We start from the raw sequence: 57,671 nt of genomic DNA, 5'->3' as shown, positions 1-57,671 counted from the left end.
TGCATCAGTTAAACGCTTACTAGTTACAAAAACCGCCGTTAAAACAGAGACAACAGTATCGCCAGCGCCGGTCACATCAAATACTTCTTTTGCTGCAGTCGCTAAAGAGAAAGCCGGCTGCCCTTCTTCAAATAGCACCAACCCATCCTCACCACGAGTAACCAATAAAGCTTTCCAACCATATTTCAGCCTTAAAGCTTCACCACGCTCTAATACCTCATCATTTGATTCACATGCTCCAACAATGATTTCAAACTCTAATAAGTTAGGTTTTACTAAGGTTGCACCTTGGTAAATTGAAAAATCTTTGCCTTTAGGGTCAACAAAAGAAGGAACACTCGCTTGATTAGCGATACGAATAAGCTCTGGTACACCCGCTAATGTGCCTTTAGCATAATCAGAAAAAATAACCGCATCTTTATTTAATATTTGCTCTTTTACTACACTAGCTAAAGCTTGCTGCAACTCTTCAGCAGCAAAGCTTTCTTCAAAGTCCATACGAATTAATTGTTGATGACGACTCATTAGACGCAGTTTAGTAATAGTGGGAGCACTTGCAGTACGGACGAAATGGCAATTCACTCCCGCATTATTTAAACAAGCCTCCAATGCATCTGCATTTTCATCATCTCCGACGATACCAATTAGGGTTACTGCCATACCTAATTGAGCAAGGCCTAGCGCAACATTAGCAGCGCCTCCTGGCCTATCTTCATTTTGAGATACCTTAACAACCTGAACAGGTGCCTCAGGTGAAATTCGAGAAGTGCCACCATGCCAGTATCTATCTAGCATGACATCACCAACAACTAGAATATGTTTATCTTGAAAATTTAAATATGAAGAATCCATGGCGTAATAATAATCGATTTTTTGGGACGCCCATCTTATCATATGAAACACCCAAGTTGGATATCGTCACAAAGATAAGGTTTTATTCCACAATGACAGTCACAATTCCAGAATGTAAGCGAGATTTCCTTACACCTTGTCACTCATATTTATATGAAAATCTACTTACGAAGTGGTCACTAAAAGGCATCAATAAAGCCAACGGCATGAGTGCAGAGTGCCTCGATCAAAACTGGCAATTAAAACCGATGGGGCGTGTTCGACTGCTTAGTCAATGCAGACAACTCTACACATTCTCACACGCCTATTTAGAAACAAAAGACCCTGAGTGGCTTACTCTTATTAAGCCTTTATATAAGTTTATCGTTAACAACTATTTATTTAATGAAAATGGTATTGAACGCTGGCGCTTTTCTCTAAACGACAAGCTTAGCCCTCTTGATAATACAAGCGATGCCTACGCATTAGCCTTTGTATTACTTTCTTTTAGTTTTTATTTTAATGCGACAAAAGATAAAACAGCGTTAGAACTCATGAAGAAAACTGACGACTTTCTCGTTCAACATATGAGTGCAGAGAGTGGTGGTTTTTATGAGAGCTACCCTATTGATAAAACACAACAGAGACGTCAAAACCCTCATATGCATTTATTAGAGGGTTATATTGCTGCGTTTAATGCAACACAAGAAGCTTGCTATAGAACACAAATTATCTCTCTGTTAGAGTTGGCTGAAGCGCATTTCTATGATGAAAAAAGCAGAAGTTTGCTAGAATTTTTTGAGCTAGATTGGCAAGCAGACAAAAACGATGGACAAATTACTGAACCTGGCCATCATTTTGAGTGGGTTTGGTTATTACATCAAGCCTATAAGATACACCCTAAAAAATCTTATCTCACCATGGCAACCAATCTATGGGAGAAAGCCTGTCAATATGGCTTTGATCCTAAAGGTGGCATTTATAATCAAATAGATGCAAAAACAGGTAAACCACTAGACACATCAAAACGCATTTGGCCTATCACTGAGTTTTTAAAAGCGGCCTGCGTGCAAGTTGAGTCAAATCAAGATCAAGCACAAACAATTCATACTGGGCTGAACTTTACCTTCAACCATTATCTAAAAGTGGACGGTCGTTGGAATGAATACCTAGATGGTGAAAATAATCCAATAGACGCTAATTTATCAGGAACAACCAGTTATCACATTTTTCTAGGGCTTACCGAAGTGATAAACTGGATGCAAAGAAACCCATAAAGGGAATAGGATAAAGAATATGTATATAGTAACAGGCGGCGCCGGTTTTATCGGCAGCAACATTATTAAAGCCCTAAATGATCGCGGTATTAGCGATATTTTATTGGTAGATGACCTTACAGACGGCAAAAAATGTATTAACTTAGCAGATCTAAATATTGCTGATTACATGGATATGTATGACTTCTTAGATGCCTTAAAAAACAAAACGCTATCTATAAAAGTCGATGCTATTTTCCATGAAGGTGCTTGCTCTGCAACAACAGAGTGGAATGGCAAATACGTCATGGATGTTAACTATCAATATTCAAAAGCAGTTCTTGATTACTGCCTTGAGCATAAAGTCCCATTCTCTTACGCCTCTTCTGCATCAGTTTATGGCGCAGGTCCTATTTTCAAAGAAGAAAGAAGCCATGAAAAACCATTAAATATGTATGCTTTTTCTAAGTTTCAGTTCGATCAATATATACGCAATATTCTACCTAATGCAGAATCTCAAATTGTAGGCTTTAGATACTTTAATGTTTACGGCCCAAGAGAACAGCACAAAGGTAGTATGGCAAGTGTTGCATTCCACTTACGTAATCAAGTGCTTGCAGGTGAAAATCCGAAACTTTTTGGTGCTTACGATGGTTATGAAGCTGGCGGACAAAGCCGTGATTTCATCTATGTTGAAGACTTGGTAAAAACGAAACTATGGTTCCTAGATAACCCTCAAGCTTCAGGTGTTTACAACTTAGGTACTGGCCAAGCAGAACCTTTTAAAACCATAGCGACAGCTGTAATTTCTCACTATGAAAAAGGTGAAATTGAGTATATAGATTTCCCAGATCACCTAAAAGGTGCTTATCAAAGCTTCACTCAAGCAGATATTAGCAAACTAAGAGAAGCGGGTTATCAAGGTGATTTTAGGGATCTGGCAACAGGTGTAAAAGATTATATGACATGGCTAGATGCTAATGGCTAAATTTTTAATAGTCGGCCCTTCGTGGGTCGGCGATATGGTTATGGCGAATAGTCTTTTTTGCCAAATCAGACAAAACCATCCTGATGCAATTATAGATGTAATAGGTCCAGCTTGGTCTGCCCCCATCTTGGCACGTATGCCAGATGTAAGAAACGCTATCACTTTACCCACTAGCCATGGTGAATGGGGAATTAGTACACGAAAAAAACTAGGGCACTCTTTACGTAGTGAAAAGTACGATCAAGCCATCGTTCTTCCTAGATCTTGGAAATCTGCTTTAGTTCCTTTTTTTGCTAACATTCCAAAACGAGTTGGCTTTCATGGAGAGCAAAGATACTTCCTTCTAAATGAAAGAAGAAAGCTTGATAAAGCTAGCTTAGACCAAACAGTAAAACGCTTTACTTCTCTTGGGCTGGAAAAAACTGAAGCCTACCCCCCTACCCCTAAAAACATGCCCAACCCAAAGCTTGAAGTTGACGAGAAAAACCAAGAAAAGCTATTTCAAGATCTTAAGTTGCATCCTAATAGACCTGCTATCTGCCTTATGGCTGGCGCAGAGTTTGGCCCGTCAAAGCAATGGCCTATTCCCCATTTTAATGAAACTGCAAAGCACTTTATAAAAGAGGGCTATCAAATTTGGGTTCTTGGTGGACCTAAGGATAAGCAAGATGGCAATGAAATTATTGATGGATTAGGCGAATATGCTTTCAACTTGTGCGGTGAGACTAAGCTTGTTGATGCAATAGACCTATTAGCCAAAGCTGAGTTTGCAATCAGTAACGATTCCGGTTTAATGCATGTAGCCGCTGCCGTTGGCACTTATGTCCATGGTATTTATGGTTCTACCAGCGAACTTTATACACCACCACTCACAGATAAAAAGACCATTCATAACCTGAATTTAGACTGCTCACCTTGCTTTAAGCGCCAATGCCCTTTAGGGCATACAGATTGCCAAAATAACTTAAAGCCAAAGCAAGTTATATCTAATATTAATTTATAAAAATACCTAGTAATCGGAGAAATCGATGGATCAGAACAAAAGGTTTGAAGGTATAAATATTATTTACCATACCATCAAACACGCAGGCGGAATGGAACGTTATGTACTAGACCTGATTAATGGTTTTTCTGCAAAAGGAATGAAGGTTAGAGTTATTACTCGAAAGCTAGATAATTCTTTAGTTTTTAATAGAAATGTTGAAGTCATTCAAATTAAAGATCTATCTCCTATATCAAAACTTAATAAGCTTTTATTTGACTATAGATCAACGAATAAAACTATAACGTCTTGGCCAACCATAAGCTGCACAAGAACACCAACTACAGTAGATATTGCAATAGTCGGCGGCACACACATAGGTCATAATTTAGCAATCAAAAAAAACAAATTAAGCATTTTTGATAAACTAACAAACAAGCGAGAGCAAACCTTTTTTGAGAATGCTAAAGTTATTGTCGCTCATTCCAAACTTGTTGGACAAGAAGTCAGCAATCATTACGACATTAATGACAATAAACTAAAAGTTATTTATCCACCTATTGATTTTGAAAACTTCTCATTAGAAGCTAAAAATCAAAGAGAAAGAATAAGAAAGGAATTAGGCGTCAATGAGAAACAAGTTTTACTTGTTTTTCCTTCCAACAATCATCATAGAAAAGGTTTAGACATTATACTTGAAGCATTGAATCAGTCTGACCCCAGATTTATTTTAGCGATAGCAAGTAAAAAGCCAGTTGACCACCCTAAAGTTATAAACCTAGGCTTTAGAAAAGATATGGACTCGCTGTATGCTGCCAGCGATGCAGCTATTTTAGCGTCTTTATACGAGCCCTTTGGTTTAGTAGGCCCAGAATCAATTTTATGCGGAACACCTGTTATTCTTTCTGATGCAGTTGGTGCAACTGAAGTCATTGAATCAAATGCATGTTTAAAGTTTAAACTAAATGCATTAAGTTTGGCTGAGACATTGGATAGGTTTCTAACCCTGCATGATAATAAAGAAATCATATTAAACGACCCAAGTAAGCTTATGCCAAAAGTTAAAAATGTTAGCAAACATTGCGATGACTTAATTGAAGTTATAAACAAATAGTTCAATTATTAAAAGAGTATTCAAGCTAAAACCTAGTTTCTAGTTTGAATACTTATCTAAACCATCGTCACACCTTACTAAATTTTTTGTGATTGTCTCAGTTAATAACAAATCGTTTTTAGCTAGGCTTGCTCGTTCATTTTCTTGATGATGAAGGTGATACCCAACAGCAGCAAATTTTAAATATTTTCTGTTTAAGTTGGCGTTTAACATTCTAATTACAAGTTCGCTATCTTCTCGCCCCCACCCCTCAAAGCCCTCATTAAAGCCATTCACCTTAAATAAGTCAGACTTCCAGGCAGCAAAATTACAGGTCCTTGTAGATTTATCTGAGTTCCATGTACGTGTAAAAAGTTTAGATAAAAATGTACTTTCGATAGTGTTTTTTCTATTTTTTACGCCGTTAGAAAATAGATTTGGTAGCTTAAAATTTTTAAACTGTTCAACCGTATTAGCTTTAGTTAAGCTAACCCTCCCACCTTGCACAAAGTAGCCTTCTTGTGCAGCAGCTATATGGTTTCTAATGAAATTTGGATGCAATACAATATCACCATCTATCATGACGATATAATCTGAACTAGACTTGAAAATTGCTTTATTTCTGCTTTTAGCGGCTCTAAAACCTTTATCTTCTTGCCAACTATGCAAAAGTTTAGTTGGATAATTTCGGGAAAATTCAGCAACTAATTTTTTAGTATCATCACGAGAACCATCATCAGCGACAATAACTTCATCAGGCATAGCTGTTTGGCTTTTTACACTAGTTAAAACTAGCTCGAGTGCTTCTTTCCAATTATAAGTCGTAATTATTAAAGTAACTTTCATTTATCCTTCTTAGAGTTTTCTCTCAACCAAAGATCTATATATTTAACAAAAGTTGAATGCATGCCTAACCAAGCAAGAATGAACCCATGTCTTCCATCTAAAAAGCCTAACTTTATAAAATACATACGAATAAAACACCCCCAAGCATGAACTAAGGCAGTCGTTAAACCAGACTTCTTTCTCCCTTCTCGCTGATCAGACCAAGCTTTGATATAACCCGTGGTTTTAGCTATATAGTGATGAAGATTATCATAAGTATCATGAAGCAGCTTTCCTTTTGAAATCTTAGCTATACGAACACCAGCATCCATAACTACCTTTTCGTGTACCAACGCATCATTATAACCAGCAACATTTCTTGGATAAAAACGCACAATCCAATCAGGACTCCATCCTGAAAACCGAATATATTTACCAAAAGCTTTGCTATATCGGTTTATTTGGTAGCATATATTTTGATCGCGGTTACTAGCTGCCTGCAAAAGAGATAATTTTAGTTCTTCTGTTACTATCTCATCCGCATCAAGCACTAATACCCAATCAGTACTTAGATAAGACTGTGCAACTTGTCTTTGCTTTCCAAATCCTTCCCAATCCAGTTTTTCATAAATTTTATCCGTATAAACTTTCGCTATATTTAAGGTATGATCTGTGCTGCCAGAATCTAAGATCACAATTTGATCAACCCAGCCACTTATTGACTCTAATGATGCTTTTAAGTGCTTTTCTTCATTTTTGACTATCATCATGACGCCAATCGTGAACTTACCTTCAGACATATCTTTACTTACCACTTAGTTTGTTAACCTAATAATTGTCCAGACAATTTGAAATATTTTTCAGCTACTAGCAAGGCAATAACTTTCTCTCTTTCATCATCTAGAAACTGACTTACGAATTCATTCGCATTTTTAATAATTTCCAAAGCAGCCTCTGGATTAGCTTCATAAAACATAATCTTTTCAGCTAGATCACTAAAGTCATCATTTAATTCAACATAATGAAAACCAGCCTGGAGGCGCCCTTCCATAAACCAAGTTTCATACCGAGGTTTTGGCATAAAACAAAGAGAGTTTGACGACATCACCCACTTTAGGTTAGTAGCAACATCATAACCTTCAACACTGATAATGTATTTATAACTAAGTTGCTCCTCAACTGACATAAAACCTTTATACGCAGGAACATCTAAGCGTTTACTATCACAATGACCAACATCTATGTATGGATGCTCAGCGAACTCTCGAACTAAAAGCTCCCTTTGTTCTTGGTAAATATACCCGCGCCAAACAGCCATACTCTTTTTATTAGAAAATAAAACCTTATCGTTCAAAAACTGATAATGTCTTATCGCATTAAGTTTAAGAAGAATAGAGTTTTGATTAATATCGGATATAGGGCGACTTTTTAAAAAGCTAGGAAATTCTGGGACATGAATAATATCACCAAACAAATAATCAAATTTAAAACTTTTTGAAAAATAGCGAACTACTTTTTTAGTGTCTGCATAGTATGCGAAACTCTTAGTTTTTTTAAATTTTGCTATTTGAATAGCATTATCTGACATTGAACATTTATCTTGATCTTTGCAATAATAATTAACTCGTTCGAGTATATAATTATCTTTTCTAAAGCTTGAAAAACTGGATGAATTAAACTTTTTTACAGGTAAATTTACTTTTACTGTTTCACTTAAATAATAATAAACTTTTTTAACTCTCTGCTTAAAGTAAGCATAATCTTTCATAAGCGTTCTTATTCCTAGCTATCCACTCCAAACAAGTCTCGAGTATAAACTTTGCTATCAACATCAGAGATATCATCTGTTACACGGTTTGCCACAATCACATCACTAAGCTCCTTAAATGCATTCAAGTCACTTATAACCTTAGAATTAAAAAATCTGTCTTCATTAAGAGCTGGCTCATAAATAACTACCTCAATACCCTTCGCTTTAATTCGCTTCATAACACCTTGAATCGCTGATGCCCTAAAGTTATCCGAGTCAACCTTCATCACAAGTCGATAAATACCAACAACTTTAGGTTGACGTTTTAAAATAGCATCGGCAACAAAATCTTTTCTTGTGCTGTTGGCATCTACAATCGCACTTATAATATTATTAGGTACTTGCTTGTAGTTCGCAAGTAGCTGCTTCGTATCTTTCGGCAAACAATATCCACCATAACCAAAAGATGGATTATTATAATGTGTGCCAATCCTTGGATCTAAACCTACACCATCAATAATTTGTTTTGAGTCCAAGTCATGTGTTTCAGCATAACTATCAAGTTCATTAAAAAAAGCAACTCGCATAGCAAGATACGTATTGGCAAATAATTTGATCGCTTCAGCTTCGGTTGAGTCCGTAGTTAATATATCGATATTTTCTTTAACTGCACCTTTAGCTAAAAGACTTGCAAATACTTGCGCCCTACCTGACTTTTCCCCAACAATAATACGAGAAGGATAAAGGTTATCATGCAGTGCCTTACCTTCCCTTAAAAACTCCGGTGAGAAGATAATATTATTTGTTTTAAATTTTTCCTTCATTGAAGCTGTAAAGCCAACTGGTACGGTAGATTTAATCACCATACAAGTATCAGGATTAATGGTAAGAACATCTTGGATCACAGACTCAACGTGAGTGGTATTAAAAAAATTAGTCTCAGGGTCATAGTCTGTCGGGGTTGCAATAATAACGAAGTCAGCCTCTTCATATGCTAACTCTTTATCAAGTGTTGCTTTAAAATTAAGTTGCTCTTCCTGTAAAAATCGCTCTATATCCTGATCAGAGATAGGCGATAACTTGTTATTTAGCATCTCAACTTTTGCAGGAATAATATCTAACGCTACCACTTCATTATGCTGGGCAAGTAAAAGTGCGTTTGAAATACCAACATACCCTGTGCCCGCTACCGCTATTTTCATTTAACTTTCCTTCACGTACTTAAATGCACTGCATCTAAGAGCTAAAATTATTTATTAATAAACAAATTATAAGCATTCTAAGCGCTTCATTCTATCTAATTCTCAACCTCCTGAGCCTTTGATCTAAATAAATAAAAATAAACATACTTGCAAAAAAACACGAGCCAAATTGTTAACTTAGGAGTAGTCTTTAATTAAGTCTAACAGGAGATCCTATATGAAATTTGAACTTGTTGATCGTCAAGGCTACATTCCAGATTTAAACTACGGAGACCAAGGAAGAGAGTTGTCTTGCTTTGTTCCAACTGACTACAAATGGGAGCAAGTATCGTTTGATAATGGAGAGGGAGAAGTCTGCATTGAAGGCCATACCTGGCATTTCTTCTTTACTCAAGAAGGTATTGGTATTCAGTTAGTAGACGGCATAGTCACCGCCAAAGAAGCTGACTTATTCCTACATTTGGTAAAAGAGCATATTTTTGGAGAAAAAACTCAAGAAGTGCAAATATTTATTGCTGGCGTTACACCCAAATAGATACAGAGACAAAAGCACCTAGGGAATTATTAGGTGCTTTCCTATTCTTTTTTCCTGTCCAACTAATCCTGTTGTTCAGCCATTAATCTCAACATTCTCTTTGACCATTGGCTCCATGATCCAATAAATACGCGTTTATTATCACCACTAGCGGACAAATTAGCCAATACATTATGACAAGCAGTCACTCCAGAGCCACAGTAATGTACAATTTCCAAATCCGTCTCAATTTGCTTAAAATCTTGAGCCAAAGATTCAGATGATAAAAAAGTGCCTTGGCTATCTAAATTAGTCGGAAAAGGACGATTTAAAGCTCCAGGAATATGGCCAGCCAAAGGATCCATTGTTTCATTTTGACCTTCAAATCTATCACTTGCTCTAGCATCAAGCAGCTGGAAACTTTCTGTTTCCATATTTTCCAACACATCTTCTTCACTCACAGCCCAAGGGAAAGATATATTCAACGACTGATCAGTGATTCTTAGAGTAGGCGCCACAGTTTCTAACTCACCTTCTATAGCCAACCAAGCATTAATACCGCCATCAAGAACTCTCACATCTATATTGTTTTGAGCTAACATCCACCAAGCTCTAGCAGCAATAGCACCTGACATATCATCATAAACAACAACTTTAGAGTTAAGCTTAATTCCCTTTTTCTGAAGATAAAGACTAAAATCATCTGGTGCTGGCAAAGGGTGTCTGCCACTAAACTCATTCTCAGGAGAGGCTAAATCATGATGAAGGTCTACAAATAGCGCACCTGGAATATGCCCTTTATTGTACTCAAGCAGGCCTTTATCTAAATCTGTTAAATAGAACCTTGAGTCCAAAATAATCAAATCTGGATTAGCTAATTCACTTTTTAACGCTTGTGCTGATATCAATGTTCGCATCTTACTTCCTCAACTGCAGCATCATTCAATAATTAATTTAGTAGTTCATCTAAGCCTGAAATTTCAACAAAAATACTATCTAGATGGCATTCCATCGCTTCATGATTTAATCCGACATTATTAGCAACATCGTATGGAAAACTCGCCATTATGGTATCAAAATCACTACTCTTCAATTTTTCTCGCGCTAGATACTGAGCCAGATTTAATAAAGAAGCCAAAGCATTGTCCTTAGCTAAAAGCAAAGGCTTTTGATAAGCAAAAATAGCATCTCCTAAAATATGAGGGAAACGCCATTTTTCTATCAAATTAGAAGCCAAATTCCCACTTGAGAAACCCAACACTTCAAGCTCTGCTTCATATCCACCCATTCCAGCGTCTTGCTTATCTTTAATTACAATTGACTGAGAGGGAACACCCATCACTATCAATAAGCTACCAATCGTTGATAACAAACCTGCCGTAAAAGCAGCATCTGGGTCTGACTCATCAGCAAGGATAGCCAACTCTTTAGCGATACCAGCAATATAAATCGACTCTTGCCAAAACTTCTTCATATCCATCCCAACAACATGATGAACACTTGAAGTTAAGCCAGATGCAACAACAATATTTTTCAGTTTAGCCATACCTAACATAACAACAGCTTCATCAATGGATGAAATCTTTCGACTCAAACCAAAATGCGCTGAGTTAACAATTTTTAATACCTTTAGAGAGATAACCTGATCTTTTGCAACATCTGCCGCTACTGAATTTAAATCAATATCAGGGTCATTTAACTGCATAATCAAGGTGCGCACTACTTCAGGCACCATAGGTAACTGTTCTATTTGATCAAACAACTCTGAAATTTGCATAACATACCCTATTTTCATCCATAAACTTGCTATATTTTATGCCTTGCTGAATAAGTTTGTAAGCCTATAGTTGCTATTACTTATTTGCTAAAATAGCCCTTACTTCATAATCACTAAGCCTAGAAAATGATACGTATAGACCAGCTACTTACGCAAAAAAACCTTTGTAAATCCCGCGCTCAAGCACAAACCTACATTTCTGAGAATAAAGTTACCATTTTCATCAAGGGCCAGTGGCAAAAAGTACAAAAACCAAGTCTTAAAGTAGAACAAGATATCGAGATAAAGCTATTACTTGATGATACAGATAAATATGTATCGCGAGGCGCACTCAAATTAGCTGGGGCACTTGAATACACAAAACTCAATATTAGTGGTTTTACCGTTTTGGATGTTGGTCAATCAACAGGTGGCTTTAGTGATTGCGCTATCCAAGAGGGAGCCAAAAAAGTAGTAGGTATAGAAGTAGGTCATGATCAACTGGATCAAAACTTAAGACAAAACCCTAATATAATTTGTCTTGAGGGGATTAACGCACGTAATCTAAGCAAACAAGATATCGGTGATCACTTCCCACCTGAAGGTTTTGACCTAATCGTAATGGATGTGTCATTTATATCTCAAACAAAAATCCTACCAAACTTCCCACACCTACTAAAACCTAATGGACACCTTATCACCTTAGTCAAACCTCAATTTGAAGTGGGTAAACAAGCAATCGGAAAAGGAGGCATAGTTAAAGATAAGACAGCTGTCGCTCAGCTAGAAACTGAAATGACAAAACTCATTGAGAACTTAGGGTTTAATGTTCATTGCTATATTAAAAGCCAAATCAAAGGCGGTGATGGTAATCAGGAGTATCTCATTTGGGCAAACTTAAGTACCAATACAGAGAAAGCTCATTAAGTCCTTTTTTAGTTCGTTTTGACTTCTAGCTCAGCGATATAGCGCCTTGCTAGTGTGAAAGCAATACAGCCAAAAATAATAGAACCAAGCGCCTGACCAATAAAAATGCCTTTTGCATCAAAGAACCAGCCAAAAAACACGATCAAAGGCCAAGTACCCAAGGTAGCCCTACCAAAGTTTAACCAAGCAGATGTCTTAGGACTTCCTAAATTATTAAAAGTCGCGATACCAATAAAAAGTAAACTCTGAAAAAAGAAACTATAAGAAATATATGTCGCGAAGAATGAAATTAAAGCGGCAGTCTCTTTGCCAGCACTAAATACATCAATGAGCCAAAATTGTAACTCGTACAAACTTAGACAAAGCAATACGCAGTAGCTCAAACTATAAATAACAGCACTTGTCAGAGTTTGCTGCATTCGTAAAAAGTTGCCCGCTCCATAGTTCTGTCCCAATATCGGACCTACCGCACCAGATAAGGCAAAAAGACCACCAAAAACAACAGGTATTACACGCCCAATAATGGAGTAAGCCGCAACAGCATCATCGCCAAAGGTAGCCATGTGCTCAGTAACTATGGCATTCGCAAGTGGCGACGACATATTGGTTAACATAGCGGGAAAAGCGATAAACGAAATTTGTTTAAAATCTTGGGCAAAATACAGCCAATCAAAGCGTGATAAAATTTGATGTACGTTTACCAAGCCGTAATACGCAATTGCCAGCATAGAGCAGCGAGCAATTAGGGATGCTATTGCAGCACCATCTAGCCCTAATCCTAGCCCAAAAATTAGCAATGGATCTAGTACAGCATTAACTAAACCGCTAATTAAAGTAGCGTACATAGCGCGCTTGGCATCGCCCAGAGCACGCATTATACCAGAGCCAATCATGCCCACCATAATAGCTGGCATACCTAAAATAGAGATCTGTAAATAACTCGTCGCTAAATCCAGAGTAATTCCATTCGCCCCTAAGAAATAGAGTAAATGTGGGATTCTCGGCATTAAAAAATAAATAATAAGAAATGAAAACAAAACACCAAACACAAGGACATTAGTCGCTCGTCGTTTTGCTTGCTCTCTATCCCCCTGTCCTACAGCCTTAGATACTAAAGCTGTAGCAGATATAGACACGGCTATGCTCAAGGAGATAGTAAAAAACATGATGGAACTTGCAAAACCAACAGCCGCAACGACTTCTTTTTGGTCAAGCATGGAGAGAAATAAAATATCAATCAAATCAACCATAAACATGGACATAAGTCCAAAAGCACCGGTTGCTGACATAACAACAACATGACGCAAGGTTGATCCAGAAGTAAAGGTTGCCTTTAACGGCATTCAACATGCTCCATCGAATTGATACATTTGAAAGTGAAGGTTTTAGAAATAAGTATTCGAGATTAAGTTAGATTAATCTCGTCAAAACACGATAAAAGGCACTACCAAAATGATAGTGCCTCTCTGAAACAAGATTTTCTCATGAAATGGCATCAAGAAGAAGCCAAGGGAAAAATTTAAGTGTCGAATTAATGAACTGAGCCTTTTGCTTTAACAAAGACAACCTTCTCAACATCTGAAAAGCGTTGGGCAAAATGCACTGTCATGCCGCTTTTTATTGAATCAGGCAACTCATCAAAATCGCGTCTATTTGGCTCAGGCAAAATAACCTCAAAGATCTTACTGCGTTTCGCTGCAATAATCTTTTCTTTAACGCCACCTATAGCAAGCACCTGCCCAGTTAAGGTTAGCTCCCCTGTCATAGCCAGACCTTTTTTTATTGGCTCATTTCTCGCTAAAGACATAAGCGCAGTAGCCATAGTCACACCAGCACTTGGCCCATCTTTGGGAGTCGCACCTTCTGGGACATGAAGATGTATCGTACTTTTATCAAAGTAATCTGGTTGCAAATTAAAGGTTTTAGAATGTGAAGCGACATAAGAGTGCGCAATTTCAGCAGACTCCTTCATAACATCCCCAAGTTTACCCGTTAATTTCAAGCCACGGCTCAACTCATGCACTCGATTTGCTTCAACAGGTAAGGTTGCACCTCCCATAGAAGTCCAAGCTAGGCCAGTTACAACACCAACCCCTCTAATTGAAGAGTCAGCTTTAAAATAAGGAGCACCTAACAAAGCCTCAATATCTTTAATACCGACATTAATACTTTCAGCGCTTTCAGTCATCAATTGCACAACACATTTTCGTAGTACTTTCTGCAATAATTTATCTAAACCACGCACTCCAGCTTCACGGGCATAATTCTCAATGAGATGCTTCAACGCTGCGTCAGTAATGTTTAATTGCTTTTTAAGTAGCTTATTTTTTTTCAGTAACTTGGGCCATAAATGCTGCTTAGCAATTGCTAACTTCTCTTCAGCGATATAGCCAGATAGACGAATCACATCCATACGGTCTAACAGTGCACTAGGAATCGTATCTAGTTGGTTAGCAGTACAAACAAATAATGCCTTAGATAAATCTATTCTCATATCTAAGTAATGATCGAGGAATTCAGCGTTCTGCTCAGGATCTAATGCCTCTAATAAAGCAGAAGCAGGATCGCCTTGATGAGAGGCCCCTATCTTATCTATTTCATCTAGCATGATGACAGGATTTTCAACCTTCACATCTTTTAAAGCTTGTACGAATTTACCGGGTAAAGCACCAATATAGGTACGTCTATGCCCCTTAATTTCTGCTTCATCTCGCATACCACCCAAGCTAAAACGGTAAAATTCACGATCTAAAGATGCTGCAATAGATTTGCCAATTGATGTTTTACCAACACCTGGAGGTCCAACTAAAAGCATGATAGATCCTCCCATCTCACCACGATGCGCACCCAAAGCAAGAAACTCAATAATACGATCTTTCACATCATCCAAACTAGTATGGTGATCTTCTAACACTTGGCGCGCCTTGATTATGTCCATATTATCCTGTGAGCAAACGCCCCAAGGTAAGGCTGTAGCCCATTCAAGATAGTTGCGAGTCACACCATACTCAGGCGAACCAGACTCAAGAATACCCAACTTCTCTAGCTCTTCATCTATTTTTTCTTGCTGTTTTTCCGTTAGTTGCTTGCCTTCAAGCCGTTGTCTAAATTTATCAATATCTGAGGTTTTATCGTCTTTTGATAAGCCAAGTTCTTTTTGAATAACCTTAAGCTGCTCCTTTAAAAAGAACTCTCTTTGATGAGTGCTAATTTTATCATTCACCTCAGCACTGATTTCATTTTGCAAACGGGCTATTTCTAACTCTCGTTTTAGCAATAAAAGAGATAAGTGCATGCGTTTATGAACAGGTCTTGTTTCTAATACATGATACAGTTCATCCGCCTCTGCTGATGTAATCGAAGCGGCAAAGTCAGCTAACAAGCCTGGTTGATTAAATGAAAAGCGCGCTAAATACTGCCTTAAATCTTCACTGAATAAAGGATTAACACGTATTAGCTCCTTAATAGAATCCAAAATAGAGATGGAATACGCTTTAGATTCATCATCATTTACTTTTGTGTCCGTTAAGTACTTAACACGCGCGCGATATGGCGCTTCTTCATCTAGCCATTCAACCACTTCAAAACGCTTTAAGCCTTGAGCCAAGAAAGTCATCTTGCCTGATTCTGGTGTTGCTTTGTGTACCTTCACCACACAACCAATTTGCTTAAACTCATTTACAGAAGGCGCACCATCTGTCGCACTTTCGCTGAAAAGCAAACCAACACTTGATTGTGAGTCCAAAGAGATTCTTTCGAGAGTTTCTTCCCAAGGGTCAAGGTCTACTGCGACAGGCTGTACTTGAGCGGGAAAGAAAGGCCTACTCGATAGAGGTAAAATATAAATAACATCAGGCAGAACGTCTTCGGGCAAAGCTAAAGCTTTTGGATCACTTAGGACAACGTCATCCCCTTCTAGCTCATCAATCACAACATCTTGTTTCGTTAATGTGTCTGTATCATCTGAAAAATTGTCTTCGTTGCTCATTCTCTTCTCAATTTGTCTATTATTGAGATGCTACAGGTAAGCTGCCTGAATACACCATCAAGCAGATGAAGTTCTAAACCTACCTATTTTTCTCATTCTGTTTATGTTCGATAGTTCTTTATGTAATGTCGAATCATATAAATACAAGCAAGAATGAAGAATCAAGCCGCATAACTGATATCAAAACAAATTGAATAAAGCAGATTTAAGCCTCTCCAATTGGCCTAGATCTATCTATTAGGTCAGGATTAATTCATAATCCAGCCCCAGAGTAGACACAGTTTTATCAAAGCCTAAACAAGCTTAAACACTTAATTTTGAGTCTAAAAAGAATAAGGACCCAGTTATGACAACTAATAACATTCTCGAGACTTACTCAGACATTCATCTTATTGACCACCCATTTGTTCAACATAAACTCACCAGTTTAAGAGATGTAAATACAGGTACACGTGAATTCAGAATGCTAGTGGAAGAGCTAGGTACTCTAATTGGTTATGAAGCAACAAGAGACCTTGAGACAGAAGAGGTTGAAGTAGAAACACCACTTGAAAAAGCCATGAGCCCAGTACTAAAAGGTAAAAAGCTTTGTATAGTTACTATTATGCGTGCAGGTAACGGTTTAGCAGAAGGCGTTTTAAAACTTTCGCCCTCTGCACGTGTTGGTCATATTGGTATGTATCGTGACCCTGAGACTAAGCACCCTGTTGATTACTACTTAAAAATGCCTCATTCCTTAGATCAAAGAACCATAATAGTGGTCGACCCAATGCTGGCAACAGGTAATTCAGCCGCTGCTGCTATTCAAAAAATGAAAGACTTAGGCGCTAAAAACATTCGTTTTATTTGCTTGTTTGCAGCCCCTGAAGGCATCAAAGCATTTAAAGAAGAGCACCCTGACGTGCCTATGTATATTGGTGTTATTGATCGCTGTCTGGATGAGAATGCTTACATTCGCCCAGGAGTAGGTGATGCTGGCGACCGTATCTACGGCACTCGTTAATAGCTTTTACTTAGCTAAAGAAAGAAACAAACTAAAAAAGCCGCTAAAAAAACGATGTTTTAGCGGCTTTTTAGTGTCTTAAGACCTAACTGTTAAAGCTAGCCTTTCAAACCTACATATAAACCTGCTGTTGCCATAATTGACCCAGCAGTACGATTAACAAGCTTTAAAGATTTAGGAGAATTTAAATGCTTTCTTGCCTGTGCTGCCATTAGCGCAATTAATGTAAGACCTAACATCAAAGCAACAAAAGTCAGTAAACTCGCAATGACAATGTCTTGTGTACCTAACTGAGTTACATCCATAAAGGTCGGTAAAAATGCAATATAAAATAAAATCACTTTAGGGTTAGAGGCAGAAATCATAAAGCCCTGAATAAATGATGACAACTTATCCTGCTGCTTAACCTTTAAGTCTGGATTAGATAATTCTTGCGCTAGCGCAGGAACAGAAGTCCACATTTTCCAACCTAAATATACGAGATAGGCACCACCCAAGACCCTAATAATTAAAAACACCTCTTCCCAAGCATACGCGAGGCTTGCTAAACCAAAACATGCCATTACCAAATAACAAATATCACTGATAACCATGCCTACACTTAGCCAAGTACATGACCTAGCACCTTGCGTCATACTCTTTGCCAATATGGCAAAAATACCAGGTCCGGGTGTGATGCCAAAAATAAATATCGCAATGAAAAATGTGATACCACTTTCAAGTGTCATAATTTTCTACCTTTAAAGTCCGCTGATTCTTAGTCAGAAATACCGCAACTACTTAAGATCATGTTGGTGACAAATTCTTTTGCCTGCTCATAATCATCTTCTTCTAATTCTGTCTTATTCAGCACAATTTTAATTTGCGCATCAAAATCAGCGTAGGTCTGAGTTAAAGCCCATAAACTAATAAACAAATGCTCAGCAGAAATCGATTTCATTTTACCTTGATCAATCCAAGCCTGAATCGTTTGTTTCTCTCTAGCTAATTCACTGACAAAATGCTCATTTAGATACTCTAAAACGAATGGTTCTTCTCCAATTAAAGCCATCGCAAAGACTTTCGAAGCATTAGTATTAATTCGAGACTGATCAATTTTTTCGCTTATATAACGTGTTAAACAGGCTTTTGGCCCATCTTCTAATACAAAGCAACTAACAGACTCTAACCAAAGTTGAAGTATGTTACCCAGCACAGCCTCTAACAAATCCTTTTTAGAGCGATAATAATAGTGAATATTCGCCTTAGGTAACCCTGCTTCATTCGCTATCATCTGAGTTGTTGTTTTAGCCAGACCTTGACGAGCAAAAACCCTCTCTGCAGTTGATAAAATTAACGCTTGGTTTTGAGCTCGTATATGAGCTTTTAGCTGATCTTTTGCACGTTTTTCTTCCACAGGGAGTTGTCCTCAGTCAGATATTACAGGCAATCATTTAAATGAGTCTAATTAAAGCAAGTTTTACAATAACACGTTTTATTAGGAGCAAGAATACACAAGCAAAAGATAGACTTAGAAAGATATAGCATGGTTCAGTCTCAACCATTTTACAGGCATAAAAAAAGGGGAAGCTTGGCTGCTCCCCCTTTTACCCCTACAACAAAATCAAGCAATAACTATAGGCATTCGTTATTGAATATTTTGTTGCACCACGTTGGCTCTTATAGTTTTACACGGCTTAATCACAGCATAAAATATTCTGTTCGGTCACTCAAATTCGACCCAGTCTCAGACGCTTCTAAAACTGCTAAAATTCTTTAATCATTACTTAGTTTCAAAAAACAAAACTTAGAAACGTTTTTTTCAATTTTGGGATTATATGCTTAAGATTTACACAGATCAAGAAAAATGAACCACATGGTCAAGTTTTATTTTCCATATTATGAAATAGGACTGGATAAAAAAAGGAAGCTTGACCCTTAAAGAATTACTCTATGATCACGCAATTACGGCCTTTTTTCTTAGCTTTGTATAAAAGCTGATCCGCATGTTTAATCACATCTTGTGCATGCCGCTCAGAATTTGATAAAGCTGCGCCTATACTTATAGTGACAGACACACCTTTATAGACATCTTTTTTACTATCATAGATATCGACCATTTGTGAGGCGATAGACTCTCTTACCCCTTCTAATGCAGATAATATGTCCTCTTTCTTTTTATGGGCAAAAACGATAGCAAATTCTTCTCCACCGTATCTAAAGGCTTTACCTCCAGACGTGACTTTATCCATATTATTCGCCACACTTTTTAACACGAGATCCCCCATGTCATGACCATAGGTATCATTAAACTTCTTAAAGTGATCAACATCTAACATAGCGATAACATAGTGTTTTGATAAACCTAATAATTTTTCATTCAATGCTCTTCGACCAGGTAACTGAGTTAACTCGTCAACATAAGCCATTTTGTGGCTATCAATTAATAAATAAATACACCAGATAACAAATACCCCCGTATGCATTAGGGCTGCTTGCTTACTATTAAGTGATAAAAAATGCATCAAAGCGATAAGGAGTAAGGACACTAAAATAGCGCCACTGAAGGTATCTGATTTAAGCCACCATTTACTTGCTAAAAAAGCCAGACTAATCACAAAAGTCAAAGTAAAAAAGGCTAATGCAAAACTAAAACTTTCTATATTAATTAGGTAGAGCGAGATTCCAGGGATTTTTATCCATGCTTCTGCCAATGCCATACACCACAATAGTTGCATAGCAACAAAGATAATGCGGTTTACAGCAAAACGGTTAAAAAAACCTCTCTCTTGTAATTGGCTAACAAGAGCTAAATTTAAACTCGTCAAGAGGAGATAGACTGATACATTATTTTTATTGCCTAAATTATCAATAGGCAATAGAGGCAACATAAGGATCAAGCACACTATAAGGACTAAACCCTTATTAAAATGCCATGCCAGTAATATAACAAGACTAGAAAAAATATAAGGAAGCCATTCCAACAAGGCTAACCAAACCGCGGGGATCTTATCCACATAAACGCTCAGGTACAAACTCAATAGAGCAATCACTGAAGGGATAAATAGACTTGTAAATCGTGATGTCATAGATACTCTTATAACCTACTTTTACCCTTTAAAGGCTAAAACAAGTTTCGAACGTCAAGCTTAAAATAAATTGAATTTAACCACACCCACTCTTGATAAGCACTCTAGAGACCCCCATTGTGCGATTAAAATCGGTTAAAAATTGTGAAGCTTAGGTTTTATCTTCATGCTTTGAAGCAAATTTCCAGAAAATTACAATAAATAAAGCATTACATAAGGATGCTTTGAAGCTTTTTTATATTGATTAAGAAACCTACGGATAAGCCCCCTACCTTAGCGGGTGAATAGCAGACTCTAGATGTATAGCGAAGGGCGCTACTTAAAAGCGACGCTAATGATAAGATCTTCAACTTAAAGGTAGGACTTTTATACCACGTATTTCGGGCCCTAGAAGAACACCTATACGGCATTTCAGCACTCATCCACTACATTCCCCTACTCAAAAGGGGTCTAAATTACGTCAAATTGACACCTTGCTTGATACATTTTTATCGCAAACCTGACAAGAACAAACTAAGAAAAAGAAACTTAACCGCAGGCACCTAATGTGGACTTTTTAATCTTGGCACCAACAAGGTCTATAAAATGTCATGAATTTTGGCGATAATATGTACTCAGGTTCAGCATGATTGATCTTTCGATCAATATATTTGTTTACTCTTGCTCAAAATAGGTTTGTTATCTTTATGGACAGAAAAATTCTTTGGCTAATTTCTATTGCTGTCGTACTAGTTCTTTGGTTCAAGTTGGGCGATAAGCCCGCCCCTGACGAACAAGAAGTCACTCAGTCCCAAGAGGCTGAACCATTACTTGAGAACCAACTTGTGATTAACAAGGCAACACCTTTTCAGCCGATGCCTGTGAAACCTGATTTTGCAAAGATTCAAGATATTAAACAAAGAAAAGAAACCTTCTTTCAATTTTTAGTGCCCTTTGCCGCAGAAAAGAATGCTTTATTGATTCGAGATAGAAATGAATTAACACGCATCATTCACAATGCGGAACCACCAACACGAGAAGAAAAAAGATGGCTTGCGGCACTAAGAAAAATATTCAAACTAAAAAAAGTCGGTGTTTATACGCCAGAAAACCTAGCTGAGTTATATCCTCACCTAGATATCATTCCTGAATCCCTTGTTTTAGCTCAAGCGGCAAATGAGTCCGCTTGGGGGACTTCACGTTTCGCACTAAAAGGTAATAATTATTTTGGGCAATGGTGCTTTAAAATAGGCTGTGGCTTAGTACCAGAATCTCGTGATGAAGATGCAGACCATGAAGTACAAAAATTTAAAAGCGCTAGAGAGTCTGTTTATGCTTATATCGATAATTTAAACTCAAATGCAGCTTATAGATCGCTAAGAAAAGAGCGCGCAAAACTCAGAGAAGAAAACAAAAACATTACTGGAGTAGATCTGGTATCAGGCTTGCTATCTTATTCACAACGAGGCCAAGCTTATGTTGAAGAAATAAAATCTCTTATTAGCTATAACAAGCTAGCACGCTTTGATCAGGAAATTGAAAAGGTAAGCACAGCCAAATAACCTAAAAACATAACAGACAAAAAGACAAATACAGGTGAATTATAAACCATTAAATTCATTAACTTATTTTTGAATTCAAGGTGGCTAAGCATTATCGGCTTTATTACAATGACACCACTTTAATTCATATTTGAATCGAGGAAATTGAATTGGCACGTTTACCTGTTATTGTTGGATTTGGCGGAATTAACCCGGCTGGTCGCACATCTTCACACCAAGCATACCGCCGTATTGTTTTTGACTTATTACCTAAATCAATCCAGCAAGAGGTATTATTAGATCTAGCTACGCTTACTAATACCGCTCATTTCCATCATGGTCATTGGTATAAAGGTGATGTTCAAACGAATACGCCTGAAGAACTATTAGATATCATCAGTGATGAGGTTTTAACAAAAACCTTAATAAGAAGAATTCATCCTTCTCTATTTGATGTCGACAAAGTCAATATTCATAAAAGCACTTCTTTATTACCTAACACAGAAGGTGAAAGCATTAGCTTCACTATTAAAACTCGCTCTATTCCTGATGACCTTCCTTCACAATGGCAGGTTAAAGCACTGTCAGATAATCTTAGTGAAGTCGTTATAAATGGTAATTTGGAAGCCTTTGTTAAGGACAGCAAATCATTAAGTGTCAAAGCAGCAGGTCAGTTGCCAACAGGCTTTGACCCAGCCAAGCTATATCAATCTCGCAACCATCCACGTGGCTTGCAAATGACGGTTTACGGCGCTTCAGATGCCTTGTCTAGTAGCGGTATTCCATGGCAAACAATTAGAGATACTGTTGCGCCTGACCAGGTCGCTGTTTATGCAGCTAACTCTATTGGTCAAATGGATGATTTAGGTTTTGGTGGTATGCTGAAATCTGCTCTTATAGGTAAGCGCACTACCTCTAAGCATTTACCATTAGGTTATGCTCAAATGCCTGCAGATTTCGTTAACGCTTATGTATTAGGCAGTGTGGGTTCAATAGGAACCTCTATTGGTGCCTGTGCTACTTATTTTTTCAACTTAGAAAAAGCGGTTGAAGGTATCAAGTCAGGTAAAACACGCGTTGCTATTGTCGGTGGCAGTGACGCACCTATCACGCCAGAAGTAATTGAAGGCTTTAGGACTATGGGAGCATTAGCTGAAGACAGTGCTCTCCTAGCGCTTGATGCAATCAAAGATCAGAAAGAACCTGATCATACTCGCAGCTGTCGTCCTTTTGGTAATAATGTTGGCTTCACTATCGGTGAATCTAGCCAGTGGACACTTCTAATGGATGATGCCCTAGCAATAGAGCTTGGAGCACAAATATTTGGTTCAGTGCCAGCCGTTTACGCTTATGCAGATGGCCATAAGAAGTCCATTTCAGCACCAGGTATTGGTAACTATCTGACCATGGGCAAAGCCATGGCGTATTTACAAAAAATCATTGGCGAAGATGGTTTGAAAAACCATACTTTCATTCAAGCTCATGGTACAAGTACACCTCAAAACAGAATCACCGAATCCCATGTCTTAAGCCAAGTAGCAACAAGCTTTAATGCAGAGAATATACCAGTAACGGCAATGAAAGCTTTTATTGGCCATTCTCAAGGGACAGCAGGTGGTGACCAACTTCACTTATCATTAGGTGTTTGGGAACATGGTATTTTACCAGGCTTCACAACCACTCAAAGTATCGCAGATGATGTTTATACTGATGGGCTGAAGTTCCAGCTTAAACATGAAGTTTATGGCAAAGACCACTTCCAAGGTGCATTATTAAACTCAAAAGGCTTTGGTGGTAATAATGGCACTGCCGTACTTCTATCACCGAAGAAAACCATGGAAATGCTTGAGAAACGCTATGACAAGGCAAGCTTAGAAAGTTATCAATCAAAGCTTGTTAAAACTAAAGAAGCGGCTCAAGACTATCATCAAGCAGCTATCCACGGAGAAAGCCAACCCATTTATCATTTTGGTAAGGATGTGCTTTCTGGATATGATCTCGAAATGAGCGCTGACGCAATTAAGATGCCGGGGTATCTTAACCCTGTTGACTTAGATGTCGATAATGAATTTTCAGATCTGGTTTAGCTCCTAGCTAAATTTTTAAACCTAAAAAAACCAGCTAAAAGCTGGTTTTTTTAGGTTTGTCCTCAGGATCAACCTTTAAAAATTGACCGAGATGAACGCGAAAAGGGAAGAATAATAGCATTCAGCAAAGTAGCAACAGCACTAAAAGCTAGAGTATAAATTTGTACATCTAATGATAAATCAAACAATAAATGAGTAATTACAACATTAGGTAATACGCAAAAAAGCCATAATGAAATAGCAACAGCTCCCATCTCCCAACGAGAGCTTGAACGTAACCTACTGATTAACCAAGCATAAAAATAAACAAATGACACAACACAAGCTAAAGCAGTTAATGCTAAGCTAATATCAGGTTGAATCGAAATAAGTGGAGTTGGTGCAGCAGTTAACCAGAAAAAACCAAATGCCATCTGGGTTAATATACTAATAAATATCATTTTATGATTTATTTTATACACCTTTAACGCCCCGTTATTCGTTCTTAATGGTTCAGTTTCAGTCTGCCAGAACTAATTCATTTGATAAAGATCTTTCACTAAGTTCCTTAAACTTGCTCGCCAAGGTCGCTGCTTTACCCCAAAATGGTTAAAAATTTTACGACAAGAAAGAGATTGTTTTCTTAATAGCGTTAAATCTGTGACTTCAGCTTCACTAGAATTCGTTGATTGTAAGCTTGCTTGAAATTGAATATTAAATTGAGATGCATTAGTTAATACAGCTTCCCCAAAACCAAACCAGCTAATGTCTTCAGCACAAGAGTAGTGGTAAACGCCTGAGTTTTTAGCCCCAAAATGCCTTTGCTTAATCAAAGAGAATGCAACCCTCACTAAATCTGAGATAGGAGTTGGATTACCAAGCAAATCATCCTCAAGTAAGACAGGTTCGCCAAGTTTTAATTTAGCTAATGTACTGGCAACAAAATCTTGCTGTTTACAACCAAACAGCCAACCACTCCTAAGCACAATATTATTACTATCACTTAAAACCAGTTGTTCAATTTCAGCAAGCTGCTGTCCTTTAGTAGATTTCGCGTCGGGTTCCTCATTCTCGTCATACGCTGTCCCCTTATCGCCAGAAAAGACTTCAACACTACTTAGCATAAACATGCTAACGTCAGCATCTTGCAGCATATGGTTACAGGCTTTTATTTGAGCGAAGTCGTCTGTATTTGCACCTATACTTAACGCATCAAGTACAACATCATACTTATTAAAGCTATCAACTGAGAATTGAGTCTGATAGAAGCTTTCTTGAGTTAAAGAAGTCAAAGAAAACTCAGCAAGTTCTTCGGAAAAGCTTATAAGCTCTTCACCAATATTAGTATCGCTACCTAGCAATAAGATCTTAATTGGGGCATTGATGTCTTTTTCGTTAGGCAAGTCTACTTTCCTCTAATTCCAGTTTTTAAACAATTTCATAATATTAACAGATGTATAATCTGCTATCTCACTCACTTCTTGTTCTCTCAGTTCAGCAATAACATGAGCAACTTTAGTAATATTGACAGGTTCATTTCGCAAGCCTTGCAAACCAGACAGTGGCATATCCGGAGAGTCAGTTTCTAAAACAAAGTGCTGATCCGATAGACCTTTTAACATACGTCTAGTTTTCTGAGCTCTTGGGTAAGTTACACTACCACCAATACCTAATAACAAACCTTGCTCTATAAAACGTTTCGCTTGCACTTCACTGCCAGTAAAAGCATGAAGAATGCCACCAACTAATGAGTACTTTTTCAATATAAGTAATAATTCGTCATAGCTTTTTCTCGCATGAAGAATCACAGGCAAATGTAAGTTTTGCGCGATGTCTAACTGCCTAAGTAAAAAGCGCTTTTGGATCTCATGATTGACACTTCCAGGCCAATAATCAAGTCCTATCTCACCAATCGCAATGGCACCATTTTCAGCGGCAAACGCTTCTAAAAAATCTAAGTTTGCAAACTTTTCCTGAGCCAAAAAATAAGGGTGAATACCATATGCAGCTCGGATAGAAGAACGAGCAGTTTTTAACTCACAGACTCTCTGCCAACTTTGGTAACTTATTGATGGCACAACAAAGGCTTGTACATTTTCGGCATAAGCTCGCGCAATGACAAGATCAAGGTCTGGCTCAAAATCAATAAAGTCTAAATGGCAATGGCTATCAATAAACATCAATCTAGACTAACTCAAGCAGGTGACGACCACTAGACCATTTAGCGCGATTAATAACGAAAAAAGCCGCTAAAGCGGCTTTTTTCGTTAATCATTGAACTGATTAAGCATAAAACGTCATTAACGAGTCGGTCCAGCAGCAAGAATGCTGTCAGAAACACCTTCAAACTTAGTAAAGTTATCAACAAACTGGCCAATCAAATCTTGTGCTTGTGCGTCATAGGCTGCTTTATCTTCCCAAGTGTTTCTTGGGTTTAATAATACAGAGTCAACGCCTTCAACCTGCTTAGGGACAGCAAGATTAAGCTTATCTAGTTGCTCTAATTCAGCATTTTCTAGAGCGCCAGTTTGAATCGCAGAGATAACAGCACGTGTCGTTGGAATGCTAAAACGCTTACCACCTTTACCATGAGCACCACCGGTCCAACCTGTATTTACTAGGTAAACTTTACTGCCGAACTCTTCAATGCGCTTAATTAATAGCTCAGCATATACGTGAGCAGCACGAGGGAAGAAAGGTGCACCAAAACAAGTAGAGAAAGTCGATTTAATGCCGCTACCTGCACCCATTTCTGTTGAACCAACCAAAGCTGTATAACCGCTAAGGAAATGATATGCCGCAGCTTCTTTTGTCAAAACAGATACTGGAGGTAATACACCTGTCAAATCACATGTTAAAAAGATAATCGCATTTGGCTCACCGGCACGGTTACCAGCAGCACGTTTTTCAATATGTTCACGAGGGTATCCAGCACGGCTATTTTGGGTAAGAGAAGTATCAGCGTAATCTGCCACACGAGACTCTTTATCTAATACGACATTCTCTACTATGGTGCCAAATTTAATTGCTTTCCAAATAAGAGGTTCATTTTTCTCAGAAAGGTCAATACATTTTGCGTAGCAACCGCCTTCAATATTGAAAACAGTATCTTTACCCCAACCATGCTCATCATCACCTATCAAAAAGCGCTCAGGATCAGCTGATAACGTTGTTTTACCTGTGCCAGATAAACCAAAGAATAGAGTAACATCGTCATCAGCACCTACGTTAGCAGCACAATGCATAGGTAATACATCTTTTGCTGGTAACAAATAGTTTTGCACAGAGAACATCGCTTTTTTCATTTCACCGGCATAACGCATACCAGCTATCAAAACTTTTTTTGCTGCAAAGTTCAGAATAACGCAACCATCAGAGTTAGTACCATCACGCTCAGGCTCACATACAAAGCCTGGTGCATTAATAATTTGCCATTCACCTTTAGACGCTGGGTTATAAGTCTCCGGACGAATAAATAGATTACGTCCAAACAAATGATGCCATGCAGTTTCGGTACGCATAATTACGGGTAAATAATGCTCATCACCAGCACCAACATGAATATTGGATTCATAAGAGTTTTTAGCATTTAAATAAGTTTCTACACGTTCCCACAATGGAGCAAACTTTGCTTCAGAGAAAGGGCGGTTTACAGGTCCCCAATGTATGGAATCTTTACTAGACGCTTCTTCAACAATAAAACGATCCATCGGAGAACGACCAGTACGAGCACCAGTTTCAACGACTAAAGCGCCATTATCTGCTAGTTGCCCTTCTCCATTTGCCAATGCTTGCTCAACAAGCGCCGGCGTATTTAGGTTTTTTTGAATCTTTGGAAGCTCAGTTGCCGAACTCATTTTTAGTTTTCCTCTATGAACTTAACGAATCTTAGTTCGTCTTTTTAATGTGCTGATGCCTATTGATTTTTATAGTAACAAATCAATATAAAAAAAAATATTGTTAGATCAATTTGTTATTTTATTTCAGCACCTACAAGAAAAATGTAATCCAAATGTAACCATATGATTTATATAGCTTTATAATATCAATATTAGAATTTGGCAATTATCTAAAGATCAATATATTTATCAAAAATAATTTTTATAACTCATATTTTTTACATTTTTGTTGTTTTATTACTTTTGTGGCTTGGTTTATATGATTTTTATACTTTTGATGTTTTATTACCTTTTTTCTGACCAAAAAGTCAGCATTTAGTTACTAAAATCGCTTAAATTCTTAAAATTTAACTTAAATTAAGTTTTTTTCATTTCATGCCCTGATATATGACGTATATCACCACATCTTCGTGGTAAAATTTGCACCTGAATCCCCCTCCCCCCACACAAAGTAGATCAAAATTTATGGTTAATATGATTCAGGACTGCAATATAGGATTTATTGGATTAGGTGTTATGGGCAAAAATCTTGCCCTCAATTTAGCCGATCATGGCTATCGTGTTGCAGGCTTCGATCTAGACACTAAGAAAGTAGAGGATGTACTTTCAAGTGAAATTGCTGAACGTCCAGCAGATGTAGAAAAAGCAAGAATCATTGGCTGTGATTCTCTTAAAGAAATGCTTGGTCATCTAGTCACACCAAGAGTGATAGTTCTTTTGGTTCCAGCAGGCCAACCTGTTGATGATGTTTGTCGAAACTTAATTCAAGCAGGACTAGAACCAAATGATATCGTTGTTGACTGTGGCAATAGTCAGTGGACGGATACCATTCGTCGTGAAGCAGAATATAAACATCAGCTAAAGTTTTTCGGAACAGCAGTATCAGGTGGTGAAGTTGGAGCACGTTTCGGCCCATCTTTAATGCCAGGTGGTGACGCGGAATCTTGGCAATACTTAAAGCCTATGTGGGAAGCTGTATCCGCTAAGGTGGATGAAGACGGTAAACCAATCGAAACCAGAACACCTGGCAAGCCGATTTTTGATGGGGAGCCTTGTACCGCATACCTTGGGCCGAATGGTGCGGGACACTATGTAAAAATGGTTCATAATGGTATCGAGTATGCCGATATGCAGCTTATATGTGAAGCCTACCATCTTCTTCGCTCCATCTTAGGCTATAGTCCGAAACAAATAGGCAAACTATTTGAAAAGTGGAACCAAGGGGTTTTAAACAGTTACCTAGTAGAAATTACGGCAGATATCTTGCAACAGGATGATATCAAAACAGGAGAACCTCTGGTTGACCTGATATTAGATAGTGCCGGTCAAAAAGGAACAGGGCGTTGGACAGCCATTAGTGCAACTCAAATGGGTGTCCCAGCGGGCATTATCAGTGAAGCCGTTTACTCAAGAGCGTTGAGTACATTAACAAGCCAGAGATACCAAGCAGCAAGTACTCTTGTGGGTATTACAGACCTTGCGGACGTTAATACTGAACATGTTGAAGCCAGTATTCATGATGCACTCTACAGTGCAAAAATTTGCGCTTACGCTCAAGGTTTTCAAATTATGCGCGCAGCTCAAGCTGAGTATGATTGGAAGCTCAATTTTGTCGATATCGCAAAGATTTGGCGTGGCGGCTGTATTATTCGCGCTTCTTTCTTGCAGAAAATTGCAGACGCTTTTACTGAAGAGCCTGAACTGGATAATCTGTTACTGTCTGATTACTTCGCAGATCAATTAGAAGAAAGACAAGTAGGTTTAAGAAACTCAGTTGTTTTAGCTGCACAGTCAGGGATTCCAGCACCAACTTTCTTTTCTGCGCTTGCTTATTTTGATGGTTATCGCTCTGAAGTATTGCCAGCAAACCTCTTACAGGCACAAAGAGATTACTTCGGCGCTCATACCTATGAAAGAGCAGACTCGTCAAGAGGTGAAAAGTTTCACACTCATTGGCAACAAGAAGGTCGCCCTGAAACGAAAGTAAAATAAGTACTCATTCTTTGTAAATGATTAAAAAAGGCGCTTTGAGCGCCTTTTTTAATCATTAATTTAGAGTGCAAAGTTTATTCTACATCACGCATTTAGTTTTTCTTTTCGTCTAGTTTATCTACTGAAGTTAATACACCTCTTAACATACCCACCTCTTGTTGATCCAACTGAGCACGCTGAAATAGACGCCTAAAACGCGTCATAGCTTGTCGCGGTGCTTTAGGATCTAAAAATTCGGTTTTAGATAATACGGATTCCAAATGAGTTAACATATGATCAAGTTGCTCACTCGTTGCTGCTGGTACATCCCATTTAGAAGCAACAATAGGTGCATCCTTCTGTGCAAGAAGGCGCATTCGAAGTTCGTAAGCAATCACTTGTACTGCAGCCCCTAAATTTAAAGAACTAAAACTTTCTACAGAAGGGATATGAACATGATAATGACAGCGTTGTAACTCCTCATTTGTTAGCCCCCTGTCCTCACGACCAAATACAAATGCGGACTCTAAACTTTCTTCATGAACCATATCTGCTGCTTGTCTAGGATCAACTAAAGGCCAAGGGATATGCCTTTCTCTAGCACTTGTACCGACTACTAACTGGCAGTCTGCAATAGCTTCTTCCAATGTATCTACAACAACAGCATTTTCTAAAATGTCAGTCGCACCTGACGCTCGACTATTAGCTTCATCACTTGGAAAAACTTTCGGTGCAACAAGATACAGTCTAGCTAGCCCCATATTTTTCATTGCTCTAGCTGCTGCGCCAATATTACCTGGATGGGAAGTGTTAACTAATACAATACGTACCTTATTCATTTAGAAATATGCTCTTTTCACTGGATGACTTTCAATCAATTAAATTTGATGACATTTTGCAGGGAAGCTTCGATTAAGTCACCTCTTCTCAGTCTTCTCAGAAAAAGTGTCGAACAAGGCGTCACTTTGACGTAATGTAGGCACCTTTCAAGAAGGGACAACACATGAAAGACCCGAAGGACGTGCCCTAAAAGCCTTATCTAGTAAGTTGAGAGCCTTATCAATAGAGTAACTATTAGTTGTAACTCTCGCCTTAAATCTCAGGCGTTTTATTCACACGCTGAGACGGAAGGATTTATTCGCAGCTTCCCTAGGCATAATAGCAGATCATCTTACTTGAGTAAGCAATGACTAAATGAAATTAAACCTTGCATTGTTTAATTTTTAAACAAAACACCCTAGTCATAGACGCCATAATCGGATAGAATCCGCGCCATCTTTCTGCCTTTCACTTTGAGCTTATTTAACTCACAAAATTCGGCTGAAACGCTCTTTAACACTTTTCCGATAGCTTATTGACTTCAGGTCTTCTGACGTCTCTTTTAAATGTAATGGTATTGTATGCAACCTCGAATTAATGTCGCTCTAAAAGCAGCTCGCGCTGCAGTTGATTTTATCCTCCACGTACAAGAGAAAATCTTGTTTGATAAAGAACAGGGACAAAACCCTGAACAAGCATACAAAGATATTTGTATTGGTGCTGAAAAAACAATTGTTCACACTTTAGCAAAAGCATACCCAACAGAGACCATTACAACTCGCTTGCAAGGTGAAGTGCAAACAGGCGAAAAAGGTGAGTGGATTATTGATGCAATTCAAGGTCAACACCTATTTTCTCGCAACCTTTCAGGCCATGCACTAACAATAAGCTATGTTGAAAATGGAAAAGTTGAGCATGCACTTCTGATCAATTCATCAACCCGTGATGAGTTTTACGCCAGTAAAGGTCGTGGTGCTTATTTAAACAACTCACGTATTCGCACATCATCAATTGGTTCTATTGAGAACAGTACACTTGGTAGCCAATTCCCAGGTACTGATAAACTTTCTAGCCAAATTACTAGCCAGTTCAATACACTAAAAGAAGTTGCTGAAAAAGGCGCACGCGTTATGATGCAAGACTGCCCAGCGCTTATGCTTGCTAACGTTGCTGCAGGTAAACTTGATGCAGTATGGGCGATGAAATTATATGATTGGGAAACACAAGCGCCACTATTCATCGCGAAAGAAGCTGGCTGCCTATTTTCTGATTTCCAAGGCTCACCAAGTGTGAATGATACTGTTTTATGCGCAAACCCACGTTTATTCAAGAGCCTATTACCTGTTCTTAATAAACACTTCTAATGGGTTACAAGCCTTATTAGAAAGCAAAAAAAACCAGCTAAATGCTGGTTTTTTTTATTCTAAACTTATTTGCGCTTATAGAGGTTTTCATAACAATAGTTAGTGGCTTCAACAAAGCCATCCACACTACCGCAATCAAAACGTCGACCTTTAAATTTATAAGCCATCACACAGCCTTCTTTGGCCTGCTGCATAAGTGCATCTGTAATTTGCACCTCACCATTACGCCCTGGTGGTGTCGTTTTTAGCTTTTCAAAAATATCTGGTGTTAAGATATATCGCCCAATAATAGCCAGGTTAGAAGGAGCTTCATCAATTGCAGGCTTTTCAACCATATCAGTGACTCGATATAAACCGTCACCCATACTCTCTCCGGCGATCACACCATATTTATTAACTTCGTCAGCAGGTACTTCTTCAATTGCCACAATCGAACAGCGAAATTGATTATAGAGCTTAACCATCTGCTCTAAAACACCCTCTTGACTCTCTTCTTCCATAATACAAAGGTCATCAGCAAGCACAACCCCAAAGGCTTCTTCGCCAATCAGTGGTTCTCCCGTTAAAATTGCATGACCTAAACCTAGCATTTGATTTTGACGAATATATGAAAAATTTACATTATTAATCAAGTGACGAATATCCACTAGATATTCTTCTTTACTAGTTCCTGCAATTTGATGCTCTAATTCGTAACTTGTATCAAAGTGATCAGCAATAGCACGTTTACCACGACCCGTGACAAAGGTCACATTATTGAGTCCTGCTTGAGCGGCTTCCTCAACACCATATTGCACCAAAGGCTTATTAACAATTGGTAGCATTTCTTTGGGCATAGATTTGGTTGCTGGTAAAAAACGAGTGCCATAACCCGCAACAGGAAATAAGCATTTACGAATCATATTGAATCCTTTTGTTTGATTGCAGGAAGTCTAACAAAATTCACTTTAAAATAAATACGAAAAATTTGCTTTCATGAGACTAACCTAGAATAAAGCGCATTAAGTTAGAGACATACCTGCTTGCTTAACAACGGTATCTGTTAATTCATTTAGAATATCTGAATCAAGTCCACACCAATGCCAATAAAGCGGCACTTTTAACACCTTATTGGGAAACAGCTCAACTAAGCTCTTATCTTTCAATTCCTGCTTAACCTGTATTCTTGGCACTAAAGCACATACAGAATGGCTTAGTAGCATATGCACAAACCCTTGAGTAGAAGGTAGCCAATGACTTGGACCTGCATGCTCCTTCAGGCCTAGTACTTCATTTTGATAGCTTGACCAAAGCTGATCACTTTCATCAAAAATGAGTGCGGGAACATGATGTATATCCTTAGGACTATATTTTTCCCCCAAATATTGATGAACAAATTCAGGGCTAGCCGCCAAAATATACTCCATAGTCCCAAGATAAAGAGATTGCCCACCAGCAACACAAGAGCCGACATCACTCAATGCTGCTACAACTTCCCCTTTTTTTAACAGATCTCGCGTTTGGCTTTGATCAGCAACCTTAGTTTGTAGGCGTCGGCTCTTCTCTTTAGAAAAGTCACTAATTACTTCAATAAACCAAGTTGCCAAACTGTCATTATTAATCGCTATTGGCAGGCATTGCAGACTTTTATCACCATAGGATTCTTGAATAAGTGCCTGCTCCATTAACTGCACTTTAATAAAATGCATATTTAGCTTCTTACCTAGATCAGTCAACCTAAGTGGCTTTTCCCTGATTAATAAAACACTATTATAAGATTGTTCTAAACGTTTAATTTTTTGTGATACCGCCGACTGAGTTAAACCTAAAGCCTCACCAGCTTTCTCAAATCCTTGTGACTCAACAACCTGCCTTAAACACTCAATTGCCTTGTAATCCATAAGCTCCCAACATTAGTTTTATTACTTAATCATTATTTATATTAATTACATTTATATATCGCCTATTGTTATTCTTCCAGCGGTTTTTAGCCTTATGGCATTTGACATTAGCTAGTGGAGCAAACAAATGAGCGCAGCTTTTCTCAGTGGTTTTATTACAGGTGGAGGCTTAATTATTGCAGTTGGAGCCCAGAACGCATTCTTATTAGAGCAGGCTTTAAAGCGACATTGGGCTCTAAGTATTGCTATCCTTTTTATGATAAGTGATGCCTTATCTATCTCTCTGGGTGCTTTGGGAATTGGTGCACTAATCAAGTCTTATCCTATTTTACTCGAGATAACTCGAATTGCAGGTGTACTCTTTTTAACCTATTTTGGTCTCTCAAGAATTAAAGCATCTTTTGCAAACGAAGCGCTCTTACTGAGTAAAGCAAAGGCTAAGCTACCTTTAGGGTTATTATTAACAACAGCAATGGCTGTGACTTGGCTAAACCCTCACTTTTACCTAGATACTTTAATCTTAATGGGCAGCTTAGCGAATCAATGGCAGGACAACACCTACCAATTTATCATGGGTGGAGTGAGTGCATCAGTATTATGGTTTTTAACTCTGACTTTAATTGGTAGATTATTAGCACCATATTTAGAGAAAGCCAGCTTCTGGCGCTGGTTAAATAGATTTAACGGCACACTCGTTATCTTCATAGCCATCCAAATAACTTTAATGTCCTTTCCTGAATAGGGCCATTTAACCTCTTCAATTAAATTTCCCCATAAAAAAAAGCATAAACCTTGTCGTAAAGTTTATGCTTTTTCAGAATCATTAAAATGACCTAATGGAAATTAACTATCATTAGATGAAAAATGCTTACCTAATAGCGCATGGTAAAAATCGTGATCTCCAAGTACACCGACTACAGAGCCTTCCTTTTGCAATAAAAGAGGTTGTTGTGTTTGGTATCTCACTTCTACCGCATCACGCATATTAATATCTGACGGCGCTAGCACGACACTTCCTAAAGCAAGTTTATTAATCTCTAGTCCTTGAGCCCAATCAACAACAAGATGAGAGCCTTCAGTGCTATCAACAGATTCGAGCTTTCCTTCTGCTGACAATGCAAAGTTAAGCCCTTTTTCCGCTTGATAAGTACCACTTTCATTTTGAAGTTTCTCAATCGGTGTCATCAAAGAGTCACCTTTAAGTACATTCAGCGGGTTAGTATGTGCGACAAACTTTTCAACATAAGGAGTCGCTGGGTTCAGCACTATCTGCTCTGGAATATCTTCCTGAATGATATTAGCAGACTCCATAATTGCGATTTTTGTGCCAATTTTTAGCGCTTCGTCCAAGTCATGACTTACGAAAACAATAGTTTTATTTAGCGTTTTTTGCAGTTCGATCAACTCATCTTGTAACTGAGTACGGATGAGAGGATCAAGTGCTGAAAAAGGCTCATCCATTAAAAGTACATCTGTATCCATAGCAAAAGCACGAGCAAGTCCAACACGTTGGCGCATGCCGCCCGATAGTTCATCAGGTTTTTTATCTGCCCATTGATCCAAACTCACCATTTTTAGCTGTTGCATGGCTTTTTCTAAACGTTCAGCCTTTGCCATGCCTTGCATTTCTAGACCAAAGGCAACATTTTCAAGTACCGTTAACCATGGCATCAAAGCAAAACTTTGAAATACCATAGATACCCTATGAGTACGCATATGTCGCATGGTTGCTTCATTACAAGTCGCCATATCAACCATTTCATCACCATCACGAACAAGACACTTACCACGAGCAACTTTATTTAAGCCGTTTAATGTTCTCAACAAGGTTGATTTACCTGATCCAGATAACCCCATGAGGACACAAATTTCACCCTCATTTACCTCAATCGTTGCATTCTGAACACCAACAACATCGCCGGTTTCACCTAAAATCTGCTCTCGATTTTTACCTTGATCCATTAAGCTTAAAGTAGCCGCTTGATTATCACCAAAGACAACATCTAAGTTTTGAATACTGATAACAGCCATGCTTATTCCTCTTTACCGCTAGATGGAGATTTACAAATTCGATCGAGCATAATTGCCACTAATACAATCGCAATGCCTGCTTCAAAACCTTGTGAAATATTCACTGTATTCAAGGCACGAATAACTGGTTTACCAAGCCCATCTGCACCAACAAGTGCTGCGATTACCACCATAGAGAGCGATAACATAATACACTGAGTAATACCTGCCATTATGTTAGGCATAGCGGCTGGCAACTCAACTTTATAAAGCAGCTTAGATTTAGTACAACCAAAGGCTAAACCTGCTTCAATTAACTCATTTGGTACCTTACTAATCCCTAAATATGTCAAACGAATAGGCGCTGCGACAGCAAAAATAATGGTTGAAATCAGGCCAGGAACATAACCTAAACCAAATAAAATTAGCGTTGGAATCAAGTACACAAAAGTCGGGATAGTTTGCATCAAGTCTAGTATTGGTCTCATTATGGTATATAACCAAGGTCTATGAGCTGCTGCAATTCCTAAAGGCACACCAATTAACACACTAATAAAGGTTGCTGATACCACAAGCACCAAAGTTTGAATTGTTTCGACCCAATAGCCTAAGTTCAAAATCAGCAACAAAGCCAAACTAATAAAAACTAATAAGCCAATACTTCTATGTAGGAACCAAGCTCCAACAAGAACAACGGCAATGACGGCCAGTGGGTGCATCCATTCAATTGCACCTACCAAGGTTAAAATTAGGGTTTCTAGTACCTCTGATAAAAAGTCAAAAAATACCCCTGCCACATCGATCAACCAATCGACAAAGGATTCCATCCAGCTTCCGAGTGGTATTTTATTATCCGTAAGCCAGTTCATAATCTTACCTCTGCCAAATTCATTCTCTTACCCTCTGTAAAACTTGGCCCAACCTAAAGTCTCTAAGTTGGGCCATTTTTATATTATTATTCTAATGCTTAATTAAAGACCTAAATGGTTCTTAACAGCACTTATGCCGTTACCACCAGATTGGGTTTTAACTCCATCTAACCATGCATCTAAAGCACCTGGGTTTTTCGCCAACCACTCTTTAGCTGCTAGGCTTGGTTTCTTACCATCATCAAGAATCGCACCCATGATTTCATTCTCCATTGCTAGAGAGAACTCAAGGTTAGTTAGCAACTTGCCTACATTTGGACATTCTGTGGTATAAGATTTACGAACATTGGTATGTACATCTGCGCCACCATAGTTAGGGCCAAAGTAATCATCACCACCCGCTAGATATTCCATTTCGAAGTTGGCATTCATTGGGTGCGGAGCCCAACCTAGGAAAGCGATCCACTTGTTACGACGTGTATTACGCGAAACTTGAGAAAGCATGCCAGCTTCACTTGACTCGACTAACTGAAAGTCACTCAATTCGAACGCATTTGAGTTAATCATGTCTTGGATTATGCGGTTACCGTCATTACCTGGTTCGATACCATAGATACGGCCATTGAATTTTTTCTTGAACTTAGCAAGATCTGCAAAGGTTTTAACGCCAGCATCGTAAGCATTTTTACTTACTGCAAGTGTATATTTTGCGCCTTTTAAGTTAGCTCTTAAATCTTCAACTGTGCCCGCTTTTAAGTAAGGCGCAATATCCGCTTCCATGGTTGGCATCCAGTTACCTAGAAAGACATCAATATCACCATTGGCTAAAGATGTATAAGTAACAGGAACAGACAAGAGTTGAGTTTTGGTTTTATAACCTAGGCCCTGAAGAACTTCAGAGGCAACAGCAGTGGTTGCTGTGATATCTGTCCAACCTACGTCTGAGAAACGAACTGTTGAACATTCAGCCGCGATACCTGCACTTGATACAGCAACGGCTGAGGTTATAAATAGAGACTTACTAACTTTAGATAACATAATTTCCCCTCTTTATTTATGCCCATTGGGCTTAGATAGTATTTCAATCGAGATAAGTCTCGCTTAAAAAATACAACCGAATTTATTGAGTAGTATTTATATGTACTTCTAACGTGTTAACGCTTTTACTAACTAATCCTTCATTTAAAAACAGTTTCTAAATACTCTTCAATCAAACTTTCCGAAGAGTGCTTTTCATCACCAGCTAAACAGCTTCTTAACCACATGCCATCGATTAAAGCAGCCAAAGTAGCAGCAATATGACGCGCTTCTTCAATTGCAAAATGCTGTCTTAAAGTGACAACCAAGATGCTATTAAGACGGCGTGCATAAACTTTTTGTAATCGGGCTAAGTTCTGCGTATGCATGGCTGATGCCCAAAAGCCTATCCAAGCCTTCATTGCTTGCGCGCTGGTTTGCGATTGGCTAAAACAAGTATTCGCTATTGCTATTACTTGTTCTTTACATGAAAAAGATTTTTTCGCATCTAATTGAGCATTTAAAATATCAAAAAACTCACGAATTAAACTTTTCATCGTTTCTTCTAAGAGGCCATTCTTACCGCCAAAGTAATGATTGATAATAGCAGGAGATACACCTGCTTTTTTACCTATCACACTCACGGTCGCTCCGGCAAAGCCTAATTCATCAATCGCTTCTATCGCAGCCTTGATTAATTGAGGCTTTCTAATCTCTGGCATTCCTACTTTAGGCATCAAATTACCTTTTTATTAAATGCGCGTTCAATAACCGCATACTAGGACGTAATGATTAAAAGGGTCAAGCTAATGACTCTTTGATGAAAAATAGATAAATAAAATATCTATTTGTTTTTATTAATTATTTTTATGATAACACATTTTTTATGAAGGGATTTTTTGTATTGGTCCATGTCGGTTTAGGATAAGTTGCTTAAATGTTCAACAAAACTTCTTTTTTAGTATGTGGTTCATTTCGAACAAGACATCACCTTTATTTCAAGGTTAAGTGAATTTATAACACTTGCTCAGAAACAAACAAGCCAGTAAATTGAATGACACTCTTCGCCATAAAACGAGGATCTATTATCCACACATTGTGGCGAGAGAAGTTATTCTCAGTTTTCTCAAAAATAAATTAACAAATCAAACTTTAACAAGCACCTAGGAAACTAATTTTTAACGATTGAACGCATCAACTTTCCGCGTACTAAATTTGTAAGGAAACCATCAATGTCAGACTTCCACTTGCAGGAAAACACCCTGATTAAAGCCAAAGATAGACACAATACCCATAGTATCAAGTGGGATAAATTCCCCAATGATGTTATTCCTATGTGGGTAGCGGATATGGACTTTGCTTCACCAGAACCTATTATCAAAGCCATTCAAGACCGAGTCAGCGATGGCGTCTTCGGCTATACAAGAGCTGACGCAGAGCTTGACCAAGCAATTATTGATAATGCAAAAAATAACTATCACTGGAATATTAAGGCGAATCAAATTGATTATCTACCAGGTCTAGTGTGCGCTCTACATGTGGCAGTTCGTGCTTTCACTCAAGAAGATGAAGGCGTTATTATCCCTGGTCCCGTTTATTTTCACTTAACTAAAGCTGCTGAGTTAGCTAATAGAAAAATACATTCTATTCCCATGCAGCTGCTAAATGATCGTTGGCTTCCTGATATGCAGGCGTTTGCTGACGCTTGTGCTGACTCTAAATCCAAACTTATATTGCTCTGTAACCCACATAACCCAGGTGGCACAGTATTTAGCCGTGATGAATTACTACAAATTCACGCCTTAGCAGAACAATATGACCTTACTGTTGTATCTGATGAAATTCATTGTGATTTGATTTTAGACGAAGACATTACCCACATTCCTTTTGCTAGCCTCAATCAAGATGCCGCTAGCCGAACCGTTACACTTATGGCTCCAAGCAAAACATACAATGTGGCAGGCCTTGGGCTTGCGTATTCCGTGACACAAAATTTAACGTTAAAAAATAAATTTAATCTCGCCCGTTCAGGGATAATGCCAGATCCAAATTTATTAGCTTTTAATGCAACTAAAGCAGCCTATACTCAGTGCCAAAATTGGCATCAGGACCTAATAAAATACCTAAGAAAAAACAGAGCCTTAATCCAACAAAGGCTAGCACCTACTCAATGTAAAATGGGTAAAATTGAAGCCACCTATTTAGCTTGGATAGATGTGTCACACCTTAATTTAGATAATGCTGAGGCATACTTTTTGAAGGCTGGAGTAGCTATTTCTGATGGTAAACAGTTTGGCAATCCGAACTTTATTCGCCTAAACTTTGGATGTTCCTATCAACAACTCGACCAAGCACTAACTAGGCTGCTGAAGGTAATGTAGATTCATAACATTACTTCTCTCTATCACATAATTTTGAGCTATGCCCTTAATTTAAAGGGCTTAGCGCCTATTATTTGAGGCCTTTAGCTATGTTATGTCGATAGAGAGGTTAGTATGCAAGCGCTCACATCCAGTTTAATGCTACAGGACTATCTCGAAAAACTGCCCATTCATGTAAAGGATGACTTTGAAGAAATCGTCTCATTGATGAGCTTAATCGCTCCTGATGCAACATTAAGTTTAAAATCAGGCATGCCTTTATTTGAAATTGACCACGAAGGGCTATTCGGATTAGCAGCAAGATCAGGTTATTTAAGCCTATACATCCCAGATTCAGAATTATTGAGTCACTTTGAAGAAAGGTTACAGCCCGCTCAAATGGGTAGCGACTGTTTCCATTTTGAAAACCTTGATAAGATGAATCTTAATGTAATTGCGGAACTTTTAAGTAGAGTAAAAAGTGATTTAGTTCATAAAATCCAGCATAAAAAAATTGATCTACATTAAATAATTACAAGAGTTAGATAGTAATTATTTCAATTTCTTAATTTAAGAAGCCGACTTAAGGTTTGATGTAAACACCATGACAGATTACGACTTTCGAGTACTGATTTTCCTATTGTGCTTTGCAAGTTTTTTATCCTGGCAAAGCATCAAACCTAAAGTCAAACTAGAGCAAATTGGGCGTCGCTGGCGTCATAATTTGTCTCTTTTTTTTATCGATATTTTTGTCGTAAGGTTAGCACAACCTATCCTTCTAGCGACTCTTGCCTTGTCCATAAATGACACTTCCTTTTTACGACTAGAGTTTTTTGCTGACAAGCCTATTGCCAGCCTTATTCTAGCCATATTACTTCTCGACCTAGCCATATATTGGCAGCATAGAGCCAGCCATACATTTCCATTACTCTGGCGAATTCATCAAGTACATCATACCGATCCACAAATAGATTTAACGACAGCCGTTCGCTTTCACCCAGCAGAAATTTTACTATCACTTGCTTATAAAGCTGCCATTATTTTTGTTTTCTCTATCCCTTTCGAAGCCGTCATTATTTTTGACGTTTTACTTAACTCTAGCGCTTTGTTCAACCACGCCAATGGCTATCTCCCGAAAAAACTCGATAAAGTCATCAGGTTTATTCTTGTTACGCCGGATATGCACCGTATTCATCACTCTCAATTGGCTAAAGAAGCAAACTCCAATTACAGTTTCTTCTTAAGTTTTTGGGACCGTCTCTTTAATTCCTATACGTCAGGTGATGAAAATACAGACCTCAACCTAAAAACGGGACACCCGCAATACGCTAGAAATTTCGAAAAGAACCCAGAAAAACTCACCTTATTGCTCTTAATAAAAATGCCTTTTTCATTAAAAAACAATAAAATAGAGAGACAAGAAACCAATTCATAAGGATGAAGTATGAGTATCGTTATGCTGGATGATATGCAAAGTAGAATTCTTGGTAGCCTAATGGAAAAACAGGTTACTACTCCTGATCAATATCCTTTATCTTTAAATGCCCTGACCAATGCTTGTAATCAAAAGTCTAATCGTGGCCCTGTTGTAAGCTACTCACAAGGTGAAGTTCAAACAGCTATAGACGCTTTAATAGAAGAAGCCTTAGTTGTCGATACGTCAGACTTCAATAGTCGAACAGCTAAGTTTCAACACAGGTTCTGTAATACTGAGTTCTCGGATAGACAATTTAGCGAACAAGAGTTTGCCATCATTTGTTTATTATTATTACGAGGTCCTCAGACACCTGGAGAGTTAAAATCACGAAGTGGACGTCTTTGCCAATTCTCTAACTCAGCAGAAGTTGAAAGTTGTTTACATACTTTATCAGATAAAAATGGTGTGACTTATGTTCAACAGTTAGCAAGAGAACCAGGCAAACGTGAATCACGTTTCATCCATTGTTTTAGTGAATATAAGCAAAGCACTAATACAGCTTATGTAAATGAAGCAAGTTCACAAGCACAAACAATGGATGCAGAAAAGCAAACCGGACTTGAAGAAAAAGTTCGCTACCTTGAAGACAAGGTTCTAGATTTAGAAAGTCGACTCGAGATACTTGAACAAGCCTTAAATTAATTCGAACAGCAGTAACAAATCGCATCACTCTTTATAAAGGTGTGTTGCGATATCGCATTAGGAGAAACTTATGAAAAATTTCCGTTGGGGCATTTTAGGTACTGGTAAAATCGCTCACCTCTTTGCTAGGGATTTCTCCTTCACTAAATCAGGAGAACTAAGAGCAGTGGCTTCTCGCAATAAGGATACTGCTGATGCGTTTGCGACAGAGTTTGATATCGAATTAGCCTTGCAAGATTACTATTCTTTAATTAATAGTGACGAAGTCGATGTTATCTATATTGCTGTGCCCCATGTTCATCATTACGAACTAACTAAGGCCTGTATTCTTGCCGGTAAAGCTGTACTGTGTGAAAAGCCTTTTGCTATGAATGAGTACCAAGCTCAAGAGCTATATGCCCTAGCCCAGAAGCACAAAGTGTTTGTAATGGAGGCTATGTGGACTCGCTTTAACCCTGTTATTGAACAAGTAATTGACTGGGTTGCTGATGAAGAGATTGGTCAGTTAAATAGCATTCAAGCAAGCCTATGCTTTGTTGCTCCAACAGACCCAGAACATAGGGTTAATAACCTAAAACTCGGTGGTGGTGCCTTACTCGATGTGGGAATTTACCCAGTCTTTTTAGCTCAACTATTCTGGGGTAAACCAGATTTTGTTCAAAACCAAGCCATCTTAAATGAAACCGATGTAGATGTGCTTAATCAAATGCTACTAGGTTGGGATAATGGTGCACTCGCCTCTCTAGAGTCTTCTATTATTTCCCACTCTCCGAATAGAGCGGTTCTATCAGGTAGTAAAGGCTATATTGAAATCGATACAGAGTGGCATAAAGCCAAGTCCTGCCGCTTGATTTCAAAAGACAATAATGAAAGAGCGGTGGCTTTTGATTTCCCAGGCATGGGCTATCAATTTGAAGTTGATGAAGTAAATCGCTGTTTAGAAGAAGAGCTCATTCAAAGCCCTAATTTCACTTGGCAGCATAGTCTAGACTTGGTTCAAACCTTGGATGAAATACGACAAGATATGGGAGTAAGGTACGAGCAAGACCCTGAAATCCATGATGAAAATATTGAGGAACATCATCACGAACACCACCACCATAAACATTAATAGTGCAAACTTTTAATCTAGATGCGATTTAAGCCCAGTTTTCCTGGGCTTTTTTATTTACAATAAATTAACGATCTAAGTTGAGTCGATATTGGGTACAAGCAAGATAACGCCTGTTAAAACAATAATGATTCTGTATGCTTTCTTGCTCAACAAACCCTTGCTTTTCCAGCACTCTAGCTGAAGCTGGATTATTACTCATTACCCAAGCAGTTAAGCTTTTAAGCCCTAACTGAGTCTTAGCAAGTTCAATCAAACTGGCTAGCGCAAAACTGGCAACACCTTTACCTATTGCAGACTCGGCCACACGATAGCCAACTTCTGCTGTCGAAACCTCATCATCAATATCTTTGATATTCGCCCTAGCAATCACCTCATCATCTTGAATTACTAAACAAGATAGTTTTTCTCCTGCATCATAGTCAGATACTAGGTCTCTAATATGAGCAAGCACCACAGGCCGTCGATAAAAATCATTGCCTCGCGAGGCAATCAAACTTTCAAAATAAAGACGATTCTCAAGCTCAAAATCCATCAAGGCTGTCAGGTGCTTCTCATTTAGCAACTCTAACTTCATTCTACCGCTCCTGCATAAAGACCTTGATAGTGTTCAACCACAGGAAAAGGGTCATAAAAGTGATGTAATAGTGACCTCCATTCTTGATACTCGGAAGACTCACGAAAACCTACTTGGTGATCTTCAAGGGTCTGCCAATTAACTAATAAAAGGTATCGATTAGGGTTTTCAATACATCGCTGTAATTGGTGAGAAAGATAACCAGGCATGCCAATAATAATGGTCTGAGCTTTAGCAAAAGCCAATTCAAAACTTTCACTTTGATCCGGTTTCACATCTAATATAGCCACTTCTAAAACTGGATTTTCTGACATTTTAGTCCCTCCTTGAGCAATAAGTAGAAATTTTATTCCCCAACAAACTTGAGATCACACTATGATAAAATGAGTGACTCAGCTTGCTCTTTAGCTAATACCAATTTTTGATTCTGCTTAATCTCTGCCCACGTCTTACCTGATTCTAAGCCAGAAATGCGCTCTTCATATTTATGGCAGGCTCGTGCCAATACTGAATCAATGCTAATACCTCTTTCTTGTTCGATCGCCTGTAAAACATTCAGATAATCCCATAGCACATCTGCTAATTCATCTTCCAAATAACAGTCTCGCTGCTTAGGCATTTCTTCAATAACTTCATCAACTTCTTTTTTAATTTCTTCTAAATAGGTCGAAGAGCCATTTGACCAAGTATTTCCCTGATCTAAAGCACTCTTTCGTTTTACTATTTTTATTAGTTTTTCAAAATCTTGCATTATGTCCTCATTAAGTCATAAGGCGAAATACGGCCTAGTATTCGCTTATCCATTCAGACAAAGAGTGAATACAGTTAACAGCAGACTTACTCACCCCAGAGAGTTGGAAGAAACCATGAATAACACCAGGATAGGTTTCACTTTTCACTTCCACACCCGAGACTTTTAAACGTTCAGATAAAAGCAAACCTTCATCCAATAAAGGATCATATTCTGCAGTTACTATATAAGTAGGAGGTAAGCCTTCAAACTTAGCACTCATTAAAACATTTAATTCAGAGTCTTGTTCATCATAATCAGCATCCCCCAAATAAAGCTCAAAACCAGAAAGCAGCATTTTGCTCGTAATTATGTAATCAGAGCCATTTGCAGCATAGCTAGGAGATAATCCTTTTGGGTCTAGCATAGGATAAATTAACGCTAATTTATTCGGTAACCAATCGGCCTTATTTTTCAAACGAAGCGCTGTAATAAGAGCAAGATGACCACCAGCACTATCACCCATAAAACTAATTTCATTTGCGCTTCCACCAATTCTTCGAGCATGCTCTTTAATCGCTAGAGAACCGAAATAAGCATCATCATGGGCTACTGGATAGATATGTTCCGGAGCTAAGCGATACTCAATGCAAACAAAAATACAGCCAGACTGATGCGCTAACTCCCTTAATTGCGGGTCGTGCGTTAAAAAACCACCGCTAACAAAACAGCCGCCATGAAAATAGATGCACAGCGGTAGATCCGTCCCATCTAGTGGCTGATAGATCTTCATATTAATCCCATTTAGCCTTATTTCATATTCAGCAAATAGCTGTGGCGCGGTACCAGCAAGAGAAGTGCTCGCTATATACCCAGCTCGCCTGTCTTTAATACTAAGCTCACTGGAGCAAGGCTTACCAGCACTAATAAAATCTTCAACCAAAGGGCGTATACCCTCTTCTAACTTATCTAACACATACCTTCCTTTAATTCTTACAAGTTTAACCTTTTCACTTTTTATTCAATAAGCTTGCTCATTGGCTAGGGTTTAAAATCAGGGCGAATTCTTGCCATTATCAAGAGGCTGGATAACCTACCATCTTTAAAAATACTAAAACGCTTTTCACCTTCTATTTCAAAACCAAGCTTTTGATAAAGCGCAATGGCTACAGCATTATCTGCATGTACTTCTAACTCAATTCGCACTAGGTTAAGCCAGTTATCCGCTTGGTTGAGTATCTCAACCAACATGGCTTTACCAATCCCTTTACCATGAGCATCAGGGTGCACCGCTATCATCAAAACACCAGAATGCTTCATGCGCATTTTATGTGACGTCATAATTGACACATGGCCTAGTATTTTTGCTGCAACTTCATCAGAGCCCAGTTCTGCAACTAGGTTGTAGCAATTCGGGCGCTCAAATAAACCATCAATTGTTTCAGAATTCAAATAAGGTAGTTGGGAGGTATTTTCCGTCACGCTGGTATGGCGATAGATGTCTCTTAATGCGGGTGCATCGACTTTTTCTAAATGTCGTATTTTGATATCCAAGTGATTTCCTTATGCTTAAAGTTAGTTCTCATATCCTTAACTAAGAATTCTACAGGCTTTTCTCTTCACCTCAATCATTAGCAAGGTGTCACATTCATTAGGCTAGGCTTCTTTAAATTCAGGCTGTGTAAAAGTGATCCCTTTGCGCTCGACACTCGTATAAAGATTAAAACCTATTAAAGTGTCAAATTACTTATGCTAACACCACAGTTAACCAACTCTTCTGTACCAATTACAGATATGCCGATTTTTCCTTTGCATGTCTTCCTATTACCAAAAGGAAGACAAAAGTTAAGAATCTTCGAGGCTAAGTACCTCACTATGGTAATGGCGTCATTAGAAAGTCGTGGCTTTGTGATTGCGTTTCCTAACCCTGTAAAAAATGACACAGAAGTACAAGAATCAAATACCCCAGTTTCTCATTGGGGGACCTTGGTAAAAGTAGTGGACTTTGATCAAGGAGATGATGGCGTTCTCTTGATTGATGTTGAAGGAGAGTTTTTAGTGAGCTTACAAAGCTTTCACTATCAAGATGATGGACTACTTTTAGGCGATTGCTTACCAAGACCACATTGGCCTACAAGCTCAATTTCAGAACCTGTGCCGCCGAAGCCAATATTAGTCGCCACACTGAAAGAGCTGTTTTATCAATATCAGGATTTAAACCTACTTTACCCAATTCCACACTTTGAAAGTGCTCACTGGGTTAATGCAAGACTGCTTGAAGTTTTACCTGTACCACATAAGGTCAAGGCACATTTTATACAACCAGACAGTTTGTCATCATTGACTACTTTTTTGACAACCTATATTCAAGGAAATAATTCATAAGAAAGTGAACCTTATTTTCATTGATTACGTATTAGACTATAAATGATCACTATGGCTGATTTAATATGCACACTAGCATAAAGACTTTTGGGAAATATAAGGACGATAGCATCGCTACCCCACCCCAATTATCAACAGAACTTTGTTGCTGGCTAAACTCAGTTGCAAAGCAAAGGGATAAAAAAGCCTTCACTGAGCTATTTAATTTCTTTGCGCCAAAAATAAAGCGATTTGGCATCAGTAAACTAAATAATGAAGCAATGGCGAATGAACTCGTTCAAGACACCATGTCATTAGTTTGGAAGAAAGCCCACCTTTTTGAAGCTAGTAAGGGCGCAGCCACTACATGGGTTTATACCCTAATGCGTAACACTTGCTTTGACACTCTCAGAAAAATGAAACACAAGGATAATATTTCCCTTTCAGATGATATATGGCCATCTGACTTAACAGAAGAGCTATCCGATGACTCTGAATTTAAAGATCATCTGCTTAATGAAAAAGTTTTGAGATGTATCGACTCTTTGCCTCTTGCTCAACAGTCCATCATTAAAGGGGTTTATTACCAAGAACTCACCCAAGAACAAATAGCCAAACAATTGGGTATTCCTTTAGGCACGGTAAAATCACGCCTGCGACTTGCACTTTCAAAATTAAAACAGCAAATGGGAGATAGAGACCATGATTAAACAACACCCTACTCAAGCTGTTTTACGCGCCTTTATCCAAGGGGATCTTGACCCATCTATTGCCATCATAGTGTCTAGCCACATTGAAATGTGTGAACAGTGCCAAAGAGAGGTTAATCAACTAACAGAAATAGCCGCTGAAAAAGCCTTTGAGCAAGACATAATGGACAGTTTTGATCCATGCACTCATCAAGCATTCGACTCTAGCTTATCTAAAAATATGATTGATGAAATAATGTCGCTACCTCTCGATGAGAGCATGATTGAAGAAAGCGTCCCGAACCAAGAAATGTATGAAGATATAGAGCCCGCTCATTCCGAACAAAATCAAAAGATCATTAGCCACAAAGACGGTCATTTACCTCTTCCCAGAGCGCTAAGTTCTTTAGATGCAGCACCGTGGCAGGGGGTTGGTAAAGTTTCACGAACTCGCTTTCAATTCAATGATGATGAAAGGCGTTTAAGTCTTCTCAAAATAGATAAAGGCGGGCAAATTCCCCAGCATACTCATACTGGTATAGAAATCACTCTCTTATTAGAAGGTAGTTTTGAAGACGATATGGGCACATATCAAAAGGGAGATTTCATCTGGTTAGATAAAGCACATACCCATTCACCTATTACGCAAGATGGCTGCATATGTTTAACCCTAGTCAGTGATGCTCTTCACTTTACTCAGGGCTTTTCTAAATTGCTTAACCCCCTAGGAAAACTCATTTACTAGGGAGCCTGCGAATAAGTCCTCCCGCCTCAGCGTGTGGATAAAAGTCTCTAGATTTTTGGCGAGGGGCGTAACTTAATAGTTATTCTATTGATAAGACCCTCAACTTAAAGATAGGGCTTTTAGACCAGGCCCTTAGGGTCTTTCAGAAAAAGCGCTACTCTGTGTTGTCCCTTCTCAAAAGGTACCTAGATTACATCAAAGTGATGCCTTGCTTAACGCTTTTTCTGAAAAGACTGAGAAAAGGTGATTTAATCGCAGATTCCCTAGCTTTTCATGCATTTCTAATAAAATTAACTAACCTTAATTAAAACAAGGTATTAAAAGCAAAATAAACAAAAGAGAAGAATAAAAGCTTCTCTTTTTTTATGCCTGAGTATCAGCTTTCTTCGATATTAATCAGGCTTTTTCATCACCAATACTAAAAACTAATTTTAAACAATTGTGATCTAAAACCCATTCGCTAGCGTATTGGTAATTAATGAGTTTATAAGCGTAAACATTAAAAGGCATAAATCATGGCAAACACCTTATGGTTAGATAACTTTATTACAACCTACAGCAAGTTAGGTGTAGATAATTTACATCTACTTAAAGAGATCTATCACCAAGATGTTCAATTTGTTGACCCTATGCACAAGCTAAAAGGTCTAGACACTTTGCTTAATTATTTTGATGAACTCTATACCCAAGTGAGCCATTGTCAGTTTGTTGTCGAAGAAGTATTAGAGGCTGACAGTGAAGCGGCTATTTATTGGACCATGACCTTTTGTCATAAAAAATTAAATAAACAGCAGCCAATTAAAGTGCAAGGACATTCCCACATAAAAAGCCAAGATGACAAGGTTATCTTCCATCGTGACTATCTAGATCTTGGTGCCATGCTTTATGAACAAATTCCGCTTTTAGGGGCACTTATTAAAAGTATTAAGTCTAGAGCGAGCCAAGCATGAGAATCATGATAACAGGCGCCACTTCAGGTATTGGATACCAATTGGCTATGGCCTATGCAGAAAAAGGGCACCAAGTGATTGCATGCGGTCGCAATCAAGCCAGATTAGAAGAATTAGTATCGCAAAGTGTCAATATCACCAGTCTTTGTTTTGACCTAACTCAGTATCAGAATTACCCAGATTTAAAAGAGTCATTAGATATACTTATTTTTAATGCGGGTGATTGTGAATACATAGACGACAGCCTAAATTTTGATGCAAAAATGTTTGAGCGAGTCATTAAAATCAATCTAATTTCTGTCGCATATGGTTTAGAGAAATGGCTTAAACATATCAATAAAAAAGGACGACTGGTCCTCGTTAGTTCAAGTGCCGCACTTTTACCTCTACCAAGAGCAGAAGCCTATGGCACATCTAAAGCAGGGTTAACCTATTTAAGTAAAACACTGGCGATATCTTTAAAAGAGCATGAGATTAATGTCACCACAGTACACCCAGGTTTTGTAGATACTCCTCTGACTCAAAAAAACAATTTCCCCATGCCAATGCTTATTAATAGTAAAGATGCTGCGAGCAAAATCATACGAGGAATTGATAAAGAAAAATCAGAAATCAACTTCCCTACTGTCTTCGTACTTTTAATGAAGTGCTTTAGCTTTCTACCTCTTTCAATTTGGCAACGGCTCGCCTCAAGGATGGTTTAAAAATGAAGAATATTGCCATTATAGGTTCAGGTATATCAGGACTAACTTGTGCTCACTTACTCGATCCAGAGCACAATGTCACAGTGTATGAAAAAAACCATTATGTAGGTGGTCACACGGCAACAATAGACATAGAACATAAGGGTGAAAAGCTAGCGATTGATACAGGTTTTATTGTGTTCAATAACAGAACCTATCCCAATTTCATAAGGTTGCTCGACAAACTGGGAGTTAATAAACAAGAAACTGAAATGAGCTTTAGCGTTCATAACCCAAAATCAGGTTTTGAATACAATGGACACACTATCAATACCCTGTTCGCTCAAAGAAGAAACCTATTAAAACCTAGATTTTGGAAACTCATTTTTGAAATTGTTAAATTCAATAGGCTTTGTAAAAAAGCCTTTCATGAAAATAATTTTAGCCAAGCCAAGACTTTAGGCGATTTCCTAGCTAAACAAGGTTTCTCTAGCTTCTTTGCTGAACATTACATTTTACCCATGGGCGCTGCAATCTGGTCCACAAGCTTACAAGAGACGGAGGCGTTCGAGCTTAAATTCTTTATTCAGTTTTTCTTCCATCATGGGTTACTCAATATCGTCGATCGTCCCCAATGGTATGTTGTTGAAGGTGGGTCACGGAGTTATGTAAGTAAAATCACAGATAAGCTTAACCAAGCAATTCAGTTAAACTCGGACATTAGACAAGTCACACGTCAAGCTGATGGCGTACATCTATTATTTGCTAATGGTGATGAAAAAATCTTTGATGAGGTCATTTTTTCCTGCCATTCAAACCAAGCCTTACAATTACTCGGTGATGCAAGCCTCGATGAAAAGGCAATTTTGGCGGGCATTCCTTATAGCCCCAACCAAGTCACACTACATACTGACACTAAACTTCTACCTAAACGGAAACTTGCTTGGGCAAGTTGGAATTACAGATTAGATAAAGCATCGGATCACCCAGCTTGTGTGACTTATATTATGAACATTTTGCAAGGTATCAAAAATGATTCGACCTTTTGTGTAACCCTCAATCAAGATGCGGCAATAGACCCAGATAAGATTATTCAGTCCTTTACTTATCATCATCCAGTTTTAAATACCCAAAGCGTGAGTGCACAAAACAAAAGGCATCTTATTTGCGGTAAAAACAACACTCACTTTGTTGGCGCCTATTGGTACAACGGCTTTCATGAGGATGGTGTAAAAAGCGCTCTTGACGTAACAAAACGATTTGGAGCAGGGTTATGACAGGTTTAAGCGCTCCACAATCCCCGATTTCACTCAAGAGTGGCATCTACTCTGGCAGCGTTAGGCACAGACGTTACGCCAAGGTGTTTCACCAGTTTAGCTATCGTATTTATATGATGGGTCTAGATTTAGATGAGCTAGAGCACACGAATAAATTAAGCAAACTCTTTGGCAGCCGTTGGTTTAATCCGATTCGCTTTCAACAAGCTGATTATATCAAGTCTGAAAGCGGAGATTTAAAGCAAAGAGTTCAAAGTAAAATCATCAAACTTGGTGGTCATTGGAAGCACACTAACCGTGTCATGATGCTAGCCCAATGTCGCTGTCTTGGGCTCTATTTCAGCCCAATTAACTTCTACTTTTGCTACAACGAAGACGGTGAATGCCAATACATGTTAGCCGAGGTTAGCAATACCCCATGGCGAGAAAGACACTATTACCTCATCCCCATAGGACAAGAAGTAAAAGTTAAAAAAGACTTTCATGTGTCTCCCTTTATGGAAATGGATATGGATTACCATTGGCAAATTACCCCACCTGAACACAAAGCCATAGTACATATAGAGAACCATCAAACTAGCAAGGTTTTTGATGCGACTCTTACCTTAAAAAAACAAACGTTGGATGCAAAACAACTAAGAGCAACCTTAGTGTCATTACCTTCTATGACACTCAAAATTCTGCTCAGCATTTATTGGCAGGCCCTAAAACTCTTAGTTAAACGTGTGCCTTTTGTCTCTCACCCAGACTCCAGCTCTAACACCTAATTTATTGATTATGATGAGAGGTTTTCCATGGAAAATATTGTGAAACAAAGACAGCAGTTTAAGCAAAATCACATCAATTCGACTGACGTTGGCGGTAAAGTTTCTCAAAGTCGTCGCATTATTTTTGCTCTACTCAGCCAACTTAAAGATGCTCAGCTTGAGTTGATTGAAGCGCATGAGAGTTATTTTTTTGGTGATGAAAATACGGATCTCAAAGGGCAAATAGTCATTCATGATTTAAGTTTTTATATAGATGTTTTAGCAAATGGCAGCATAGGTGCAGCAGAGGCTTTTCTTGACTCTAAATGGACCAGCCCAGATCTGACTAAAGTCATACAAGTCATGGCAAGAAACTCTATAGAGCTAGATAAGATCGAAAGAAATATGAGATGGTTATCTAAGTTAAAAAACCTCTTTTTAAGACGTAAAAACATCAACTCAGAGCAAGGCTCTAAACGTAATATTCTTGCCCACTATGATATTGGTAATGATTTATACCAAGGCTTTCTAGATACTTCTATGCAGTACTCCTCTGCCATCTACAATGATAAAGCACAAAACCTAAGCCAAGCCCAAATAAACAAAATGAAAACCATTTGCGAGCGGCTTAGTTTGACTGCGAAGGACCATGTTATAGAAGTTGGCACTGGCTGGGGCGGTTTAGCGATTTATATGGCTCAAAATTATGGCTGTAAGGTCACAACCACGACTATTTCAGATGCTCAGTTTGACTATGCGCAAAAACAAGTTAATGAACTTGGCCTAGAAGATAAAATCACCCTTCTCAAACAAGATTACAGAAAGCTTTCGGGCCAGTATGACAAGTTAGTATCTATCGAGATGATTGAAGCCGTAGGGCATGAGTTTCTTCCTACTTTCTTTTCTACCTGCTCAAACCTACTTAAGCCAAGCGGCAAGATGCTCATTCAGTCCATCACCATTGCCGATACTCGATATGAACAATACCGCAAGGGTGTGGACTTTATTCAAAAGTATATTTTCCCTGGTGGTTGCTTACCTTCCATTGCAGAAATGTCCCGTCATTTTGAAAAAAGTACCGATATGGTGATACATCAAATTAATGATATTGGCTTGCACTATGCTCGCACCTTGGACGACTGGAAACAGGCTTTCGAGAAGGAATGGGAGCAACTTAAACAGTTAGGTTATAACGAAGAGTTCAAACGCCTTTGGTTATTTTACTTTAGCTATTGTGAAGGCGCTTTTTTAGAACGTGTTATCAGCACGCATCATATAGTTGCAAGAAAGCCAAGATATCAAGGTGCAGAAGATGAAATGGTTTTGGCTTATTAATTTAGGGCTCTTTCAAGCAAGTTGGCTAGTGGCAGCTTTTTTTACTCAATATGCTGCCCCTATTATCTTCGCTTTTATTTGTTTTAATTTTTACTTATCACCGAGCCCAAAAGACGATTTTAAACTGCTTGCTCTCATTGGCGTTGGGATTTGTATTGATAGCTTGCACTTTTATCTTGGCACCTTTAAAGCCGATACTCGCTTTTTTCCTATTTGGTTAATCATGCTATGGGCCATGTTCAGTATCAGTTTTAACCACAGTTTCAATTGGTTTACCAAGCAAGCTTATTGGCTTCTAGCCTTAGTTGGTGCAGTTGGAGGCACTTTAAGTTATTGGGGAGGCATAAAGGCTGGAGCATTAAGCAATAGCGATTTATCAACCAGCGCAAGTTTAATCTATTTAGCTTTAAGTTGGGCCATCGTCTTTCCTCTGCTAGTTAAAGTATATAGACAGCTTGTCCCCTCTGATTTCTATCAAGTTAGGTGATATATGAAATACTGGTTAATGATTTTTTTCGTCAGTTCACAGGCATATGCCACCCCCATAGAGCACCTAACAAAATTAGGTGAAGGAGAGATGAGTTACTTATTTTGGACCTTGTATCAAGCAGAGCTCTATGGCACGAACCAGCAAGTGGACTTAAACAATCAAGATGAGCTCGCCCTGAAAATTATCTATCAAAAGACAATTTCAAGTAAGGCGTTAGTCGATGCCACCAAGGATCAATGGCAGGAGCTTAACTACACCAATGAAGAGATAGACAAATGGCTAAAGCATTTAACAAGTTTTTTTCCAGACGTACAGAAAAAAGACAGTTTACTGCTTAAGTTAGATTCACAAGGACAAAGTCAGTTTTATTTTAACCTTGAGCCACTTGGAGTGATTCAAGACCCAACATTTGGTCCTGCCTTTTTGGCTATTTGGTTATCAGAAAACACCTCAGAACCCAAATTAAGAAAACAGCTATTAGGGCTCTCACAATGACTTCTCATTCGATAAATGCTTAAAAAGGCGAATAACTAACCCATGACGAAATTAATCAAAATAATCACGCTTATTTTTATCAGCCTATCCATCATGGCTTGTAGTTCACCTAGTTTAGATAAGCATTTAGGAAGTACACCTGAACTCAAACTAGAAACGTTTTTTCAAGGTGAGCTTGTTGCCTATGGCATGGTATTAGATCGCTCAGGCAACTTGCTAAGGCGTTTCAACGTAAAAATGATGGCTGATTGGCAAGGCAATAAAGGAGAAATTAAAGAATGGTTTGAATTCGATGATGGAGAGAAGTCCATCAGAATATGGCAACTAGAAAAAGTAGGAAACAATAACTACATAGGACAAGCTGCAGATGTTATTGGTATAGCAAAAGGCCGAACTCAAGGCTCTGCATTATATTGGCAGTATGATCTTGAGATTGAGGTAGAAGGCGAAAACTATACTGTCACACTTGATGATTGGATGTTTTTACTGGATCAAGATCGACTCTTTAATAAGACAGACATGACTAAATTTGGTTTCAAGGTGGGAGAAATCATTATCTACATTGAAAAGCTTTAATTGTGAAAGTGAATGACTCTGAAGCTTACTCACCTAATCTAGCACAAAGATAAAAGCCCGCCTTCTGAGTTAGGCCTTTATTATCTCGCATTATTTTTTGAAATGACTAAGCAAAAAATCCTCGCGCTAAATGTCTCAAACCACTTTTTTGTATGAGGTAACATATTTCTAACCTTATTAAATAAGACAGTTTTAGCAGAGTAGAAATATGATGAACAAAGTAACAACAGATAATACCCCAATAGATTTTCAAAAAGTCAGTAATGCATTAGATAAAGCCAAAATTCCCTCTCTTGCTAAAGCATCTATTCGAGAACTCGTTGCATTAGTTAATACAATTGAGTCAGATACAGGTGAAAAGTACATTCGTATGGAAATGGGAGTACCAGGATTACCTGCACCTAGCATAGGGATTGAAGGAGAGATTAAAGCACTGGAGTCTGGTGTGGCCTCAAAATACCCCATGCTTGAAGGCATACCTCAACTTAAGCAGGAGATCAGTCGCTTCTGTGAGTTGTTTATGAATATCAAAGTAAGCCCTATTGGTTGTTTTCCCACTGTTGGTGCGGCACAAGGCGCACTAGCCTCTTTCCTAGTAGGTAATCGAACTAAAGAAAAAGGTGCGACCCTCTTTATTGATCCAGGATTTCCTAATCAAAAGCGTCAACTAGAAATGATAGGACAAACATGGGGGAGCTTCGATGTTTACAACCACAGAGGAGATGCACTTGGAACAGAACTAGAAAGGCACTTAGCCAGTGGCCAATACACAACACTTCTTTACTCTAATCCTAATAACCCTGCTTGGATTTGCTTTAACGAAGAAGAGTTAAAGACGATAGCAACTTTAGCTAAAAAGTATGATGTGATTGTGATAGAAGATCTTGCTTATTTTGGTATGGACTACAGAGAAGATTATAGCATTCCAGGTGAGGGGCCTTATCAGCCAAGTATTGCTCATTATACGGATGAATACATCTTACTGATTTCAAGTTCAAAGGTATTTAGCTATGCCGGACAAAGAATCGCTAACCTTGTTATTTCTGATGCGCTGTTTGAACGCCAGTATCCAGCACTCAATACAAACTTCACCCATGATCAATTTGGTAAAGCCATAATTTTTGGAGCCTTAGCGGGCTTATCTGCAGGTGTAACGCACTCAACACAATATGGCTTAAGTGCTATGTTAAAAGCATCAAACGATGGCCAGCTACCTTTTTTAAACCTAACTAAGGTATATCAAGATAGAGCAGCGAAAATGAAAGCCTTATTCATTAAATATGGTTTTGAAATTGTCTACGCTGAAGACAATGGGACACCACTCAGTGATGGTTTCTATTTTACCTTCTTTCATCCAAATCTAGATGGTGACGCCCTACTAACTAACCTGCTTTATCATGGTATCAGTGCTATCTCTTTGAATAATACAGGTTCAGAACAGATAAAGGGTGCAAGAGCTTGTGTCTCACAAGTACAGGATGAACAGCTAGAAGACCTTGAGGCACGCCTAAAAGCTTTCCATACTAGGTTTAAATAGCTCATCAAGCTGCTCAAAGATACAGATTAAGATGAGTCTCTTAATCTGTATCTCTCAAGATTAGAAGCGGTATCCAAGTGAAAGAGAGGTATTAATTACCTCGTGATCAGCAGTTAAATTGGAAGGTTCAATCCCCATTTTGATATAAGAAAGATCCAGCCCTAAGCTAACCTTATCATCTAGAGTATATTCAAGACCTAAACCATAATAAGGGTCCATACCATCATCATCAAAAGTCCAGATATTAGTTGAAGAAGTAAAAGCTTCTACTGTGTCTAACTTCCAAAAAGAAATACCATCTCTTGCTGATAGCTTTAACTTTTCATTGATAGGAAGAAAACCTTGTATACCAAAACTTTTAACAGAAGATTGTGTTCTAATCGACACCGCTGATGTTTTATAACTGGCACTTCCGTAATCAACATAAGATACATCTAATAAAAAGTTATCATTCATAAAATAAGAGAATCTAATGCCTTTTGAGGTACTATCTCCTTCCTTAGTATCTTCACCTACTACATTTGTAGCTTGGTTAGCACTACCAAGAAGAGCTTCTATACTAAAATTTTCTGACGCATAAGTAGGAAAAACATAGGCATTGGCTAATAAAATTACACTTACTAATTTCTTTTTCATCTTCTAACTCATTTACGAATAAACTGAAGATACTAACCAAGTCACTCAGATAGAAAAACTAGCATAAATGAAAAACAAAGTTTCATTTATGCAAACAAATTCAAAGCGATAAATCCTCCATTTACGTTTCAAAATAGGAAGCGGGATGGAATCATTAACAACCCAGTGGTTATCAAGAAACGTTAACCACGAGATCTACTCTAGTATTAAAATGTCGTTTAGAGGGGCACCTTAGCTCTAACGCCAGCAGAGCTGACGAGTATGCATTCCCACGAAGGACCATGGGAACGAGAGATAGGTTGCTTATGATGTGTCTTTCGATAAATTTCAGACAAAAAAAAACCAGTCACTTGGACTGGTTTTTTATAATTCAATCTTGATAACGACCTACTCTCACATGGGACCTCCCACACTACCATCGGCGATGTCACTTTTCACTTCTGAGTTCGGGATGGGATCAGGTGGTTCAACGACTCTATGATTATCAAGAAATTCTGTTTATAGGATTAGATGATGATCTAACACTATGAATTCATTTATGAAGTAAAAGTAATCGGCGATGACACTTTTCACTTCTTGCTCTTTTTTAGAGAAGTGAGATGGAATCAGGTGATTCAATCTCTCTTTTCTTTTCAAGAAAACTGTTTTGAGGC

Annotated in this window: 58 protein-coding genes and 1 rRNA gene (1 of these 59 running past the window's edge); 29 read left to right on the top strand and 30 right to left on the bottom strand. The window is 38.3% G+C overall.

What is annotated here, in order from left to right; genetic code table 11:
• On the bottom strand, positions 1–852 hold the 5' portion of the coding sequence (hldE, locus tag TW85_RS00535) for a bifunctional D-glycero-beta-D-manno-heptose-7-phosphate kinase/D-glycero-beta-D-manno-heptose 1-phosphate adenylyltransferase HldE (RefSeq protein WP_046015129.1). Its footprint begins 576 nt before the window's first position; the window shows 852 of its 1,428 coding nt (coding positions 1–852); the start codon lies at positions 850–852; its stop codon lies off the left edge, out of view.
• Between the two features lie 92 nt (positions 853–944).
• Between hldE and TW85_RS00530 the strand changes: the two genes are divergently transcribed.
• The 4 genes from TW85_RS00530 to TW85_RS00515 are packed head-to-tail and all read left to right on the top strand — an operon-like array spanning position 945 to position 5,171.
• Positions 945–2,108: an AGE family epimerase/isomerase gene (locus TW85_RS00530; protein WP_046015128.1), complete on the top strand. Its 1,164-nt coding sequence runs from the start codon at positions 945–947 to the stop codon at positions 2,106–2,108.
• 19 nt (positions 2,109–2,127) lie between these two features.
• Entirely contained in the window at positions 2,128–3,075 is a 948-nt protein-coding gene (gene rfaD, locus TW85_RS00525) for an ADP-glyceromanno-heptose 6-epimerase (RefSeq protein ID WP_046015127.1), read from the top strand.
• Positions 3,068–4,078, top strand: coding sequence for a lipopolysaccharide heptosyltransferase II (gene waaF / locus TW85_RS00520; RefSeq protein ID WP_046015126.1), 1,011 nt, complete (start codon positions 3,068–3,070; stop codon positions 4,076–4,078). The genes rfaD and waaF overlap by 8 nt, the downstream gene beginning before the upstream one ends.
• 25 nt (positions 4,079–4,103) lie before the next feature.
• Positions 4,104–5,171, top strand: coding sequence for a glycosyltransferase family 4 protein (locus TW85_RS00515; protein WP_052701748.1), 1,068 nt, complete (start codon positions 4,104–4,106; stop codon positions 5,169–5,171).
• A 39-nt stretch (positions 5,172–5,210) separates the two neighbouring features.
• On the opposite strand, the gene TW85_RS00510 is transcribed toward TW85_RS00515, so the two are convergent.
• From TW85_RS00510 to TW85_RS00495, 4 genes are read right to left on the bottom strand one after another with little or no spacing between them, the layout of a single operon-like run.
• A complete protein-coding gene (locus TW85_RS00510; protein ID WP_046015125.1) occupies positions 5,211–5,996 on the bottom strand; it encodes a glycosyltransferase family 2 protein in 786 nt (261 codons plus the stop codon).
• A complete protein-coding gene (locus TW85_RS00505) occupies positions 5,993–6,775 on the bottom strand; it encodes a glycosyltransferase family 2 protein (protein ID WP_046015124.1) in 783 nt (260 codons plus the stop codon). The genes TW85_RS00510 and TW85_RS00505 overlap by 4 nt, the downstream gene beginning before the upstream one ends.
• A 23-nt stretch (positions 6,776–6,798) precedes the next feature.
• Complete coding sequence (locus tag TW85_RS00500; RefSeq protein ID WP_046015123.1) at positions 6,799–7,743, bottom strand: glycosyl transferase family 90; 945 nt, start codon at positions 7,741–7,743, stop codon at positions 6,799–6,801.
• Between the two features lie 14 nt (positions 7,744–7,757).
• Positions 7,758–8,927, bottom strand: a complete 1,170-nt coding sequence (locus TW85_RS00495) for a nucleotide sugar dehydrogenase (protein ID WP_046015122.1) — start codon at positions 8,925–8,927, stop codon at positions 7,758–7,760.
• A gap of 217 nt (positions 8,928–9,144) precedes the next feature.
• On the opposite strand from TW85_RS00495, the gene TW85_RS00490 reads away from it, so the two are divergent.
• Entirely contained in the window at positions 9,145–9,462 is a 318-nt protein-coding gene (locus tag TW85_RS00490) for a hypothetical protein (protein ID WP_046015121.1), read from the top strand.
• 62 nt (positions 9,463–9,524) lie between these two features.
• Here the strand turns inward: TW85_RS00490 and TW85_RS00485 are convergent, their stop codons facing one another.
• Both TW85_RS00485 and TW85_RS00480 read right to left on the bottom strand, forming a co-directional pair.
• On the bottom strand, positions 9,525–10,358 hold the full coding sequence (locus TW85_RS00485) for a sulfurtransferase (RefSeq protein ID WP_046015120.1): 834 nt from the start codon (positions 10,356–10,358) through the stop codon (positions 9,525–9,527).
• A gap of 32 nt (positions 10,359–10,390) precedes the next feature.
• Positions 10,391–11,218 (bottom strand): HDOD domain-containing protein, encoded by an 828-nt coding sequence (locus TW85_RS00480; RefSeq protein ID WP_046015119.1) that lies wholly within the window; start codon positions 11,216–11,218, stop codon positions 10,391–10,393.
• 126 nt (positions 11,219–11,344) lie between these two features.
• Here TW85_RS00480 and TW85_RS00475 point away from each other — a divergent pair, with 126 nt between their 5' ends.
• Entirely contained in the window at positions 11,345–12,124 is a 780-nt protein-coding gene (locus tag TW85_RS00475; protein WP_052701746.1) for a TlyA family RNA methyltransferase, read from the top strand.
• An 8-nt stretch (positions 12,125–12,132) separates the two neighbouring features.
• On the opposite strand, the gene TW85_RS00470 is transcribed toward TW85_RS00475, so the two are convergent.
• Both TW85_RS00470 and lon read right to left on the bottom strand, forming a co-directional pair.
• Complete coding sequence (locus tag TW85_RS00470; protein WP_046015118.1) at positions 12,133–13,467, bottom strand: MATE family efflux transporter; 1,335 nt, start codon at positions 13,465–13,467, stop codon at positions 12,133–12,135.
• 188 nt (positions 13,468–13,655) lie between these two features.
• Positions 13,656–16,112, bottom strand: coding sequence for an endopeptidase La (lon, locus tag TW85_RS00465; protein ID WP_046015117.1), 2,457 nt, complete (start codon positions 16,110–16,112; stop codon positions 13,656–13,658).
• A 346-nt stretch (positions 16,113–16,458) separates the two neighbouring features.
• Here lon and upp point away from each other — a divergent pair, with 346 nt between their 5' ends.
• Positions 16,459–17,115, top strand: coding sequence for a uracil phosphoribosyltransferase (gene upp, locus TW85_RS00460; RefSeq protein WP_046015116.1), 657 nt, complete (start codon positions 16,459–16,461; stop codon positions 17,113–17,115).
• 98 nt (positions 17,116–17,213) lie between these two features.
• On the opposite strand, the gene TW85_RS00455 is transcribed toward upp, so the two are convergent.
• The 3 genes from TW85_RS00455 to TW85_RS00445 all read right to left on the bottom strand — a co-directional run bounded on the left by TW85_RS00455 (position 17,214) and on the right by TW85_RS00445 (position 20,183).
• The gene (locus tag TW85_RS00455) at positions 17,214–17,843 is read right to left on the bottom strand and encodes a LysE family translocator (protein ID WP_046015115.1); all 630 of its coding nucleotides are present in this window, start codon (positions 17,841–17,843) and stop codon (positions 17,214–17,216) included.
• Between the two features lie 29 nt (positions 17,844–17,872).
• Positions 17,873–18,511, bottom strand: a complete 639-nt coding sequence (locus TW85_RS00450) for a TetR/AcrR family transcriptional regulator (RefSeq protein ID WP_046015114.1) — start codon at positions 18,509–18,511, stop codon at positions 17,873–17,875.
• A gap of 529 nt (positions 18,512–19,040) precedes the next feature.
• The gene (locus tag TW85_RS00445; protein ID WP_046015113.1) at positions 19,041–20,183 is read right to left on the bottom strand and encodes a GGDEF domain-containing protein; all 1,143 of its coding nucleotides are present in this window, start codon (positions 20,181–20,183) and stop codon (positions 19,041–19,043) included.
• Positions 20,184–20,869: 686 nt separating this feature from the next.
• On the opposite strand from TW85_RS00445, the gene TW85_RS00440 reads away from it, so the two are divergent.
• Complete coding sequence (locus TW85_RS00440) at positions 20,870–21,724, top strand: glucosaminidase domain-containing protein (protein WP_046015112.1); 855 nt, start codon at positions 20,870–20,872, stop codon at positions 21,722–21,724.
• A 149-nt stretch (positions 21,725–21,873) separates the two neighbouring features.
• Positions 21,874–23,790, top strand: a complete 1,917-nt coding sequence (locus TW85_RS00435; RefSeq protein ID WP_046015111.1) for a beta-ketoacyl synthase — start codon at positions 21,874–21,876, stop codon at positions 23,788–23,790.
• A gap of 68 nt (positions 23,791–23,858) precedes the next feature.
• Here the strand turns inward: TW85_RS00435 and TW85_RS00430 are convergent, their stop codons facing one another.
• The 4 genes from TW85_RS00430 to TW85_RS00415 all read right to left on the bottom strand — a co-directional run bounded on the left by TW85_RS00430 (position 23,859) and on the right by TW85_RS00415 (position 27,626).
• Positions 23,859–24,251 carry a hypothetical protein gene (locus TW85_RS00430; RefSeq protein ID WP_157196866.1) on the bottom strand — a complete coding sequence of 131 codons (393 nt, stop codon included), beginning with the start codon at positions 24,249–24,251 and terminating at the stop codon, positions 23,859–23,861.
• Between the two features lie 51 nt (positions 24,252–24,302).
• Positions 24,303–25,172 (bottom strand): sugar nucleotide-binding protein, encoded by an 870-nt coding sequence (locus TW85_RS00425; protein ID WP_046015110.1) that lies wholly within the window; start codon positions 25,170–25,172, stop codon positions 24,303–24,305.
• Positions 25,173–25,184: 12 nt separating this feature from the next.
• Complete coding sequence (locus TW85_RS00420) at positions 25,185–25,949, bottom strand: TatD family hydrolase (RefSeq protein WP_046015109.1); 765 nt, start codon at positions 25,947–25,949, stop codon at positions 25,185–25,187.
• 120 nt (positions 25,950–26,069) lie between these two features.
• A complete protein-coding gene (locus tag TW85_RS00415) occupies positions 26,070–27,626 on the bottom strand; it encodes a phosphoenolpyruvate carboxykinase (RefSeq protein ID WP_046015108.1) in 1,557 nt (518 codons plus the stop codon).
• 507 nt (positions 27,627–28,133) lie between these two features.
• Between TW85_RS00415 and gndA the strand changes: the two genes are divergently transcribed.
• Positions 28,134–29,660 carry an NADP-dependent phosphogluconate dehydrogenase gene (gene gndA / locus TW85_RS00410; RefSeq protein WP_046015107.1) on the top strand — a complete coding sequence of 509 codons (1,527 nt, stop codon included), beginning with the start codon at positions 28,134–28,136 and terminating at the stop codon, positions 29,658–29,660.
• 92 nt (positions 29,661–29,752) lie between these two features.
• Here gndA and TW85_RS00405 read toward each other — a convergent pair whose 3' ends face one another.
• Positions 29,753–30,478 (bottom strand): RNA methyltransferase, encoded by a 726-nt coding sequence (locus TW85_RS00405; RefSeq protein ID WP_046015106.1) that lies wholly within the window; start codon positions 30,476–30,478, stop codon positions 29,753–29,755.
• Between the two features lie 561 nt (positions 30,479–31,039).
• Between TW85_RS00405 and TW85_RS00400 the strand changes: the two genes are divergently transcribed.
• Positions 31,040–31,822, top strand: a complete 783-nt coding sequence (locus TW85_RS00400; protein ID WP_046015105.1) for an inositol monophosphatase family protein — start codon at positions 31,040–31,042, stop codon at positions 31,820–31,822.
• 65 nt (positions 31,823–31,887) lie between these two features.
• On the opposite strand, the gene galU is transcribed toward TW85_RS00400, so the two are convergent.
• Entirely contained in the window at positions 31,888–32,724 is an 837-nt protein-coding gene (galU, locus tag TW85_RS00395) for a UTP--glucose-1-phosphate uridylyltransferase GalU (protein ID WP_046015104.1), read from the bottom strand.
• 99 nt (positions 32,725–32,823) lie between these two features.
• Positions 32,824–33,702, bottom strand: coding sequence for an ArgP/LysG family DNA-binding transcriptional regulator (locus tag TW85_RS00390; protein WP_046015103.1), 879 nt, complete (start codon positions 33,700–33,702; stop codon positions 32,824–32,826).
• A gap of 127 nt (positions 33,703–33,829) precedes the next feature.
• Between TW85_RS00390 and TW85_RS00385 the strand changes: the two genes are divergently transcribed.
• Positions 33,830–34,444, top strand: coding sequence for a LysE family transporter (locus tag TW85_RS00385; protein ID WP_046015102.1), 615 nt, complete (start codon positions 33,830–33,832; stop codon positions 34,442–34,444).
• Between the two features lie 101 nt (positions 34,445–34,545).
• Here the strand turns inward: TW85_RS00385 and choV are convergent, their stop codons facing one another.
• From choV to betI, 4 genes are all read right to left on the bottom strand, one after another.
• On the bottom strand, positions 34,546–35,733 hold the full coding sequence (gene choV, locus TW85_RS00380) for a choline ABC transporter ATP-binding protein (protein WP_046015101.1): 1,188 nt from the start codon (positions 35,731–35,733) through the stop codon (positions 34,546–34,548).
• Between the two features lie 2 nt (positions 35,734–35,735).
• Complete coding sequence (choW, locus tag TW85_RS00375; RefSeq protein WP_046015100.1) at positions 35,736–36,581, bottom strand: choline ABC transporter permease subunit; 846 nt, start codon at positions 36,579–36,581, stop codon at positions 35,736–35,738.
• A gap of 102 nt (positions 36,582–36,683) precedes the next feature.
• Entirely contained in the window at positions 36,684–37,619 is a 936-nt protein-coding gene (locus TW85_RS00370) for a choline ABC transporter substrate-binding protein (RefSeq protein WP_046015099.1), read from the bottom strand.
• Positions 37,620–37,759: 140 nt separating this feature from the next.
• The gene (gene betI / locus TW85_RS00365) at positions 37,760–38,335 is read right to left on the bottom strand and encodes a transcriptional regulator BetI (protein ID WP_046015098.1); all 576 of its coding nucleotides are present in this window, start codon (positions 38,333–38,335) and stop codon (positions 37,760–37,762) included.
• A gap of 495 nt (positions 38,336–38,830) precedes the next feature.
• Here betI and TW85_RS00360 point away from each other — a divergent pair, with 495 nt between their 5' ends.
• The 5 genes from TW85_RS00360 to TW85_RS00340 all read left to right on the top strand — a co-directional run bounded on the left by TW85_RS00360 (position 38,831) and on the right by TW85_RS00340 (position 43,188).
• On the top strand, positions 38,831–39,979 hold the full coding sequence (locus TW85_RS00360; protein WP_046015097.1) for a PatB family C-S lyase: 1,149 nt from the start codon (positions 38,831–38,833) through the stop codon (positions 39,977–39,979).
• A gap of 114 nt (positions 39,980–40,093) precedes the next feature.
• Complete coding sequence (locus tag TW85_RS00355; RefSeq protein WP_046015096.1) at positions 40,094–40,486, top strand: DUF1801 domain-containing protein; 393 nt, start codon at positions 40,094–40,096, stop codon at positions 40,484–40,486.
• Between the two features lie 76 nt (positions 40,487–40,562).
• Positions 40,563–41,393, top strand: a complete 831-nt coding sequence (locus tag TW85_RS00350; protein WP_052701742.1) for a sterol desaturase family protein — start codon at positions 40,563–40,565, stop codon at positions 41,391–41,393.
• Positions 41,394–41,402: 9 nt separating this feature from the next.
• Positions 41,403–42,077, top strand: a complete 675-nt coding sequence (locus tag TW85_RS00345) for a YceH family protein (RefSeq protein WP_046015095.1) — start codon at positions 41,403–41,405, stop codon at positions 42,075–42,077.
• Between the two features lie 70 nt (positions 42,078–42,147).
• Entirely contained in the window at positions 42,148–43,188 is a 1,041-nt protein-coding gene (locus TW85_RS00340) for a Gfo/Idh/MocA family oxidoreductase (RefSeq protein ID WP_046015094.1), read from the top strand.
• 67 nt (positions 43,189–43,255) lie between these two features.
• Here the strand turns inward: TW85_RS00340 and TW85_RS00335 are convergent, their stop codons facing one another.
• From TW85_RS00335 to TW85_RS00315, 5 genes are all read right to left on the bottom strand, one after another.
• A complete protein-coding gene (locus TW85_RS00335) occupies positions 43,256–43,765 on the bottom strand; it encodes a GNAT family N-acetyltransferase (RefSeq protein WP_046015093.1) in 510 nt (169 codons plus the stop codon).
• The gene (locus tag TW85_RS00330) at positions 43,762–44,079 is read right to left on the bottom strand and encodes an antibiotic biosynthesis monooxygenase (protein ID WP_046015092.1); all 318 of its coding nucleotides are present in this window, start codon (positions 44,077–44,079) and stop codon (positions 43,762–43,764) included. Before TW85_RS00330 ends, TW85_RS00335 begins: the two co-directional genes overlap by 4 nt.
• 59 nt (positions 44,080–44,138) lie before the next feature.
• Positions 44,139–44,516, bottom strand: a complete 378-nt coding sequence (locus TW85_RS00325) for a MazG nucleotide pyrophosphohydrolase domain-containing protein (RefSeq protein ID WP_046015091.1) — start codon at positions 44,514–44,516, stop codon at positions 44,139–44,141.
• Between the two features lie 34 nt (positions 44,517–44,550).
• Positions 44,551–45,471, bottom strand: coding sequence for an alpha/beta hydrolase (locus TW85_RS00320; protein WP_046015090.1), 921 nt, complete (start codon positions 45,469–45,471; stop codon positions 44,551–44,553).
• Between the two features lie 65 nt (positions 45,472–45,536).
• Positions 45,537–46,049: a GNAT family N-acetyltransferase gene (locus TW85_RS00315; RefSeq protein WP_046015089.1), complete on the bottom strand. Its 513-nt coding sequence runs from the start codon at positions 46,047–46,049 to the stop codon at positions 45,537–45,539.
• A gap of 195 nt (positions 46,050–46,244) precedes the next feature.
• On the opposite strand from TW85_RS00315, the gene TW85_RS00310 reads away from it, so the two are divergent.
• The 12 genes from TW85_RS00310 (at position 46,245) to TW85_RS00255 (ending at position 56,382) form a co-directional block, all read left to right on the top strand.
• A complete protein-coding gene (locus TW85_RS00310) occupies positions 46,245–46,880 on the top strand; it encodes an LON peptidase substrate-binding domain-containing protein (RefSeq protein ID WP_046015088.1) in 636 nt (211 codons plus the stop codon).
• A gap of 65 nt (positions 46,881–46,945) precedes the next feature.
• Positions 46,946–47,569 carry a sigma-70 family RNA polymerase sigma factor gene (locus tag TW85_RS00305; protein WP_046015087.1) on the top strand — a complete coding sequence of 208 codons (624 nt, stop codon included), beginning with the start codon at positions 46,946–46,948 and terminating at the stop codon, positions 47,567–47,569.
• Positions 47,562–48,293, top strand: coding sequence for a ChrR family anti-sigma-E factor (locus TW85_RS00300; protein WP_046015086.1), 732 nt, complete (start codon positions 47,562–47,564; stop codon positions 48,291–48,293). The genes TW85_RS00305 and TW85_RS00300 overlap by 8 nt, the downstream gene beginning before the upstream one ends.
• Positions 48,294–48,808: 515 nt before the next feature.
• Complete coding sequence (locus tag TW85_RS00295) at positions 48,809–49,243, top strand: nuclear transport factor 2 family protein (RefSeq protein ID WP_046015085.1); 435 nt, start codon at positions 48,809–48,811, stop codon at positions 49,241–49,243.
• The gene (locus TW85_RS00290; protein WP_046015084.1) at positions 49,240–49,947 is read left to right on the top strand and encodes an SDR family NAD(P)-dependent oxidoreductase; all 708 of its coding nucleotides are present in this window, start codon (positions 49,240–49,242) and stop codon (positions 49,945–49,947) included. Before TW85_RS00295 ends, TW85_RS00290 begins: the two co-directional genes overlap by 4 nt.
• A gap of 2 nt (positions 49,948–49,949) precedes the next feature.
• Positions 49,950–51,203, top strand: coding sequence for an FAD-dependent oxidoreductase (locus TW85_RS00285; protein ID WP_046015083.1), 1,254 nt, complete (start codon positions 49,950–49,952; stop codon positions 51,201–51,203).
• Complete coding sequence (locus TW85_RS00280; protein ID WP_202904815.1) at positions 51,200–51,970, top strand: DUF1365 domain-containing protein; 771 nt, start codon at positions 51,200–51,202, stop codon at positions 51,968–51,970. Before TW85_RS00285 ends, TW85_RS00280 begins: the two co-directional genes overlap by 4 nt.
• Before the next feature lie 27 nt (positions 51,971–51,997).
• On the top strand, positions 51,998–53,284 hold the full coding sequence (locus TW85_RS00275) for a cyclopropane-fatty-acyl-phospholipid synthase family protein (protein WP_046015082.1): 1,287 nt from the start codon (positions 51,998–52,000) through the stop codon (positions 53,282–53,284).
• Positions 53,262–53,771 (top strand): DUF2878 domain-containing protein, encoded by a 510-nt coding sequence (locus tag TW85_RS00270; protein WP_046015081.1) that lies wholly within the window; start codon positions 53,262–53,264, stop codon positions 53,769–53,771. The genes TW85_RS00275 and TW85_RS00270 overlap by 23 nt, the downstream gene beginning before the upstream one ends.
• Positions 53,772–53,774: 3 nt before the next feature.
• Entirely contained in the window at positions 53,775–54,269 is a 495-nt protein-coding gene (locus TW85_RS00265; protein ID WP_046015080.1) for a chalcone isomerase family protein, read from the top strand.
• A gap of 42 nt (positions 54,270–54,311) precedes the next feature.
• Positions 54,312–54,845 (top strand): DUF3833 domain-containing protein, encoded by a 534-nt coding sequence (locus TW85_RS00260; RefSeq protein WP_046015079.1) that lies wholly within the window; start codon positions 54,312–54,314, stop codon positions 54,843–54,845.
• Positions 54,846–55,053: 208 nt separating this feature from the next.
• Positions 55,054–56,382 carry a pyridoxal phosphate-dependent aminotransferase gene (locus TW85_RS00255; RefSeq protein ID WP_046015078.1) on the top strand — a complete coding sequence of 443 codons (1,329 nt, stop codon included), beginning with the start codon at positions 55,054–55,056 and terminating at the stop codon, positions 56,380–56,382.
• A gap of 60 nt (positions 56,383–56,442) precedes the next feature.
• On the opposite strand, the gene TW85_RS00250 is transcribed toward TW85_RS00255, so the two are convergent.
• Both TW85_RS00250 and rrf read right to left on the bottom strand, forming a co-directional pair.
• Complete coding sequence (locus tag TW85_RS00250; protein ID WP_046015077.1) at positions 56,443–57,018, bottom strand: outer membrane beta-barrel protein; 576 nt, start codon at positions 57,016–57,018, stop codon at positions 56,443–56,445.
• Between the two features lie 374 nt (positions 57,019–57,392).
• Positions 57,393–57,507 (bottom strand): 5S ribosomal RNA (gene rrf / locus TW85_RS00245).
• Positions 57,508–57,671 lie beyond the last annotated feature (164 nt).

Source organism: Marinomonas sp. S3726 (assembly GCF_000967665.1).
Taxonomy (GTDB): Bacteria; Pseudomonadota; Gammaproteobacteria; order Pseudomonadales; family Marinomonadaceae; genus Marinomonas.
Note: the sequence above shows the minus strand (reverse complement) of the source record. Positions and strands in the feature narration are given on the sequence as shown.

What these genes read in the sequence shown, in the direction of transcription:
- TW85_RS00530 (WP_046015128.1), top strand. Translation starts at nt 945, where the DNA reads ATGACAGTCACAATTCCAGAATGTAAGCGAGATTTCCTTACACCTTGT.
- rfaD (WP_046015127.1), top strand. Translation starts at nt 2,128, where the DNA reads ATGTATATAGTAACAGGCGGCGCCGGTTTTATCGGCAGCAACATTATT.
- waaF (WP_046015126.1), top strand. Translation starts at nt 3,068, where the DNA reads ATGGCTAAATTTTTAATAGTCGGCCCTTCGTGGGTCGGCGATATGGTT.
- TW85_RS00515 (WP_052701748.1), top strand. Translation starts at nt 4,104, where the DNA reads ATGGATCAGAACAAAAGGTTTGAAGGTATAAATATTATTTACCATACC.
- TW85_RS00510 (WP_046015125.1), bottom strand. Translation starts at nt 5,996, where the DNA reads ATGAAAGTTACTTTAATAATTACGACTTATAATTGGAAAGAAGCACTC.
- TW85_RS00505 (WP_046015124.1), bottom strand. Translation starts at nt 6,775, where the DNA reads ATGTCTGAAGGTAAGTTCACGATTGGCGTCATGATGATAGTCAAAAAT.
- TW85_RS00500 (WP_046015123.1), bottom strand. Translation starts at nt 7,743, where the DNA reads ATGAAAGATTATGCTTACTTTAAGCAGAGAGTTAAAAAAGTTTATTAT.
- TW85_RS00495 (WP_046015122.1), bottom strand. Translation starts at nt 8,927, where the DNA reads ATGAAAATAGCGGTAGCGGGCACAGGGTATGTTGGTATTTCAAACGCA.
- TW85_RS00490 (WP_046015121.1), top strand. Translation starts at nt 9,145, where the DNA reads ATGAAATTTGAACTTGTTGATCGTCAAGGCTACATTCCAGATTTAAAC.
- TW85_RS00485 (WP_046015120.1), bottom strand. Translation starts at nt 10,358, where the DNA reads ATGCGAACATTGATATCAGCACAAGCGTTAAAAAGTGAATTAGCTAAT.
- TW85_RS00480 (WP_046015119.1), bottom strand. Translation starts at nt 11,218, where the DNA reads ATGCAAATTTCAGAGTTGTTTGATCAAATAGAACAGTTACCTATGGTG.
- TW85_RS00475 (WP_052701746.1), top strand. Translation starts at nt 11,345, where the DNA reads ATGATACGTATAGACCAGCTACTTACGCAAAAAAACCTTTGTAAATCC.
- TW85_RS00470 (WP_046015118.1), bottom strand. Translation starts at nt 13,467, where the DNA reads ATGCCGTTAAAGGCAACCTTTACTTCTGGATCAACCTTGCGTCATGTT.
- lon (WP_046015117.1), bottom strand. Translation starts at nt 16,112, where the DNA reads ATGAGCAACGAAGACAATTTTTCAGATGATACAGACACATTAACGAAA.
- upp (WP_046015116.1), top strand. Translation starts at nt 16,459, where the DNA reads ATGACAACTAATAACATTCTCGAGACTTACTCAGACATTCATCTTATT.
- TW85_RS00455 (WP_046015115.1), bottom strand. Translation starts at nt 17,843, where the DNA reads ATGACACTTGAAAGTGGTATCACATTTTTCATTGCGATATTTATTTTT.
- TW85_RS00445 (WP_046015113.1), bottom strand. Translation starts at nt 20,183, where the DNA reads ATGACATCACGATTTACAAGTCTATTTATCCCTTCAGTGATTGCTCTA.
- TW85_RS00440 (WP_046015112.1), top strand. Translation starts at nt 20,870, where the DNA reads ATGGACAGAAAAATTCTTTGGCTAATTTCTATTGCTGTCGTACTAGTT.
- TW85_RS00420 (WP_046015109.1), bottom strand. Translation starts at nt 25,949, where the DNA reads ATGTTTATTGATAGCCATTGCCATTTAGACTTTATTGATTTTGAGCCA.
- TW85_RS00415 (WP_046015108.1), bottom strand. Translation starts at nt 27,626, where the DNA reads ATGAGTTCGGCAACTGAGCTTCCAAAGATTCAAAAAAACCTAAATACG.
- gndA (WP_046015107.1), top strand. Translation starts at nt 28,134, where the DNA reads ATGGTTAATATGATTCAGGACTGCAATATAGGATTTATTGGATTAGGT.
- TW85_RS00405 (WP_046015106.1), bottom strand. Translation starts at nt 30,478, where the DNA reads ATGAATAAGGTACGTATTGTATTAGTTAACACTTCCCATCCAGGTAAT.
- TW85_RS00400 (WP_046015105.1), top strand. Translation starts at nt 31,040, where the DNA reads ATGCAACCTCGAATTAATGTCGCTCTAAAAGCAGCTCGCGCTGCAGTT.
- galU (WP_046015104.1), bottom strand. Translation starts at nt 32,724, where the DNA reads ATGATTCGTAAATGCTTATTTCCTGTTGCGGGTTATGGCACTCGTTTT.
- TW85_RS00390 (WP_046015103.1), bottom strand. Translation starts at nt 33,702, where the DNA reads ATGGATTACAAGGCAATTGAGTGTTTAAGGCAGGTTGTTGAGTCACAA.
- TW85_RS00385 (WP_046015102.1), top strand. Translation starts at nt 33,830, where the DNA reads ATGAGCGCAGCTTTTCTCAGTGGTTTTATTACAGGTGGAGGCTTAATT.
- choV (WP_046015101.1), bottom strand. Translation starts at nt 35,733, where the DNA reads ATGGCTGTTATCAGTATTCAAAACTTAGATGTTGTCTTTGGTGATAAT.
- choW (WP_046015100.1), bottom strand. Translation starts at nt 36,581, where the DNA reads ATGAACTGGCTTACGGATAATAAAATACCACTCGGAAGCTGGATGGAA.
- TW85_RS00370 (WP_046015099.1), bottom strand. Translation starts at nt 37,619, where the DNA reads ATGTTATCTAAAGTTAGTAAGTCTCTATTTATAACCTCAGCCGTTGCT.
- betI (WP_046015098.1), bottom strand. Translation starts at nt 38,335, where the DNA reads ATGCCTAAAGTAGGAATGCCAGAGATTAGAAAGCCTCAATTAATCAAG.
- TW85_RS00360 (WP_046015097.1), top strand. Translation starts at nt 38,831, where the DNA reads ATGTCAGACTTCCACTTGCAGGAAAACACCCTGATTAAAGCCAAAGAT.
- TW85_RS00355 (WP_046015096.1), top strand. Translation starts at nt 40,094, where the DNA reads ATGCAAGCGCTCACATCCAGTTTAATGCTACAGGACTATCTCGAAAAA.
- TW85_RS00350 (WP_052701742.1), top strand. Translation starts at nt 40,563, where the DNA reads ATGACAGATTACGACTTTCGAGTACTGATTTTCCTATTGTGCTTTGCA.
- TW85_RS00345 (WP_046015095.1), top strand. Translation starts at nt 41,403, where the DNA reads ATGAGTATCGTTATGCTGGATGATATGCAAAGTAGAATTCTTGGTAGC.
- TW85_RS00340 (WP_046015094.1), top strand. Translation starts at nt 42,148, where the DNA reads ATGAAAAATTTCCGTTGGGGCATTTTAGGTACTGGTAAAATCGCTCAC.
- TW85_RS00335 (WP_046015093.1), bottom strand. Translation starts at nt 43,765, where the DNA reads ATGAAGTTAGAGTTGCTAAATGAGAAGCACCTGACAGCCTTGATGGAT.
- TW85_RS00330 (WP_046015092.1), bottom strand. Translation starts at nt 44,079, where the DNA reads ATGTCAGAAAATCCAGTTTTAGAAGTGGCTATATTAGATGTGAAACCG.
- TW85_RS00325 (WP_046015091.1), bottom strand. Translation starts at nt 44,516, where the DNA reads ATGCAAGATTTTGAAAAACTAATAAAAATAGTAAAACGAAAGAGTGCT.
- TW85_RS00310 (WP_046015088.1), top strand. Translation starts at nt 46,245, where the DNA reads ATGCTAACACCACAGTTAACCAACTCTTCTGTACCAATTACAGATATG.
- TW85_RS00305 (WP_046015087.1), top strand. Translation starts at nt 46,946, where the DNA reads ATGCACACTAGCATAAAGACTTTTGGGAAATATAAGGACGATAGCATC.
- TW85_RS00300 (WP_046015086.1), top strand. Translation starts at nt 47,562, where the DNA reads ATGATTAAACAACACCCTACTCAAGCTGTTTTACGCGCCTTTATCCAA.
- TW85_RS00295 (WP_046015085.1), top strand. Translation starts at nt 48,809, where the DNA reads ATGGCAAACACCTTATGGTTAGATAACTTTATTACAACCTACAGCAAG.
- TW85_RS00290 (WP_046015084.1), top strand. Translation starts at nt 49,240, where the DNA reads ATGAGAATCATGATAACAGGCGCCACTTCAGGTATTGGATACCAATTG.
- TW85_RS00285 (WP_046015083.1), top strand. Translation starts at nt 49,950, where the DNA reads ATGAAGAATATTGCCATTATAGGTTCAGGTATATCAGGACTAACTTGT.
- TW85_RS00280 (WP_202904815.1), top strand. Translation starts at nt 51,200, where the DNA reads ATGACAGGTTTAAGCGCTCCACAATCCCCGATTTCACTCAAGAGTGGC.
- TW85_RS00275 (WP_046015082.1), top strand. Translation starts at nt 51,998, where the DNA reads ATGGAAAATATTGTGAAACAAAGACAGCAGTTTAAGCAAAATCACATC.
- TW85_RS00270 (WP_046015081.1), top strand. Translation starts at nt 53,262, where the DNA reads ATGAAATGGTTTTGGCTTATTAATTTAGGGCTCTTTCAAGCAAGTTGG.
- TW85_RS00265 (WP_046015080.1), top strand. Translation starts at nt 53,775, where the DNA reads ATGAAATACTGGTTAATGATTTTTTTCGTCAGTTCACAGGCATATGCC.
- TW85_RS00260 (WP_046015079.1), top strand. Translation starts at nt 54,312, where the DNA reads ATGACGAAATTAATCAAAATAATCACGCTTATTTTTATCAGCCTATCC.
- TW85_RS00255 (WP_046015078.1), top strand. Translation starts at nt 55,054, where the DNA reads ATGATGAACAAAGTAACAACAGATAATACCCCAATAGATTTTCAAAAA.
- TW85_RS00250 (WP_046015077.1), bottom strand. Translation starts at nt 57,018, where the DNA reads ATGAAAAAGAAATTAGTAAGTGTAATTTTATTAGCCAATGCCTATGTT.